Here is a 57,671-nt window from a genome sequence, read left to right on the forward strand (position 1 = left end):
GCGCGAACTCCTCCATCGAGGGCGCGCTCGAAGACGCGGATTCCTCGATCACGAACAGCGATCATGCCGGACTCCGGCGAGACGATCAAACCGGCGACACCAAGATCAGGAGGTGTGAATGGTTACCATGCAACGAGTGGTGTTTCTAGTCCGACTCTGCGAGTTCGGTGGCTTGGTCGGATTGTGGGGGGTGGAGGACGTCGAGGACTTGTTGGCCGTACTTGGCTAGTTTGTTTTCGCCTATGCCGCTTATTTGGCCTAGTTCGGTGAGGGTGGTGGGGGTGCGGGTGGCTATTTCGCGGAGGGTGGCGTCGTGGAAGATGATGTAGGCGGGGAGGCCTTGTTCTTTTGCGGTGGCGCCGCGCCAGGTGCGGAGGTTTTCGAAGATTGCCTGGGCGGATTCGGAGAGGTCGGAGGCTTGGAGGCGGGTGGTGGGGGTCTTTGGGTCGGACTTTGAGGAGGAGCGGGAGGGTTTGCGTTCGGGTTCGCGGCGGAGGAGGACCTGGTGGTTGCCGCGGAGGACGTCGGCGCTGGCGTCGGTGAGGATCAGGGTGCCGTAGTCGCCTTCTACGGTGAGGAGGCCTTGGGCCAGGAGTTGGCGGATCACGCCGCGCCATTCGGATTCGCGGAGTTCGGTGCCGATGCCGAAAACGGTGAGGGAGGCGTGGTCGTGCTGGAGGACCTTGTCGGTTTTGCGGCCTAGGAGGATGTCGACTATCTGGCCGGCGCCGAATTTCTGGCGGCGTTCGCGGTGGAGGCGGAGGACGGTGGAGAGGAGTTTCTGGGCGGGGATGGTGCCGTCCCAGGATTCCGGCGGGGTTTTGCAGGTGTCGCAGTTTCCGCAGGGGGAGCTTTTCTGGCCGAAATAGTCGAGGAGCCGGACTCGGCGGCAGTCGATCGTCTCGCAGAGGGCGAGCATGGCGTCGAGGTGGGTGCCCAGGCGGCGGCGGTGGGTGTCGTCGCCTTCGCTGGTTTCGATCATGCGGCGTTGCTGGACGACGTCTTGGAGGCCGTAGGCGAGCCAGGCGGTGGACGGCTGGCCGTCGCGGCCGGCGCGGCCGGTTTCCTGGTAGTAGCCTTCGACGGATTTGGGCAGGTCGAGGTGGGCGACGAAGCGGACGTCGGGTTTGTCGATGCCCATGCCGAAGGCGATCGTGGCCACCATGACGAGGCCGTCTTCGCGCAGGAAGCGGGCTTGGTTGGAGGCGCGGGTCCGGGCGTCCAGGCCCGCGTGGTACGGCAACGCGGGGATGTTGTTCTGGGTCAGGAATTCGGCGATCTTGTCGACGGAGGCCCTGGACAGGCAGTAGACGATGCCCGCGTCGCCCGGGTGCTCGTTGCGCAGGAGGTCGAGGAGCTGGCGTCTGGGTTCGTTCTTTGGGGAGATGCGGTATTCGATGTTCGGGCGGTCGAAGCTCGCGACGAAGTGGCGGGCGTTCTCCAGGTTCAGGCGGGCGGCTATCTCCGCGTGTGTGGCCGGGGTGGCGGTCGCGGTCAGCGCGACTCTGGGCACGGTGGGCCAGCGCTCGTGGAGCGTGGACAGAGCCAGGTAGTCCGGCCGGAAATCGTGCCCCCACTGGGCGACACAGTGCGCTTCGTCGATGGCGAAGAGTGAGATCTTCCCCCGCTCCAGCAGTCGTAGTGTCGCGTCCACACGCAGGCGCTCGGGCGCGAGATACAGCAGGTCGATCTCGCCCGCGACGAAGCACGTCTCGACCGCCTGACGTTCATCGATCCCCTGCGTGGAGTTGAGGAAGCCCGCTCGCACACCAAGCGCCGTCAGGGCGTCGACCTGATCCTGCATCAGCGCGATGAGGGGCGAGATCACCACCCCCACGCCGTCTCTGACCAGCGCCGGAATCTGGTAGCAGAGCGACTTTCCACCACCGGTCGGCATCAGCACGAGCGCGTCCCCACCGGCGACGACATGCTCGATGATCTCCTGTTGTCCCTCCCGGAAGGAGTCGTAGCCGAAGATCTTCCGCAGCACGTGGGTGGCGGCACTCGCCGTGGGATCCGACGCCTCGACGTCTTCCACGGCCACGCCCTCGGGGGAAATCACCCGCCCACCCTACGAGATCGCCAACCCACCCGGATCCAACCTGTGGATAACTGTCCGAGCAGCTTCCCATCACCCCACGGGGTTCACATATCGATCTCACCAAACCCCTGGGAGGCGGGATCGCGCCAGCGCAAATTCCTCCTCATGCGGTGAGCTGCTGGCACCACCGTTGAGTACGCGGCAAAGCGATCCCGGAATGCCGAACACATCCACTGATTCCAACGTCGCATCCCTGGTGGACAGGCTGCGGGCATTCCCGCGTCCGCAGCGAGACGCCGTCATGGGATACCAGCCGCCTGCAGATCCTGCTCCTCACCTCACCGGCCGCACCTGCGCCGTCCGCACAACCGCCTCCATGGTGTGGGCCAGAAGTGGGAGTCGGGCCGCATGGGCAGAACCCGCCTAACGGAGGAAGGCCGCGGATACTCCGGCGTCCACGGGGATGTGCAGGCCGGTGGTGTGAGTCAGCTGGGTGAGGAGGAAGACGGCTTGGGCTATGTGGTCGGGGAGGACTTCCTTCTTCAGAAGGGTTCGCTGGGCGTAGTACTCGCCCAGGCGGTCTTCGGGGATGCCGTAGACGGCGGCGCGGTTGGCGCCCCAGCCGGAGGCGAAGATGCCGGAGCCGCGGACTACGCCGTCGGGGTTGACGCCGTTGACGCGGATGGCGTGTTCTCCCAGTTCGGCGGCGAGGAGGCGGACCTGGTGGGCCTGGTCGGCTTTGGCGGCGCCGTACGCGAGGTTGTTGGGGCCGGCGAAGACGGCGTTCTTGGAGGAGATGTAGATGATGTCGCCGCCCATGGCTTGGGCGATCATGACGTGGGCGGTTTCGCGGGAGACGAGGAAGGAGCCGCGGGGCATCACCTGGTGCTGGAGGTCCCAGTCGGCGGCGGTGGTGTCGAGGAGGGAGCGGGACAGGGAGAGGCCGGCGTTGTTGACGACCAGGTCGATGCCGCCGAAGGTGAGGACGGCGGTGCGGACGGCGCCGGTGATCTCCTCCTCGGAGGTGACGTCTACCTGGACGGCTATCGCGGATTCGCCGAGTTCCGCCGCTACTTTCTCGGCGGCGGTGAGGTCGCGGTCGGCGATGACGACGCAGGCGCCCTCGGCGGAGAGGCGGCGAGCGGTGGCGGCGCCGATGCCGGAGCCGCCGCCGGTGACGAAGGCGACTCTGGTGGCGAGGGGGCGGGGTGGGGACATACGGCGGAGTTTGGCCTCTTCGAGGTCCCAGTATTCGATGCGGAATTTCTCGGATTCGTCGATGGGGGCGTACGAGGAGACGGATTCGGCGCCGCGCATGACGTTGATGGCGTTGACGTAGAACTCGCCGGCGACGCGGGCGGTCTGTTTGTCGCGGCCGAAGGAGAACATGCCGACGCCGGGGATCAGGACGATGGCGGGGTCGGCGCCGCGCATCGGCGGGGAGGCCGGGGTGGCGTGGCGGTGGTAGTAGGCGGCGTAGTCGTCCCGGTAGGCGGCGTGCAGCTCGCGGAGGCGGGCGATCGCCTCGTCGAGGGGGGCGTCGGGGGGCAGGTCCAGGACCAGGGGGGCGACCTTGGTGCGGAGGAAGTGGTCGGGGCATGAGGTGCCGAGGGCGGCCAGGCGGGGGTGTTCTGCTCGGGACAGGAAGTCGAGGACCTCAGAATTGTCGGTGAGGTGGCCTACCATCGGGGCGTCGGTGCTGGCCAGTCCTCTGACCAGCGGAAACAATGCGGCCGCGCGTTCGCGTCTGGTCGCTTCGGGGAGGGGGGCGAAGAGCGTGGGACCGAAGGGTTCTGGGCGGCCGTGCTGGGTCAGGTATGCGCTCGCGGTCTGGATGATCTCCAGAGAGTTGTGCTGGCACTGGGCGGAGGTGTCGCCCCAGGCGGTGATGCCGTGGCCGCCGAGAATGACGCCGATGGCGTCCGGGTTGTCGCGGCGGATGGCGGCGATGTCCAGGCCGAGCTGGAACCCCGGGCGCCGCCACGGCACCCAGGCCACCCGGTCGCCGAAGATCGTCCGAGTCAGGGCCGGACCGTCGGCGGCGGTGGCGATGGCTATTCCCGCGTCGGGATGCAGGTGGTCGACGTGAGGCGCGTCCACCAGTCCGTGCATCGCCGTGTCTATGGACGGTGCCGCACCACCGAGACCGTGCCGGCAGAAGTCGAAGGCGGCGACCATCTCGTCCTCACGCTCGACCCCAGGAAACACATCGACCAGCGCCCGCAATCGATCGAGCCGCAACACGGCCAGCCCGGATTCCGTTAGCGTGCCAAGATCGCCACCTGATCCTTTGACCCACATCAAGTCGACCTCACCACCGGTGACTGGATCGGTCGCCGTTCCCTTGGCGGACGCGTTCCCACCCGCGTAGTTGGTATTGCGGGGATCCGCCCCAAGTTCATGGGCTCGGCTCAGCAGTTCCTCAACGGCGGGGTTCATCCCGTCTCCTTACTTGATCATTAAATAGAGAATCGAGCGACATCTCCCCGGACAGCGGGGAACGAACGTCCGCTTGTCCCGGTAGGTCCCGCCGGGAGAGGACGAAATCGGTCGAGACTTCCAACCCGAACGGGGGCGGCGGGTCACAGTGGTGCCGGATCCCGGTCGGATGAGTGGCGCCGACCCCACTCATCCGACCGGGAAGCCCAGGCACTCCAGCTTGCCAGGGCGCCGCACTCATCCGATCGAGAAGGTCACGCACCCCAGCCTGCCTGAGCGCCGCCTACCCGTTCGGTGACGATTTTCTCGGGGTAGCCGGAGGCGGCGTAGGCGGCCATGGGGTCAGGGGCGAGGGACATTTCCTGGCGGAGGTCGGCCAGGAGGGGGCGGACGTCGGTGTTGTAGGCGTCCATCAGGACGGCGTTGGCGGCTAGGACGTCGCCGGAGGTTTGGGCGGCGGCGAGAGCGGTCCGGTCGATGAGGAGGGCTTTGGCGGTGGCTTCCTGGACGTTCATGACGGAACGGATCTGGCCGGGGATCTTGGGTTCGATGTTGTGGCACTGGTCGAGCATGAAAGCGATGCCGGAGGTGTAGCCGCCGCCGCGGATCACCTCGTACATGATGCGGAACAGCTGGAAGGGGTCGGCGGCGCCGACCATCAGGTCGTCGTCGGCGTAGAAGCGGGAGTTGAAGTCGAAGCCACCGAGCTTCCCCTCGCGGAGCAGGAAGGCGACGATGAACTCGATGTTGGTGCCGGGCGCGTGGTGGCCGGTGTCGACGACGACCTGGGCTTGAGGGCCGAGGCGGAGGCAGTGGGCGTAGGCGGTGCCCCAGTCGGGGACGTCGGTGGCGTAGAAGGCGGGTTCGAAGAATTTGTATTCGAGGAGGAATCGCTGGGACGGGCCGAGGCGGGCGTAGACCTCGGTGAGGGCCTCGGCCAGGCGATCCTGGCGGGCCCGGATGTCGTCCTGGCCCGGGTAGTTGATGCCGTCGGAGAACCACAGTTTGAGCGTGTCGGAGCCGGTGGCGTCCATGATGTCGACGCAGTCGAGCAGGTGCTGGATGGCTTTGCGGCGAACCCGGGCGTCGGGGTTGGTGACGCTGCCGAGCATGTAGTCGTCGTCCTGGAAGACGTTGGAGTTGATCGCGCCGATGCCCACGCCGAGCGCGCGGGCGTGCCGGGCCAGGTCGGCGTAGTCGTCGACGCGGTCCCACGGGATGTGCAGGGCGACCGTGGGCGCGACACCGGTGAACAGGTGCACCTGCGCCGCGTCGGCGAGTTTCTCGTACGGATCGCGCGGCACGCCACGCTGGGCGAACACCTTGAACCGGGTGCCCGAATTCCCGTACGCCCAGGAAGGAGTCTCGATGTGCTGCGCTCTCAACTGGGCCTTTATATCCACAGTCATCCCCGATTCAGTCAAGGTGGAACACCTCGGTCAGTGGTCGCATGTCCTCGTCCGGCCGCCCGTCGAGGGCTTCGAAGTACGGCGCCATCTCGGCCTGCCAGCGGGCGTTGACCGACGTCGCCGCCATCCCCGAGCGGGCCAGCGCGAAGTCGTCGGTCTCCAGGTAGCCGACCAGCAGGCCGTCGTCGCGGAGGAAGAGGGAGTAGTTCCGCCACCCGGTCGCGCGGAGCGCGTCGAGCATGTCGGGCCACACGGCGGCGTGGCGTTCGCGGTATTCGGCCAGCCGCTCAGGCCGCACCTTCAGCAGGAAGCAGACGCGTTCCATGAGGTCCTTTCGCGAGCCTGAGCGTGGGCCATCGGAATCGTCAGAAGTCGAAGTCGTCGATGTTGTCCTTGGTGAACACCGTGGGCTTGCCGAGCAGGATTTCGCCCTTCGCGCCGATGGTGTATTCGCCGAGCTTCCCGGCCTTGAACTTCTCGCCTTCGGCGCCGCTGATCTGGCCGGAGGCGAGCGCGGCGGCGGCGTACGACGCGAGGTAGCCGAGGTCACCGGGGCTCCACAGTTCGAAGCCGTCGATGGTGCCGTCCTTGACGAACTTGCGCAGCTGGTTGGGGGTGCCGAGGCCGGTCAGCTTGACCTTGCCCTTGAACGAGGAGTCGGACAGGTAGCGCGCGGCGGCGGCGATGCCGACGGTGGTCGGGGAGATGATGCCGGCCAGGTCCGGGTAGGCGCGGAGCAGGCCCTGGGTCTCGGTGAAGGACTTCTGGTCCTCGTCGTTGCCGTAGGCGACCTTGACGAGCTCCATGTCCTTGTATTCGGGTTTGCTCAGCTCGTCCTTCATGAACTCGATCCAGGTGTTCTGGTTGGTCGCGTTCGGGGTCGCCGAGAGGATGGCGATCTTGCCCTTGTGGCCGATCTGCTCGGCCAGCAGCTGCACTTCGGTGCGGCCGAGGTCTTCGGCGCTGGCCTGGTTGACGAACAGGTCGCGGCCTTCGGGCGCGGTGTCGGAGTCGTAGCTGACGACCTTGATCCCGGCGTCCTTGGCCTGCTTGAGGGCGGGTACGACGGCGTTGGGGTCGTTGGCGGAGATGACGATGGCGTCTTGTTTCTGCTGGATCAGGGTGTTGATGTAGGAGACCTGGGAGGAGGCGCTGGCCTCGGACGGGCCGACCTCCTTGCCTTCGCCGCCGAACTCCTTGGCCGCTTCGATACCGCCCCCGTTGGCGATCGTGAAGTACGGGTTGTTGACCTGCTTGGGCAGGAAGGCGATCTTCAGTCCGGGTTTGATGGGGGCGTTCGGGTCGGCGGCCGCCGAGGAGGCGGGCGCGGCGGCCGAGGCGGACGCCTGCTGGGCCACATCGTCCCTGGTGGTCCCGCCGCAGGCGGTCGCCAGCAGGGCAAGACCGGCTACGAGCGCCAAGGGGCGCCACACGTTTCGCGTAGTCATGGTGCCGATTTCCCTTCGAGTGGTGGTGAGGTACGCCGCCGCCAGACCGCCCCGAGATTCGGCGCCAGCACGGACGCGACGAGCAGCAGGCCCGTCACGAAATTGAGGACTTCGTTGGCGACGTCGGCGAGGATGAGCGCGTTGCGCACCACGCCGAGCAGCAGCACCGCCATCAGCACGCCGGGGAGGGTGCCGCGCCCTCCGAAGATCGACACCCCGCCGAGCAGGACGGCCGCGATGACGGCCAGCTCCAGGCCGGCGCCGTTGTCGGCCCGGGCGGAGGCGTACCGGAAAGTGAAGATCAGGGAGGCGAGGGCGGCCATCGCGCCGGATGCGACGAACAGCCAGAATCGGATGCGTTTGACCCGGATTCCGGAGAAGAACGCGGCCTCTTCGTTGGAGCCGAGGGCGACGATGGACCGGCCTAGCGAGGTGAAGTGCAGGATCACCACGAACAGGACGGCCAGCACCGCGACCAGCAGCGTCGTAACGGGGATCGGGCCCAGGGTGGATCCGGCCAGGCTGGTGTAGGCGGGCGGGAGATCGGCTACCGCCTGATCGCCGAGGATCACGTAGGCCAGGCCGCGATAGAGGGCGAACGTTCCAATCGTGACGGCCAGCGACGGCAGTCCGAGCCTGGTCACCAGGAATCCGTTGAGCGCGCCGCACAACGCGCCCGCGACCAGACAGATCGGCATGATCGCCTCAATCGGGAGCCCGGCGTTCCACAGCCATCCCAGAACCGCGCACGACAGGCCAAGCGTGGAGGCCACCGACAGATCGATCTCGGCGGCGACGATGACCAACGTCATGGTCAGCGCCATCAACGCGATCTCGGTCACGTCCAGCAGGAGAAAAGACACGTTCGAGCTGTTGGCGAAGCCGTCCACACCGAGCGAGGCCCACATCGTCACCGCGACGAGCAGGATCAGGATGAGACCCTCCCACCGGTGGAACAGGGCCGCCGGGGAAAAGGGGGCCGAGATCCCGCCGCCTCCAGGGCCGGTGACCGTGGCAACAGCGGGGGGCTCGGAATCGGCCGGGGCAGCCGAGTCTGCGGGATCAGCGGGCATCGCCATATATCCGGAAGCGGGAGACGCGGGGTCGGCCGGGGCAGCCGAGTCTGCGGGATCAGCGGGCATCGCCATATGTCCGGGAGCGAGAGGCGCGGAGTCGGCCAGGTCGGCTGGGGCGGTGGAGTCTGTGGGATCAGGTGGCATCGCGATGTCTCCTTCGGCGGAGAGTGGCGGCGACGCGGAGCGCGAGGAGGCGGTCCAGGACGATGGCCGCGATGATCAATGCGCCGTTGATGGCGGTTTGGGCTAGGGCGTCGACGCGGAGTACGGCCAGGGCGCTGCTGATTCCCGTGAGGAGGAGGGCGCCGAGGGCAGCGCCGTACACCGTGCCGCTGCCGCCGAAGATGGCCACGCCGCCGACGACGACCGCGGCGATGACGTCGAGTTCCTTGCCGGTGGCGGCTCCGGCGTCGACGGTGCCGAATCTGGCCGCCCACATGGCTCCGGCGAGTCCGGCCAGGGCCCCGCTCGCGACGAAGGCCGTGATGACGCGCTTTCGCACCGGGATTCCGGCTAGTACGGCCGCCGCCGGGTTGGATCCGATCGCGTACAGCTCGCGGCCGGAGCGCAGGTTGCGCAACATCCAGCCGACGGCCAGGAGCACCACGATCGCGACCAGTGCGAGCAGCGGAAACCCGAGGAGCGACCCGGAGCCTAGCGAGAGGAACGATTCGGGCATGTCGGCGGCGTTGACCTGGAGGCCGCCCGCCCAGGCGTAGTCGATGCCGCGGAAGGCGTACAAGGTGCCGAGGGTGGCAACGAGGGCCGGGACCTTGGCCGCGCCGACGAGCAGGCCGTTGATCGCGCCGCAGGCGGCGCCGAGCAGGACGCACCCGGCGACGACCACCACGATCGGCAGGCCAGGATGCTCGGCCAGCATCAGAGCGCCTCCGAACGCGGACAACCCGACCACCGAACTGACCGACAAATCCACGTTTCTGGTGATCACTACGAGTGTCTGGCCAACCGCCAGCATCGCGATGATGGAGGAGTTGAGCAGGATGTCGCGGAGGCTGTCCAGTCCCAGGAACTCCGGGTTGACCGCCCCGGTCACGCCGAACAGCACCGCGAGAGCGATCACGATGCCCAGTTCCCGAACGCGGGCCACCCGATCGACCAGCCCACGCCCGCCATTCCGGAGCACGGTCCCGGACCGTTTCGCGGTGATGGTCACGCTCCTCTCCCTCCAAAACCGCATGACCCACGACTCGGCACCCCGTATGCCCGCGTCCCAGACACCCGCATCTCAAACGGCCCCACCCAGAACGCCCGCGCCCTAGACGCCGACACCTCGGAGGGCCCCACCCAAGACACCCACATCTCAAACGGCCTCGCCCTAAACACCCGCGCTCCAGACGCCAGCACCTCAGGTGGCCGCACCCAAGACGTCCGCATATCCGGGCGACTCACGGTCGAGCCCTCGACCGGCGAGCCTCGATAGCCCTCCACCGCCGTAGGCGACATATCCGTCATGACGGAGCCCTTCCTGTTGCGGCAGCCATGACTGTTTCCTCGGTCGCGGATTCGCGTGGGATCTCCGCCACCAGGCGGCCCTCGTGCATGACCAGCACGCGGTCGGCCATGCCGAGCACCTCCGGGAGCTCGGAGGAGATCATCAGCACCGCGATCCCGCCCACGGCCAGCTCGGACAGCAACCGGTGCACCTCCGCCTTCGTGCCCACGTCGATCCCCCGCGTCGGCTCGTCCACGATCAGCACGGACGGCTTCCTGGCCAGCCACTTCGCCAGCACGACCTTCTGCTGGTTGCCCCCGGACAGCACGTCCACCGCGTCGGCGAGGCTCCGATGCCTGAGCTGGAGCCGCTGCGCCCAGTCGGCGGCGCGCAGCCGTTCCGCGGCCCGGGAGATCATCGGGCCGTGCCGTACCTCGGCGAGACCCGGCAGGGCGATGTTGCGCTCGATCGACAGGTCCATGACCAGGCCCTGCTGGCGGCGATCTTCGGGGACCAGGGCCAGGCCGAGGGCCATCGAGGCGGTCGGGCTGCCGGGGCGCAGGCGGCGGCCGGCGATCTCGACGGAACCGGCGTCCCAGCGGTCTATGCCGAAGACCGCGCGGGCGACCTCGCTGCGGCCCGCGCCGACCAGGCCGGCCAGGGCGACGATCTCGCCGCGCCTGACCTCGAAGGAGATGTCGGTGAAGACGCCCTCGCGGGTCAGCCGCCGCACCTGGAGCGCCACCTCGCCGGGGACGGCGTTCTGCTTGGGGAACAGCGCGTCGAGGTCCCGGCCGACCATGCGCCGGACCAGGTCGTCGGGGGTGATGTCGGCGATGAGGTCACCCGCGACGTACCCGCCGTCCCTGAGCGTGGTCACCCGCTGGCAGAGGTCGAAGATCTCGTCGAGCCGGTGCGAGATGAACAGGACCGCGCAGCCCTGGTCGCGGAGCGAGCGCGCCACGCCGAAGAGCCGGGTGACCTCGGTGCCGGACAGCGCGGCGGTCGGCTCGTCCATGATCAGCACGCGGGCGTCCCGGGAGAGCGCCTTGGCGATCTCGACCAGCTGCTGGTCGGCGATGGACAGGCCGCGGGCAGGCTGTTCGGGGTCGAGCGGCACGCCGAGCCGGGTGAACAGGGCCCCGGCCTGGGCGCGCATGGCCCGCCGGTCGATCCTGCCAAGCCGGCCGCGCGGTTGGCGGCCCATGAAGATGTTCTCGGCCACCGAAAGGTCGGGGAAGAGCGTCGGCTCCTGGTAGATCACCGCCACCCCGGCGGCCTGCGCGTCGGCGGGGCCGTGGAACTCGACCGGCTCGCCGTCCAGCAGGATCTGGCCCGCGTCCGGCCGGTGCACCCCGGAGAGGATCTTCACCAGGGTGGACTTGCCCGCGCCGTTCTCGCCCGCGAGCGCGTGCGCCTCTCCGGCGGGCAGTGCCAGGGAGACCTCACGCAGCGCGCGTACCGCGCCGAAGGACTTGCTCACCCCTCGGAGCGCCAGCACGGGCGGCGGCGTGTCGGCCATGAGCCCCTCCCGACTTAGAAAAACGTTTCAAAGTTGTGGAGGAGAGTAGGTCAGTGTTTCGGGACCGTCAATAGCCGGTTAAGGTGCGATTTCTCGTGACAGGCCCAGCCGACCAGGGGTTGTTCTTGCCTGCGGGACCGTTGTTACGTTTTAATCAAGCCTTATGCATAGCCCCGTGGGCATCAGGGACGTCGCCGAGCACGCAGGCGTGTCGCCGGGCACGGTCTCGAACGTGCTCAACCGGCCGGAGAAGGTGTCGGCGGCGACCCGGGCGAAGGTCGAAGCGGCGGTGCGGGAACTCGGATTCGTCCGGCACGGCTCCGCGGCGACTCTGCGGGCCGGACACAGCAAGACCATCGGCCTGTCCGTGATCGACATCGGCAACCCGTTCTTCACCGACGTCACGGCGGGGGTCGAGGAGGTGGCCAGCGATCTCGGCTACGCGGTGATTCTCAGCAATTCGGCGGGATCGCGGACCAAGGAGGAGCGCAACCTGCTCGTGCTGGCCGAGCAGCGGGTGCGCGGCGTGCTGATCACCCCGTCGGACGAGGATCCGGCCCGGCTGGACCGGCTGCGCGAGCGCGGCATCATGGTCGTCCTGGTCGACCATCCCGCGCATCGCCCCGACCAGTGCTCGGTCGCGGTCAACGACATCGCCGGCGGCACGACCGCCGTCACCCACCTGCGCGCCGGCGGCGCGACCTCGATCGCGTACGTCACCGGCCCGCTCACCATCCGCCAGTGCATCGACCGCCGGGCCGGGGCCGAGCGCGCCCTGGGCGGAGCGGAGCTGCGGGTGATCGAGATGGCCGCGATGACGCCCCGCGCGGGTCAGCAGGCGGCGGCCAAGATGATCGCGGAGGGGGACCTGCCGGACGCGATCTTCTGTGCGAACGATTTACTGGCGCTCGGCATGTTGCGCGGGCTGACGCACGCGGGGATCCGGGTGCCGGACGACGTGGCGCTGATCGGGTACGACGACATCGATTTCGCGGCGGCGTCGGCCGTGTCGCTGACCTCGATCCGGCAGCCGACGCATCAGCTGGGGCGGGTGGCGACCGAACTACTGCTGGACGAATGCGATCATCCGGACACGCATGCCCATCAGCAGATCATGTTCCAGCCGGAGCTGGTGATCCGGGAGTCCACCCGGTGAGCAGGTTCGCGGCGGTCGACCTGGGCGCCTCCAGCGGGCGGGTGATGACCGGCGATCTTGACAACGGCCTGAGCCTGACCGAGATCCATAGATTCGCGAACGGCCCGGTGCGGGTACACGGCACGCTGCACTGGGACATCCTCGGCCTTTACCGCGAAATCTTGTACGGCCTGCGCGCCGCCGGGCCAACGGCTTCGATCGGAATCGACTCCTGGGCCATCGACTACGGACTGATCGACGCCAAAGGAGCCTTGATCGGGAACCCCGTGCACTATCGGGACGCCCGGACCAACGGCGTGCGAGAGCGGGTACGTGCCGAGATCACATCTGCGGATATGTACGACATATCCGGATTGCAGTTCCTGCCGTTCAACACGGTCTACCAGCTGCTGGCGGATCAGTTGGAGGACGCGGAGACGATGCTCCTCATCCCGGATCTGCTGAGCTATTGGCTGACAGGTGAGATCGGCGCCGAACTCACCAACGCGTCCACAACCGGACTACTGGACGTCAGAACCCAGAACTGGGCATATCCACTGATAGACCGACTCGGACTGCCGTCGAAACTCTTTCCACCCCTGCGGCTACCCGGCAACCCAGCAGAGTTCGGCCGGGATGTGCTGGAGCAGACCGGAATCGGCAAGGTGCGGACCGATGCGGCCAAGCAGACCAGCTGGACCGAAAGGTTGGGGGCTGAAGCGGAACAGCTGACCAATTGGACCGGCAGACCGAGGGCCGAGCACACCAGCAGGGCCGAAATGCGAGGGGCCGAAGTGGGTCAGCCGACCGGTTGGACAGGCAGGCTGACGGCCGAGCAGACTGGCTGGACCGGCAGGCTGAGGGCAGAGGTGGCCGAGGAGATCGGCTGGGTGGGGAAGGTGACGGCGGTGGCCTCGCATGACACCGCGTCGGCTGTGGTCGCTGTGCCTGCGACAGATCCGGATTTTGCATATATTTCGTGCGGCACGTGGTCGCTGGCCGGGGTGGAGTTGCCTGCGCCCGTCCTCACGGACGAAAGCCGGGAGGCCGGATTCACGAACGAAGCCGGGATTGACGGGACTGTTCGGTATCTGCGGAATGTCATGGGATTGTGGCTGCTGCAGGAGTCGGTGCGGACGTGGGGTAACCCAGAGCTCGGTCCCCTGCTCGCCGCAGCCGCCCAAGCCCGACCGTTCGCCGCGATCGTCAACCCTGATATGCCGATATTTCTCCCGCCGGGCGATATGCCTGCCCGGATCGCCGCGGAATGCCGCCGTACCGGCCAGGAAGCGCCCGAGGATCTGCCGGGCTTCGTGAGATGCGTCCTGGAAAGCCTGGCCCTCGGACACCGAATGGCCATACGTCAGGCGATCGCGCTGTCCGGGCACCGGGTGAACGTGATTCACCTGGTCGGCGGCGGAAGCCGGAACACGTTGTTGTGCCAGCTGACCGCGAACGCATGCGGCCTGCCCGTAGTGGCGGGTCCCACCGAGGCCACCGCACTGGGCAACATCCTCGTGCAAGCACGAGCAGCGGGCGAGATCGGCGGACTGCCCGAGATGCGCGCATTGGTCGCAGCAACCCAGGACCTGAAGTACTACCAGCCGCAAGGCGGCGACTGGGCCGAGGCCGAAGCCCGGATTCAGGGGTAATCCGGCGGCTCGCGATTGGCCTCCTGGGGCAGAGGCCGAGATTCAGAGATACGTCCAGCTGCTCCGCTTCGTCCCCCTCTGGCCGCGGCCAAAGCCTGGATTCAGAGATAGATCCGCTGCTCCCGCTTGGCCTCCTCGTATCGGACTCTGGCCTCGCGAGCCTCTGGATTCTCGGCGACCTCGGCGACCGGCACATCCCACCAAGCGCTCGCTCCAACGCCGGACCCGGGCTCCGGCCGGACGTACACAACGGTGGTCCGCGTCGCCTCCCGCGCCTTGACCAGCGCGGAGACGAGCTCGGCGCGATCTCCGGCGCGCAACACGTCCGCCCCCAGACTGGCGGCGTTGGCGGCGAGATCCACCGGAAGCAACTCCCCGTCCAGCCCCCCAGAAGCCCCACGAGCCCGATACGCGGTGCCAAGCCGCTGAGCCCCTACCGCCTCCGAAAGCCCCCCAATCGAGGCGAACCCATGGTTGTCGACGAGCACCACGATGAGCTTGACGCCTTCCTGCACGGCGGTGGCGATCTCCTGCGCCATCATCAGGTACGACCCATCCCCCACCAGCACGAACACCTCGCGCTCCGGCGCGGCGAGCTTCACGCCGAGACCGCCCGCGATCTCGTAGCCCATGCACGAGTAGCCGTACTCGACGTGATAGGAGTGCGGCCCGGCCGCCCGCCAGGCCCGATGCAGGTCGCCGGGCATGGACCCGGCCGCGTTGACGACGACGCCGTCCTCCCCCACCGCGTCGTTGACCGCGTCCAGCACGACGGCCTGCGTGAACCCTTCCAGCACGGCGCGCTCCTGCCGCTCGAACGTCCACGCGGCACGCCAGCCATCCGGCCCGAGCACCCGCAACGCCTCACGCGCGTCCGCCACCAGCATGGTGCCCGCGTGTTTGGCGGCGTCGAAGGCGGCCACGTTCACGTTCAGGAACCTAGCCTGGCCGAAGAGCGTACGGGAGGCGGTGGTGAAGTCGCTGTAGCGGGTGCCGATGCCGATGACCAGGTCGGCTTCGCGGGCGAGCGTGTTGGCGGCGGCGGTTCCGGTGTGTCCGATCGCGCCGACGTTGCACGGATGGTCGTGGCGCAGGGACCCTTTGCCCGCCTGGGTTTCGGCGACCGGAACGCCGTACTCCTCGGCGAATTCGGCGAGTTCGGCGCACGCGCCGCTGTAGATGACCCCGCCACCGGCGACGATGAGCGGCCGGCGCGAGCTCCTGAGCAGGGTGCGGGCCCGTTCCAGCGCGGCCGGTTCCGGCACCGGCCGGGCGACATGCCAGACGCGCCGGGCGAACAGCTCCTCCGGCCAGTCCCACGCCTCGGCTTGCACGTCCTGCGGCAGCGCCAGCGTGACCGCGCCGGTCTCGGCCGGATCGGTGAGCACCCGCATCGCCGCCAGCAGCGCGGACGGCAGCTGCTCCGGCCGGTTGATGCGATCGAAGAACCGGGACACCGGCCGCAGCGCGTCGTTGACGCTCACGTCAAAGGACCGTGGATCCTCCAGCTCCTGCAGGACCGGATTGGCGACCCTGGTCGCGAAGACGTCGCCGGGCAGCAGCAGCACGGGAATCCGATTGATCGTCGCCAGCGCCGCGCCCGTGACCAGGTTGGTCGCCCCAGGCCCGATCGACGTCGTGCACGCGAACGTGGACAGCCGATCCAGCGTCCGCGCGTACCCGACCGCCGTATGCACCATGGCCTGCTCGTTCCTGGCCAGATAGTACGGCAGCGCGTCGCCGGTCCCCGCCCCCCGCTCGGCCAGCGCCTGCCCGATCCCCGCCACATTCCCATGCCCGAAAATTCCGAACACGCCCGCGATCAGCCGGCGTTCGACACCATCGCGCTCGGACCACTGGTTCGCCAGGAATCGCAGAAGCGCCTGCGCCACGGTGAGTCTCATCGAGCCGCCTTCGTCATCGGTACCCGCGGGTCGACCGCCTGATCGGCCCACGACGCCCGGATCCACGCATGCCGCGGATCATCACAGAACGCCATGGACCTCTCGTCGGCGGGACCGGCAAGCACATTCAGGTAATACAGGTCATACCCGGGCGCGGCCATCGACGGCCCGTGATACCCATGCGGGACAAGCACCACATCCCCGGACGAAACCTCGGCCAGCACCTCGTGGGTGCCGTACACCCGCTGATACCCGGGCCCGCCCTCGAAGTAGTAGATCTCCTCCAGAACCGCCTCGCACTCGGACAGCTCATCGTGCTTGTGCGGCGGGTACGACGACCAGTTGCCCTCCGGCGTCAGCACCTCCACGGCCACCAGCCGATCACAGTCGAACGCGCCGGGCGCGCAGAAATTGTTCACCTGCCGGCTGGCCTGACCCGCTCCGCGCACTTCGACGGGAACGTCCGCGGCGGGGCCGTACCGGACGGGGAGACGCCGGGTCGCGCGCGCGGACGGCAACGCGACCCGCCCCTGCCCGGTGATCGTGACACTGGTCTCGATCGGCAGGTACACGAAGTCGCTCACTGCGGCGAACACCGACTCGCGACCGTGCAGCGCGATGTTCACCCCGTCCGCGACCACGTCGAACGACCCCGAAAGGGGAAGGACCAGCATCTCCTGGTCGCCGGTCTCGAACTCCACGGGACCGTCGGCGATCCGCAGGCCGCAGTAGGTCCAACCGGCGGATTCCGGTGTGATCTCCACCGCCCAGGGGCCCGCGCCGGCCGTACCGAACGGAATATAGGTCACGTCTCCTCCAGCAGGCCCACGGCCGTGTCGACGGCGGCGGTCACGTCGTCATCGGGCGGGTAGAGCAGGGCGCGTCCGACGACGAGCCCGCGTACCTGCGGCAATCGCAACGCCTTGCTCCAGGACGCGTACACCTCGTCGGGCGCGTGCACGGGATCCCCGCCGAGCAGCAGCGTCGGCAGGGTGGTGGCCGTCATGATCTGCTCCATATGCGGCACCACCGGCACTTTCAGCCAGGTTCGCGCAGAGGTGGCCCCGAGTGCCTGGCCCACGGAGATCGCCCGGATCATCCCTTCTGGCGATAGATCGTGCTTCACCACGCCGTCCACCAGCTGGGACCAGAACGGCTCGACCATCGCCATCAGTCCGCGTTCCGCCAGTTCGGTGACCGCCTGCGCGCAATTGGCCAGCGTGTCGGCGGTCGCCCGATCCTCGACCCCGATCCGGCAGAGCATCTTCCCGCCGTCGAAACCCATCTCCGCGATCGCTCGAGCCGTATATGCCGTGAACCGGTCATCGAATTCGAACGCGGTGCCCTGCAGCCCGCCCCGGTTCATCGACCCAATGACGATCTTGTCGTTCAGCAGCCCGAGCAGCAGCAGGTCCTCCAGCACATCGGGCGTGCCGAGCACTCCGTCCACGCCGGGCCGGGACAGCGCGGTCGCCAGCCGATCGAGCAGTTCCACCCGATTCGCCATCGCGGTCGGACGTGCTCCGACCCCGATCATCCCCCGCGCCGGATGGTCGGCCGCGATGATCAGCAGCTGCCTCCCGGTGGCTCGCAACGGACGCCGCCGCCGGGCGGACGCCGTCTCCGCCACCCGCTGGGGCTGCCAGGCGCGCAGTTCCAGCAGGTCGCGGTAGTCCTGGTCACGCATGTGAGGCCTCTCCGAGGGCGTGCTCGATTTCCGCGACGGTCGGCATGGCGGGAGCGCACGCGAGCCGGCCGGCCACGATGGATCCGGCCGCGTTCGCGTACCGGAGGGTTCTGGCCAGCGGCCAGCCCGAGAGAAGCCCATGGCAGAGCGCGCCGCCGAACGCGTCGCCCGCGCCCAGCCCGTTGACGACCTCGACCGGCACCGGCGGCACCTCGACCACCTCGTCCGCGGTCATCCCCAGCACCCCACCGCCGCCCTGCTTGACCACCGCGAGCGTCACCCCCGCCGCCAGCAGCGCCACCCCCGCCTGGTACGGCTCCCGCGTGCCGGTCGCCACCTCGACCTCGTCGAGATTGCCGACGGCGACGGTCACGTGCCGGAGCGCGTCCTGCACCCGTTCTCGGGCGTCTTTGAGGCCGCTCCAGAACATCGGGCGGTAGTCCAGATCGAGGACGGTGTGGGTCCGGCGGCCTCGGGCGCCCCAGGCGGCAAAGTGCGCGTCGAGGGATGGCTGTTGGGACAACCCGGTCATGGTCGTCCAGAACAGGTCAGCCGAGGCGATCTCCGCGAGGTCCAGTTCGTGTGGGTGGATCTCTAGGTCGGGGGCTTTGGGGAATCGGTAGAAGTAGAGCGGGAAATGGTCGGGTGGGTGGATCTCGCAGAAGGTCACCGGGGTCGGCAGGTGGGCGACCGGGGTGACGTGCCGGTCGTCCACGCCGTATTCGCGGAGTGCGTCGTGGATGAACTCTCCGAACGGGTCCGCGCCGGTCCTAGTGATCACCGCACTCGATCGCCCCAGCCGCGCGGCGGCCACGGCCACGTTGGTGGGACTTCCGCCCAGGTATTTCCCGAATGTCTCGACGTGGCGCAGGGAAACGCCCACTTGGAGCGGGTAGACGTCCACCCCGACTCGGCCCATGGTCAGCACTTCGGTCACGGCCTGCTCCGCGGGGAATTCGGGCTGGCACAGATGGTTGACCCTGCACCGCGAACCGGGAAGATTTCCGATTTATCGGTCATGGCAGGTTCCATGTGTCGAGCGACGCGGACGATGACAACCTCGGCGCCCAAGGCTGGAGGCGCGACCACACCAACGCGGCCGATGGCGGATTGTCGGTCATGGCAGGGCTCGCAGGCAGTGGAAGATTGCGCGGACGATGACAGCTTGGCGCCCAAAGCTGGAGCGCGTCCGTGGCAACCCGGGTGATGGCGGATATGTCGGTCATGACAGGGCTTGGAGGTAGTCGAGGCTGGTGCGGACGTCGGTGATTGGGCCTTCGCCTGGGGGTGGGGTGGTGGTGAGGATGACGTCCTGTTCCATGACGTACCAGCCGTCGTAGGAGGATTTGGTGAGGCTGGCGATGATGCCGGCGATGTCCACGTCACCCTCGCCTAGTGGGCGATATATCCCGATTTTTACGGCTTCGGTGTAGCTGAGGGCGCCTGTTTGGACCTGGGCGGCGAGGGTGGCGTTCACGTCTTTGAGGTGGGCGTGGGCGATTCGGTGGGGTTCGCGGAGGGCCAGGTCTAGGGGGTCGGTGCCGCCGATGAGGAGGTGGCCGGTGTCGAGGCAGAGTTTGACGCCGCAGCCGTCGAGGATGCGGCGGACTTCGGCGGCGTTTTCCACCATTGTCCCGACGTGCGGGTGCAGGGTGACCTGGCGCGGGAGTTCGGCGGTGATCCGGTCCAGGTTGCCGAGCAAGGTGCGCCAGCCATCGGCGTCAAGGGTGGGTCTGGTGTCGTACCCGTCCGCGCCAGTGACGGCGGCGAGGACCACGACCGTCTCCTCCGCGAAGCTCTCAGTGAGATCCTTCAGCCCCGGGAGAGGGTCATGCCCGGGTTGATGCAAAACCACAGGGACGAACCCCCCAATAGCCCTCATATCGTGATTTTTCAGGATATCGGGTGACAGGAAGCCGTCGGGGCCGAGTTCGGTGGCGGTGAGACCAAGGGCGCGCATCTCGGTGAGGACCCGATCAGCGTCCAGTTGGTGGCCCCATCCGGGGACCTCGCAAACACCCCAGGAAATCGGCGCGGCCGCAATCTTCACATGACCACCTCAAACATGCACACGAAAATCGGCGCGACCACGATCTTCATACGACCACCTCGAACATCCCCCCGGAGATCACCGCGACCACGTTCCTCATACGGATTCCTGGAACGAGCCCTGGAGATCGGCACAGCCGCAATCTTCATACGACCACCCCGAACCGCACGCCGAAGATCACCGCGACCACGATCCACATACGGATTCCTGGAACGAGCCCCGGAGATCCGCGCAGCCGCAATCCTCATACGACCACCCCGAACCGCACGCCGAAGATCACCGCGACCACGATCCTCGTGCACCACCTCGAACGAGCCCCGGAGATTGGCACAGCAGCAATCCTCATACGACCACCTCGGACATGCCTAGAGAGGGCGCGGCGATGGTCGTCATGCGATCACCTCGGGCAGGCGGACCGGGCGGTCCTGGTTTCTGGAGAGATCGGCTGCTTCGGCGATGTACAGCGCGGCCAGCGCGTCATCCACCGAGCAGGGGCTTTCCCCCGTTTCCTGCACCGCCCTCAGGAAGGCGATCAGCTCCGCCCGGTACGCGGCCTCGAACCTGCTCTGGAATCCCGGCCACGGATCCCCCGGCGGTTGCAGCCCTTCGGCGCTGGTCAGCGGCACTCGGGGGTCAAGGCCGACGGCTCGGGTCGCGATCGTTCCGGCGAGTTCCATCCGGACGTCGTACCCGCCGCCGTTGTACCGGGAACCCTGCAAGGTGGCGAGCGTGCCGTCGTCCAGCGTGAGCACGGCCGCACTGTTGTCAACGTCGCCGAACTCGGCGAAGAAGGACTCGCCCCGATTCGACCCGGTCGCGTAGACGGTCTCGACCTCACGCCCGGTGACCCAGCGCAGAGCGTCGAAGTCATGGATATGACAATCCCGAAATATCCCGCCAGACTTCGCGATGTACGCCGCCGGAGGCGGAGCCGGATCCCCGGTGATCATGTGAACCCGATCCAGCCGCCCCAATTCCCCCTTGAGCAACGCCTCCCGCGCCGCCTGATATCCGGCGTCGAAGCGCCGCTGAAACCCGATATGCACCAGCACACCACTGCGCTGCACGGCCTCCAGGACCTTCAACGTCTCCGGCACGTCCGGCGCGGCCGGTTTCTCGCAGAACGCCGGAACCCCCCGGGCGCACGCCTCGATCAGCAACTCCGCGTGCGACCCGGTAGGCGTCGCGATCACCACCGCGTCGGCGTCGAACGGATCTCCCGTCCTCGCGTTCAACGCGATGGCAATACGGTCGGCCAGCTCCCCGTTCTCATCGTGGACGACCAGGTCTTCGACGAGCCCGGCCAGCGTTCCCGCATGGAACGCACCGATCCTGCCAAGACCCAGCAATCCCACACGCATGACGAAACTCCTTGTCCGGGGCTTCCAGTTCTAGTTCAATTTCCGGAAAGGAGTCAATAGTTTGTCCTGACATATGGACGTACCAGCCGGTCGGCGCTTCTCCGGACGGGTCCTGGCATATGGACGTACCATCTGGTCGGGCCCTTCTCCCGACGGGTCCTGGCATAAAGACGTACTCTCCGGTCAGCTCTTCTCCCGACGGGTCCTGGCATATGGACGTGCCCGCCGGTCGAATCTTCTCCCCGCGCGGTTCTCCGGCGATCGGCCTGGATCGTGTTCCTCGGTCAGATTCCGCGCAGGAGGTCGTCGAGATCGGCGCGCAGGCGATCGGCGTCGGTGAACAGGAGCGCGTGCATTCCCACCGTCTCGGCGGCGGTCACGTTGGGCGGGCGGTCGTCGATGAAGACACACTCCGCGGGCCGGGCGTCGAGGGCGGACAGGACGGCCGTGTAGATCTCCGGGCTGGGCTTGGAGATGGCCATCCTGCTGCTGAAGAAGCGGTGCTCCAGGTCGGCCATCCAGGTGACGTCGTCGAGGGCGTCGGCCAGTTCGTGCGGCGCGTTGGACAGCAGGGCGACGCCCAGTCCCTGGCTCTTCAGATCGGCGATCAGCTCGACGGTCGATATGTCCGGGTTCAGCCAGCTGGTGATGTCGAGCCGGATCAGCTCACCGGTCACCTCGGCGGTGAAGTCGGCTTCGAGGGTCTTCTCCACGGCCGACCAGAAGTCCCCCGCGGTCATCAACCCTCGGTCGTAGGGGTCACGATGTTCCCAGTAGGCCGCCCAGAAGCGGTCGGACTCGACACCGGCGACGGCGACCATGCCGTCCCGAGCCGACTGCGGCTGATGCCGCCCTACTACTCCGGCGAAGTCAAAGATGATCCAACGCATAACGCGCAATTATGCCCACCATCCCTCGTCCCACGGCGAGCACCAAAAGTTGATCATCGAATCTCGCGGAGAACACCCAAGAGAACGCCACCACTCCTGAGTTCCAGGAAGCCATCTCGGAGGCGGCCGGACAAGCTCTTGACTTCAAGGGCCCGCAGAGCAATAACTCATAGATCCTCAAGCCACTGACCTCAACGTGGTCGAGGCCACCCGGCGGCGTCGTCTCGTCGTCGCGCAGCGCCTCCAGGGCCGCGCGCAGCTCCCGGGTCGCCTCGCCCAGCCGGCGAACCCTTGATGAGCACGCAAGTTAATTCTCTGCGGGCCCTACCGCCGACCGAAGGACGCGACCCGCCCTCTTGGCGCCGGTGCGGCGAGCACCGGCGTGAACGGCGCCGAATAACGGCGAGCGACCCGGCGACCCCCAACGGTCAGGGCCCGGCGATGCCTTCGGGAGGAATCACCTCGACGCGCTTGCCGGAAGGTGGGCGCGCAGGACCGACATACCCAATCCGGTGGGTAGATGGTCTGGAGCGCGGCGGTCGAGCATCTCGTGGACTCGCTAACGGCGAGCGATCCGGCGACCTCCAACAGTCAGGGCCCAGCGATGCCTTCGGGAGGAATCACCTGGACACGCTTGCCGGAAGGTGGGCGCGTAGGGCTGACGTGCCCAATCCGGTGGGTAGATGGTCTGGGGCGCGGCGGTCGGGGTTCTCGTGGACTCGTTTGAGTTCGGCTTCGGTGTAGCGGACGCAGCGTAGGTGCCATTCGAGGATGCCCGACATCCACTCCTTGAGATCGTCGGCCTGCCGGGTGAGGGCGGCTTGGGCCTCGGGTGTCAGGTCGGGGCGGGCGGCCAGCAGGGCGGGGAGTTCGTGGTCGGCCAGGTGCTCGAACTGGCGCATCCGGGCGGTCATCAGATCGGCCACGACGTCGCGGGCGGTGAGTCGGTCCACGTCGAGGAACTTCTCGACGACCAGGACCAGGTTGTGCGCCTCCCCCTCGTATTCGATCTCCTTCTGGTAGGAGAACAGGTCGTTGGTGAAGGCGGCGTAGTCCAGGGCGGCCGTCTCCAGCTCGCGGACGACCCGGTGCTGGTAGATCTCCTGCGGGACCACGTCCATGCTGCCCATTCTGGCGAGGGCGCTGGTCATCTCGGAGCCGAAGGTGCTGCGGCGCATCTCGACGTAGTCGATCGGGTCGGGGATGCGGTTCTGGGCCTGGTTGGCCAGCTCCCACTCCCAGGCCGCGAGCATCTTCTCCACGCCGACACGGAACAGCTGACGGCCCTGGCGAGTCATCGGCCCGGCCGTACGCCGCCAGAGATCCTGGAGGGCACGTTCGAGCGGACTGCCGGGAACCAGAACGGGCTGGTCGTCGTCGAGGGGCATGAACTGGATCAGGCGTTCGGTGCAGAGTCGCGCCCCGAGCAGGTCACGGCTCGCTCCGAACACGGCCGGGTAGAAGTCGTCGCCATACGTCCCCCAGGCCAGCCAGTCGGCGGACAGGTCGACCTGTTCGGAGTTCCCGCCCGCGTTGATCATCGCGGCGCAGTGCGCGAAGTCGAACCCGCGGAAGCGCCGCTCATCCCAGAGCCCGCCGCTCTCCACCCCGGGGACCGAGTCGAAGAAGCCCATCTCCCGAGCCCACCCGACCCCATGCCGGCGGGCCGTCTCCAGATGCGGGCTCATCCTGACCGGGTAGGGCATGTGGAAGCCGGGCAGCGGAAGGTGCCCGACCGGCTGGAACGGCACATGCGAGTGTTGCTTCGCCCAGCCGCGCAGGCCCTGCTTCCCGGTCGAGACCACCTGCCGCAGGCTTCCGGTGCCCAGCCCGGTCGGCCCGAGCGGCAGCCCTTCGGGAACCGCTCCCTCGTTCATGTACCGGCTGGATCGCACGTGCCACTCGTGACCGCCGGACTGCCAGTCCTGCAGGCCCTTCACATACGCGGCGACGGCGGCCTGCTCGTGTGGCGGGGCACCGCGGCCGGCCAGCAACCCGGGCACCTCGGTGAGCGCGGTGTTCTCGAACTGCTGCAGCCGGGAGGTGAGCAGATCGTTGACGAGTTCGGCCGCCTCCTGCGTGGGCACGCCGAAGAACCGCTCGAACACCAGCACCGCGTTGGAGTTCTCCCCCTCCTCCTGGACCTCGCGCTGGTAGGAGAACAGGTCGTTGCGCAGATGCACGGCGTCGGAGAACGTGTCGGACAGCACGGTGATCGGCCGTTCCCCGGCGAGGACATCGGGGAGCTCGGCGGAGACGTACTCCACCAGGTTTGCGGACCAGGGCGCGCCACCGACGCGGCGGCGCATCTGCACATACTCGATGGGGTTGGCGATCCGCCCGCGGTCGATGTTCTCCAGTTCCCACATCGACTCGGCCATCAGGTTGCGGGTGCTGGTGACGAACCGCCGCCGCCAGCCCTCCGACATGGCCGGGACGGTCCGCTCCCACAGATCCTTCAGCCCGGCTTCGGCGGGATTGCTCACCTCTGGCGGCGAGTCGGACATGAACAGTTCCAGCCGATCGAGATACGCCTGCGCCCCCTCCAGGTCGCGGGAGTGCTTGAACTCCTCCAGGAAGTGGTCGTCGAAGAAGAACACCCACACATACCAGTCGGTGATCAGGTCCAGGGTGGGCCCGTCGCAGTCGGGGTGGGTGTAGCCGCACATGAGCGCGTAGTCCATCCTGGCCAGCGCGGTCTCGTCCCAGACCAGCCCGCCCCCCGGTTTGGGCGCGTCCAGCATGCCCATCTCCTTGGCCCAGGCCATGCTGTGCGCGCGGGAACGTTCCACGTGAGTGTTGAGCCTGGCCGGATACGGCACGTAGAAGTCGGGCAGCGTGAATGCCTGCATCGTTGCGACCCCCCAGTCTGAACTCCGGATTACCAACCCCGGACCACGAGTTTACCTGTACTCGCAGTGACGACCCTCGCACTCAAAGTGCGCGAGCGCAAGCGCAGGAACCCAACCCTCAGGCCACAACCACGTACCGCGATCACACAAACCCCAACCTTCTCAAAAGCCGCTGACCAGGATTTCTGCCGGAAGGTCCACCGCGGGGATCTTCCGGAGGTTTATCCATGTATGTAGCAATCACGAGGTTTTGCGAGAAACGTCCGGGGAGGGGACAAACATGGATATTCCAGAACTCCATCAGCGTGCCATGGAAGGCTTCGGAGAGCGTGTTCACGCCGTCGGCGAGGACCAGTGGGGCCTCAGCACGCCCTGCTCCGACTGGAACGTACGCATGCTCGTCAACCACATCGCCGGCGAGAACATGTGGACGGCCCCGCTGATGGCCGGACATACCATCGCCGACATGGGCGACTCCTTCGACGGCGACCTGCTCGGCCCGGATCCGGTCAAGTCGTTCGACGCGTCCGCCGAGGAGGCCATCATGGCCGTGCACGAGCCGGGCGCGATGGAACGCACCGTGCACCTGTCCTTCGGCGACGTCCCCGGCTCCGAGTACGCGACGCAGCTCTTCGCCGACATCCTCATCCACAGCTGGGACCTGGCCAAGGCCACCGGCGGCGACCAGCGACTCGACCCCGGGCTGGTCTCCGCCTGCGCGTCCTGGTTCGCCGAAGAGGAGAACGCCTACCGCTCGGCCGGGCTGATCGCGCCCCGGGTGGGCGTAACCGGCGACGCCGACCAGCAGACGCGCCTACTCGCCGCGTTCGGCCGCCGCGCCTGAGGCCCGCGATGCCGCCGGCTTTGGCGAAGCCAACTGCGACCGGCTGCCCGTGCCCAGCTTGGCTGGACGAAAAAAGGGGACGAACTGGGTTGGTGGGTGGAGCGCATCCTGCCCGCCGCCCGAGAATCGCTCGGGTGGCGGGCAGGGTGGGATCATCGGCCGGCCCGCGTCGCTCCACCTGCACGGCGGCGTCAGGACGGGTATCCGGTGACAGAGGGAAAGCTCATTCCGAGTCCTCCCGCGATATGGCTCTCCAGGAGTGGCAGTAGCTGGCTGAGATCCCGGCGTTCCACGGCGCGCTGGTATTCGGCGAGGAGTTCCTCGTGCCGTTCGACGAGCCCTTCACGGCCTCGGTCGAGAGCGCCGTTGGAATGCAAAGCGAGTTCGATCTGGTCGCAGATCTGGGCGTAGTTGGCGACAAGTCGCCCGTTGCCTGAGGCCGCCACGAGCGCCTCATGAAACTGACGGTCCGCGGCGACCATGGCGACCGGGTCCTGGTCGTCAACAGCTTCTCGAAGTCTTGACAGCGCGCTCTCCATTCCGCTGCTGCTGGCCGCCGAACTGACGGACAGCCGGCAGGCCAGCCCTTCGAGCGCGAGGCGGACTCCGGCGAGGTCGGCCAGGTCCTGCGGGGTGAAGCTGGCAACGATGTACGACCTGTTGGGCGATTTCACTACGAGTCCGGACTGTTCCAGGGCGCGTAGCGCCTCTCGGACGGGAGCCCGGCTCACCTGCATCTGGGCGGCCAGCACCGAGTCACGGACGGCCTCTCCCGCAGGCAGCTGCTGAGCGAGTATCGCGAGGCGAAGCCGGTTGCGGATCTCGTCCACGAGGCTGCTCGCACGCACAACCTGCATCGTCACAGTGGTCTCCTCACGCCGGGCATCTTGACGACTGTCGACAGTCGACGTTACAGTCATGTTTCACAATCTGGCGACTGTCGACAATCCTACCAGCCCGGCACAGCGGACATCCCGCACCGAGCCGACATGGAGGCGATTCATGCCCCGTCCGCCGCAACGCAACTCACTGCGCGAAGCCCTGCATCGAGGCCCCGTCCTGGGAAGCTTCGTCAGCCTCGGTCATCCCGCGAGCGTCGAAATCCTCGCCTCCCGTGGATTCCAGACGCTGTGCATCGATGCCGAGCACGCAGCCCTCGGCCCTGCCGAGGTCGAATCCCTGATCCGAGCAGCCGACGCCGCAGGCGTCCCGAGCCTCGTGCGGGTCTCCGGCGTGGGTGCCGAGATCAACCGTGCCCTGGACTCAGGGGCTTGCGGTGTGGTCGTCCCCCGCGTCGAGACGGCGAACCAGGCCGCCGCCGCGGTCGCGGCCGTGCGCTATCCGCCCGCCGGCTCCCGAGGGGCGGGGCCAGGGCGCGCTTCCGCGTACGGCCTGTCCCTCGCCGGCTACATCGCCTCAGCCAACGACGAGACGCTCCTGATCGTGCAAGTCGAGACGCAGCTGGGCCTGGACAACGTGGAGGAGATCGCCGCGGTCGACGGCATCGACGTCCTCTTCGTGGGCCCTGGAGATCTGGCGGTGTCACTCGGCGAGCCGGGTGGCTCCGCGGCACACTCCGCCGCCGTCGAAAAGATCCTCGACGCCGCGCGGGCCGCCGGAGTCCGCAGCGGGATCTTCTGCCTCGACAGTGACCAAGTCGAACGCTGGGCCTCCGCCGGCGTCCGCCTCTTCCTCCTCGGCGGAGACCTGTTGTTCCTCGGCTCGACCGCGTCAACCGCGTTCGGCGCCGCCGCCGAGAAGCTCGCCTCGATCGCGGCGGCACGATGAACGAGCTCGTCATTCGCACCGACGGCCTGCTCACCGTCGAACCCGAGGATGTGCAGGTCCTGCTCGACGCCGACCTGCGGTACCGCGAGGTCACGTGCCTCACAGAAGAAGAGCTGATCGAGCACTGCGGCGCCGCCCACGGCCTCCTCGTCCTGCGTGAGCCGATCACCGAACGCGTTCTTGCCGCACTCCCGAACTGCAAGGTCGTGGCCCGGTTCGGAGTCGGGGTGGACACCGTCGACCTCGACGCCGCGACACGCCGCGGCGTCCGCGTCGTCAACGTCCCCGATGCCAACGCGCCCGAGGTCGCCGCCCACGCAATCGCGATGATCATGGCGCTGGTACGGCGCCTGCCGCATTTCGACCATGCCGTCCGGTCCGGTGTCTGGAGCTACCTGCAAAGCGGGCGAGGCATGCGCAGGCTCGACCGCCTCGTGCTGGGCATCGTCGGCTTCGGCCGCACCGGACGCCGGGTCGCCGACAGCGCTCGCGCGCTGGGCTTCTCCGTGATCGTCCACGACCCGTACGCGGCGCCCGGAGCTCTGGCACGGGCAGGGCACGCAGCCGTGAGCTTCGACGAGCTCACGACCACCGCGGACGTCATCTCGCTCCACCTCCCGCTGACGCCCGAGACGGAAAACCTGGTCAGCGCCGACGTCATCGAGCAGATGAAGACCGGCTCGATCCTGGTCAACGTCTCGCGCGGCAAACTCGTCGACGAATCAGCCCTCAGCGCGGCGCTCGCCTCAGGGCATCTGTCGGGCGCCGGTCTGGACACGCTCGCCGCTGAGCCGGTGCGGCCCGACTCGCCGTTGCTCGCCCTCGACAACGTCATCCTGACCCCCCACGCGGGCCACTACTCAACCGAGTCGTACCGGGAGACCGTGCACCGCGCCTTCGCGGACGTCGCCCGGGTTCTTCGTGGCGAAATGCCCCGTAACCCCCTCAACTGACGGCTCACCCAACGCCACGACATTGCTCGATGAAGTCAAAGGAGAAGGCAGTGAAGCGTGCACGAATTCCGGTGGCGCTCGCTAGCGCCCTGATCATGCTGAGCGCATGCGCATCCACCGGGGGTGGCTCGGGGTCGGACAACGGTGTGCTGCGTATCGGGCTCATCAATCCGGTCACCGGTGCGGCATCCTTCGCCGGCATACCCGTCCAACGGGGCACCCAGATCGCGGTGGATGAGATCAACGCGTCGGGATACCTCGGCAACGGCCGACGCCTGGAGCTGACCAGCGACGACTCCGCCGGTGACCCGGCAAAGGCCATCGCGCAGTTCCGTGGGTACGACAGTGCCGGCTACCTTGCGGTGGTCTGCTGCACCGTCTCCACCGAGGCCGGGTCGCTGGGACCGTTGATCAAGAAGGCCGGACTCCCGACAGTGGTCAACGGGGCCACCCTCCCTGGGCTCAGCGCGCCCCCGTACCTCTACCGCACCATCGCCCTGCCCTCCAGCCCGGGCGGCATGTACGACCAGCTCGTCGACGCCGCGGCCGCACAGTACGCGCCGAAGACCGCCGTGCTCGCCGTGACCGCCGACAACGGCGGCCAAGTCGACGACGGCAAGATATGGGCCGCCGCCCTCGAACGCAACGGCGTCGACATCCTCCAGACCATCGACACGTTCACCTCGGACACGGACTTCTCCGCCACGGCGACCAAGATCATCAACGCCAAACCCGACCTACTGGTCGAAAGCATGCTGGGCTCCAAGTCAGCCCTGCTCACCAAGGCTCTGCGCGATCGCGGATTCCAGGGCCGCATCCTGTCCAGCTACGGCGTGGCGACCGCGCCGATCTTCAAGGCCGGCGGGTCGGCGATGGCAGGAACCATCTTCCCCATCCCCTTCACCCCGCTTGCGGACAATGACGCCACCCGCAAGTTCGTCAACCTGTTCAAGCAGGCATACGGGGTCGAACCCGACCTGTTCGCCGCACAGGGGTACAACGCCGTACGGTTCATCGCCGAAGGCATCAAGAAGACTGGAACCACCGACCGGGCCGCCCTGGCCAAGGCGCTCTCGGAGATCCAGTCGTTCCAGTCGGTATCAGGCAGCACCTACACCATGCAGAACGGCCAGGCGGTTCTGTCCGACAAGGTGGGGTTCCTGCAATGGAACGCCGACGGCACCCAGCGGCTCTGGCCGTAACGCCGAACCAGGGGCACGCATGGACCTCTTCATCCAGCAGTTGATCAACGGCGTCTCGCTCGGCGCCCTCTACGCCCTCTTCGCCATCGGATTCGGCTTGATATTCGCCAAGATGGGCATCCTGAACGTCGCTCATGGCACCTTCGCCACGTGGGGCGTCATCGCCGCCTACGAACTGCTCGCCCATGCCGACGTCCCGTTCGCCGTCGCCGTCGTGGCGGCCGTCCTCGCGTCCGCCGCCACCGGCCTCGTCGCCGAGCTCTGCGCCTTCCGCCCGCTGCGCCACAAGAACGCCGGGATGCTCGGCAGCATCATCGTCGCGATCGGCGTCTGGATCATCCTGCTGAACCTGGCCGAGGTCGTTCTCGGCCCAGACCCCGTCGCGCTGCCGGAAGACGCCTTTCCCAGCCGAGCCCTCTACCTGTGGGGGTTCCAGATCCCGCCCATCTACCTGTTGAACATCGTCACGCTCGCCGTCGTCTCCCTGGGGCTGGGCAGCTTCCTGCGACGCACCCGCTTCGGTGCGGCCATCCGCACCGTGGGTATCCAGCCGCAATCGGCGGCGATCGTGGGAGTGAACACCCGGCTGGTATTCGCCGTGACCGCCGTACTCGCCGCGGGGGTCGCGGGTCTCGCCGGCATCCTCACCGCCGTGACCACCAGCAACGTGTCGTTCACCGTGGGCGAGGGTTTGCTCCTCAAGGGCTTCGCCGCCGTCGTCATCGGCGGATTCGGCAACCTCCGCGGAGCGGTCCTCGGTGGCCTCGCCATCGGCGTCATCGAGATCATGACCCTCCAGTACCTGTCATCGACCTTCCGCGAGGCCATCACCTTCGGTCTGCTCCTCCTCTTCCTGGTCGTACGGCCACAAGGCCTCTTCGGGGAGGTCCAGGTGAAGCGAGCATGAACACCGCGTCCCTGATCTCGACACTCGAGTTCGGCGTCGTCTTCGGCCTGCTGGCGCTCAGCATGTTCGCCTCGCTCAACACCGGCGTGCTGAGCATGGCCAGCGTGTCGTTCGCCGCCTGCGGCGCGTTCCTGTGCGGCCGCCTCGCCGCCACAACCGCCATGCCCGGGTGGGCCCTGCTGATCGCGGGATCGGTTCTCGGTGCTGTGGTGGCAGGCGTGGTCAGCCTGTTCATCCTGCATCTCAGCAGCCACTACATCGCCATGGTGACGATCGCGGTCCTGCTCATGACCAGGGTCGCCGTGCTCAACCTGCCCGCTGTCACGGGCGGGGTCAACGGCATGTCGATACCGGTCGAGCTTGGTTACCCGTACATACTGGCCACCCTGGCCATATGCGTCTGGACGTTTTCCCGGCTCCGGCGCTCCCGTTACGGCCTGGCGGCCGAGACCGTCCGCGAAGACACCGTCGTCGCCGCGACACTGGGCATCAACACGCGCTGGATTCAGACGGTGAGTTTCATCATCAGCGGGTTCATCGGTGGCGCCGCCGGCGTCCTGCTCGCCTCCCTCTACGCGTACGTCGACGCCGACACCTTCTTCCTCAACCTGGCCTTCGTGGGCCTGGCCGCCGTCGTGCTCGGCGGAGGCTTCCACTGGCTTGGAGCCCTCGTCGGCGGTGTGGTCTTCACGCTCATCCCCGAGCTGTTGCGAGGAACGGTCGACGAAGCCGACCAGATCATCAACGGCGTGATCCTCGTCGTCATCATGATCTTCCTTCCGCGCGGCCTGATCGACCCCGCTCGCCGGCGTCCACGCACATCAGATCGGCCGGTTCACGCCGGCAGCGACCGCGAGGAGGACCACACGTGAACCAGTCAACCGTCCAAGGCTCCCCGCCGGCGATCCGCACCACCGGGCTCACCAGGCAGTTCGGCGGCCTCCATGCCGTCGACGACGTCCACCTCACCGTGCCGAGCGGAGCCATCTTCGGCATCGTCGGCCCCAACGGTGCGGGCAAGACAACCTTCCTCAACCTGGTCAACGGCATCATCCGCCGCACCCGCGGGGACATCGAGCTGCTGGGAACGGGGACCAGCACCTTCGCCACCTACCAGGTGGCCCGGCTCGGCGTCGCACGCACCTTCCAGACGATCAAGCTCATCCCCGGCCTCAACGTTGTCGAGTCCGTCGTCGCCGGCCGATACCGGGTACGGCGCGACACCGTCCTGTCCGCCGTACTCAGCCTGCCCGGCGAACGACGCGCGCGCCGGGAGAACGAATCACGGGCACGCGAACTCCTCCAGCTCGTCGGGCTCGACGTCCCTCCCGATCGGCCCGCGACCTCCTTGTCGTACGGAGAACAGAGACGCTTGGAGATCGCCCGGGCCCTCGCCACCGAACCCACACTGCTCCTGCTGGACGAGCCGACGGCCGGGATGAACGCCCGGGAATCCACCGCACTCGGAGAGCTGATGCTCGCCCTGCGCGACAGGGGCCTCACACTCGTCATGGTCGAACACAACATGAGCCTGGTCCGCAAGTACTGCACCCTGTCCGCGGTCCTGAACTCCGGAACCCTGCTGACCACCGGCCCACCCGACAGCTGCCTCGACGATCCCCGGGTCCAGGAGGCCTACTTCGGGAGAGCCGAACATGCTTGACGTCAACGACCTCTGGGTGTCGTACGGCGGCATCTCCGCCGTACGGGGCATCCGCATCACCGTCGAACCCGGATCGCTCGTCGCCTTGATCGGATCCAACGGCGCGGGTAAGTCCACCACGCTCAACGCCATCGCCGGATTGACCAGACCACGGTCGGGAACCGTGACATTCCGCGGCGCGAACATCACCGGATGGACCACCCACAACCTCGTCAGAGCCGGCCTGGTCCTCGTACCGGAAGGCCGCATGGTCGCCGCCCCGCTCTCGGTGCGAGAAAACCTCCAGCAGGCCCGCTACTCCAAGAGGCTCTCCTCCGACGAGTTCACCGACCGCTACGACCAGGCGATGACCCTCTTCCCCGTGCTGGGAAAACGCTCCTCCCAGGTCGCCGGCTCGCTGTCCGGAGGAGAACAGCAGATGCTCGCCCTGGCCCGCGCGCTACTCACCGGACCTGATCTGCTGCTGCTCGACGAACCATCCATGGGGCTCGCCCCCGTCATGGTCGACGCGGTCTTCGACGCGATCCGAACAATCCACACCGACGGCATGACGATCCTGCTCGTCGAGCAGAACGCCGAACTCGCCATGGACCTCTGCGACCAGGCGATCGTCATGCAGCGCGGCGAACTGCTCACCAGCGGGCAACCTCACGACCTGCTCTCCGACGGCTCGCTCCGATCCATGTTCCTCTCCTGACGTGAGAAGGTTTGATGACCGACATCGTCGACTTCCGCCTCCGGCCACCAGTAGGCGGGTTCCTCACCAACGACCTGATGTACACGGTTCCCGCGCGGACGGCGCACATCGCCGAAGTGTGCGGCATGGGCGCGCCGACGGCCGTCCTGCACTCACGCAGCCTCCAGGACACCATCGCCGAAATGGACGCCGCGGGCGTGGCCCTCGGCGTGGTGCCAGGGCGGCGGGGATCAGAACAAGGCGACGTCCCCAACGAGGACATCGTGAAACTCGTCACCGACCACCCGGACCGTTTCGTCGGCTACGCCGGCATCGACCTCACCGACCCGGCGACCACCGCGCAACAGGCGCAGGAAGCACTCCAGACCCCGGCCTTCCGCGGCCTCATGCTCGAACCCGGCCTGGCGACCCCGGTTCTCGCGCCCGACGACCCCCGCCTGGATCCTCTCTACGAGGTCGCGACTTCCCGCCGGGCACCGGTGGCCATCATGTTCGGCGGGAATGCCGGTCCAGATGTCGGGTTCACCAGCCCGCTGGCCATCGACAACCTCGCCAGGCGCCACCCCCGGCTTCGCATCATCCTCGTTCACGGAGGGTGGCCCTGGGTGCCGCAGGTCATCCACGTGGCGTACCGGCGGCGGAACATCTACCTTGAGCCTGACATCTACCTGTTCGGAATGGCCGGGTGGCGAGACTACGTCGACGCCGGCAACACGTACCTGAAGGACCGCCTGCTCTTCGCCAGCGACTTCCCGTACCTGCCACTCCAGGCATCGGTTCGCCGGTTCGAGGAAATGTTCGATAAGCGCGTCCTCCCGCGGCTGCTGGGCGAGAACGCCCGGGAGCTCCTCGCCGCCTGACGCGATGGAAGCGCGCCCTGCCCGCCGTCCGAGGGTTGCTCGGGTGGCGGGCAGGGTGGGATCAAGCCCCGGTCAGGGGTAGTTGACCAGGTTCGCGACGTTGGTGGATGAATTCGAGGGTCCACCGGTCGTGTTGATGATGTTCCGGATCGTCCCGACCCCGCCGAGCGACACGGTCACCATGTTGTGGAACCGTACGCCGGGTGTGTTCGGCACTTCGAAGGCGCGCGCCGCGATGACGCCGGGATTGACGTTGAAGTAGCAGTAGCTCCCCAGACCCCACGCTTCGTGCGTGGTGACCGTGTTCGCCACCTTGTAGGCGGCGTAGCCCTGCGTGCTCCCGTTCATCCAGGCCGCCTGGTTCGGCGGGTCGTACGGCATCTCGTTCTGGTAGAAGTACGTCCGCCCGCCGTTCCCGTTCCACACCGTCTGGTACTGCTGGTAGTGCTCGACGAACAGGCCGTACATCGTGACGTCGTTGCCGTTCACGGTCAGCCCGTTCGCCGCCGTGTTGGAGTTCCATCCGATGCCGCTGCCGTGGTCGCCGCGCCAGATCCAGGTGTGGTCGCCGATCACGTTGTGGCTGTTGACGACCAGGCTCTGGGTCGCCTTGCCGACCGCCGCGCCGCCGACCCGGAAGTACACGTCGTGCAGCGAGGTCGGGTTCGCCGCGTGCGAGGCGGCGGATCCGGCCGGTCCGACCTGCATGAGCATCGGCGAGTTGGTCGTGCCCGCGTCGAACAGGATGCCGGCGACCTTGACCCCGTCCACGTCGGCGACGGTCATCGCGGTGACGCCGTTGTCGGGGATGAACGTGGCCAGACCCAGCCCGAGCACCACGGTGTTGGCCCGGGTCACCCTGATCGTGTCATTGAGGTGGTAAACGCCCGGGGTGACCAGCAGGTCCTGGCCCGCGGCCAGCGCGGCGTTGATGTTGGCCGCGGTGTGCCCCGGCTTGACGACGAAGAACTGACTGATCGGCAGCGAGCTGCCCGCCGGATTCCCGCCGCTCCAGCTGGTGCCGGTCGAGTTGGTCCGCAACGCCGGGACGAACACCTGGTAGGCGCCCGCCTGGTCGATGTAGAGGAACGGCTTCTCCCGGACCACCGGCGTGGTGGCCACCCGCGTATACGGCGGATTCGGGAAGTTCCCGCTCGGAGCGTTCGTCGCGCCCACGAACACCATGTTCCAGTTGGAACCCGTCCAGCTGCCCATCTCGGTGTTCCGCGTCAGCCACTGCTGCTGCGACCCCGACCGCACCTGACCGTCGATCTTGGTGTCCGCGAACAGGCCGCCGCTCGACCAGCCGCCGTCGTCCAGCTGCAGGTTCCCGCGCAGATGCATCCGCCGGTACGGCGCCGCCTGCGAAACCGCCCACCGATCATTGCCACCGGGCGGATTGACCGACATGTTCTCCACCCCACGCCAGAAGTTCTGCGTGGCATTGCCCTGGAACCAGTCAGCCTCGGCATGCACAGGCCCATTTATCGTGACATTGTCCGGCGACAACCCCAGCCCGAGCACCTGGGTGTAGAACCCGACGTTCACATCCACGTTGTACGACCCCGGCCGGAACAGCAGCGCGAACCGGTTGCCGCCGAACTGGTTGGTCTGCTGCTGGCCGAACACGGTGTTCAACCGGCTCTGGATGGTCGAGGCGGGCATCGACGGGTCGAAGATGCTCACGTTCGGCCCGAGATCCGGATTGGGCCCCGGCGGGGGCGGGCCGCCGCCGAAGGTGAACGACTGGGCGGCGGTGCCGTTGCACGTGTACTGCTGGAACTGCACGCTGTCTCCCGTGGCCGCGCCCGGCACGTCGAGGCATTTGCCGCTGTGCCGGTTGACGAAATGGTAGGAGCCGCCCGGCTCCTCCACCGCCTGCCACTGCTGGTTGTTGCCCCCGCCGTACGCCCAGAGCTGGATGGGCGCGCTGTCGGCGGCGGAGACGTTCGTGACGTCCCAGACTTGGGCGGCGTTGAGCGCGCTGTTGACGCGGAAGTAGCCGCCGCTGGTGGCCTGGAACTGCCAGGACTGCGCGGCCGAGCCGTTGCACGAGTACTGCTGGACCGCGGTCCCGTTGGCGGACGCCGCCGCGCGGGCGTCGACGCACTTGCCGCTGCCCCGGTTCACCACCGTGGTGAAACCGGTCGGCGGGGCCGCCTGAGCCGGGCTGGACAGCCCGACCAGCGACCCCGCGACCAGCACCAGGGCGGTCAGGGCGCTCCTGATGGACATCCGGGCTCCTTAGAAGCCGGCCGTGATGCGAGTGAAGTCCCAGTTGGCCTGGGGGGTGCCGCTACAGGTGTCGTTGAGACCGCCGGAGCACGGCCGGTCCCGGTTGACCGACCAGTACGCGAACCGGGTCAGCCCGTGCGAGTTGGCCCAGTCCCGGATCTGGGTCCAGATCCCGGTCGTGGTGATCTCACCCTGGTCGGAGCTGCCGTTCATGCCGGAGATGCCCATCCGCGCGTACGCCTGCGCGTCGGTCCAGCCCCAGGCCGACTTGAGCGCGTTCTTCAGGCCTTCCGAGGCGTTGACGGTGGCTTGGTACATGGTGCCGTGCCCGCCGAAGTTGAACGGCATGATCGTGTAGTTGTCGATCGGCACGTTCAGCGCCCGCGCCTGGTTGATCAGCCGGATGCCGTCGCCGGTCGGGCCGTTGAGGCCGGTGCCGAAGGTGACCGCGATCTTCACGTTCGGGTTGTTCTGCTTGACGATCTTCAGGCCGTTGAGGATGCGGTCCTGGACGGTGTAGTTGGAGAACTCGTCGGTGTTCTCGATGTCGAAGTCGACCACGGCCGGGCCGACCGCGTTGATGACCTGCTGCACGGCTCCGGCGTACGCGGCGGGGGTGGCGCAGTTGGGGCCGAGCTTGTTGCCCGACCAGCCGCCGAAGGAGACCTGCACGCTGCCGCCGGCCGCCTTGATGGAGTTGATCGTGGACTGGTCGACGCCGCCGGTCAGCGGCCTGCTGCCGTCCCAGCGCGGCACGCAGCCGCCGCCGGACAGGATGAACGCCATGGTGAAGGAGCGGATGCCGGTCTGGCTCATCACCGTCGCGGCGTTGGGCGGGCTGCCCCAGCCCATGTAGAGGTAGGGCGCGCCCGGCATCTTGCCCGGCGGAGGCGGCGGGGGCGGGTTGGTGCCGGTGGGCAGCGTCCAGCGCTGGTTGGCGCTGGCGAAGCAGTCCCAGATCTGGAGGGGGGTGCCGTCGGCCGAGCTCGGGCCGGTGGCGTCCAGGCACTTGCCGAGCGCGCGGAGGGTGCCGTCGCCCTGCGGGGTCCAGATCTGGGCGGCGGTGCCGTTGCAGTCCCAGATCTGCACCTTGGTGCCGTTGGCGCTGCTCGCGGCGTTCACGTCCAGGCACTTGCCGAGGGCGCGGATGGTGCCGTCGGTGCCGGTCGTCCAGGATTGGGCGGCGGTGCCGTTGCAGGTGTAGAGCTGGACCTGGGTCCCGTTGGCCGAGTTGGCGGCGGCGACGTCCACGCATTTGCCGCCGTATCCGGTGATCTGACCGGTCGCCGCCGAAGCGGGCGTGACACCGGTCGCGACGAGGGCGAGCGCGACGGCTCCGGCCGCCAGGACTCGCGCTAATCGGGGGCGCTGAAGGGGCATGTTCGTCTCTCCCGGTTGTTCACTTCTTAAATTAACCCGGATATAACCCCTCGGAGGCTAGCGCTGTCAATAGGAAAGTTTCCTAATGAATGTGAGGATCTTGGCCGGTCGGAGGAGGTACGCTGGCGATCGTTCCGGGCGGGGAATAGGCGTGAGCATGCCCATATACGCAGGGAAGGGGTGCCCTGGTTAGGTGAGACTTAGTTAGTGTAGCCTTACCTAAAATTAGTCGGGTGATCCGGAGGATTTTAGGTGGGTGGGGGTCGGGAGGTCCTGTGGCGTGCGGTCCGCGGGCAGCGGCGTGACGTTCTCGTGGGGTCGCTGCTGGGGGCGGGCCATCAGGCCGGTGAGGTGGCGGTTCCCGTCCTCATCGGCGTCGTCATCGACCAGGCCGTCGCTTCGGGTGATCTGACCGCTCTCCTGGGCTGGCTCGCCGCGCTCGCCGCCGTATATGTCGGTCTTTCCATCAGTTTCAGGTACGGCGCACGGGCTGGGGAACGCGCCGCCGAGCAGGCGGGCCACGAGCTCCGGCTGGAGCTCGTGCGGCGGGTGCTCGATCCGCGCGGCGGGGCCGAGCAAGGCCGCTTACCCGGGGCGTTGACCACGATCGCGACCGAGGACGCGAAAAGGGTCGGAGCCGTGAACATGGCCGCGATCATGGGAATCGGCGCGCTTTTCGGTGTTCTGGTGGGCGCGGTGGTGCTGCTGCGGATCTCGTTGCCGCTCGGCCTGCTGGTGCTTTTGGGTACGCCCCTGCTGCTGCTGGCCGGACACCTCCTGAGCAAACCGCTGGAACGCCGCAGCGAAGCCGAACAGGAACGAGCCGCGCACGCGTCCGGCGTCGCCGCCGATCTGGTGACCGGGTTGCGGGTGCTCAAAGGCATCGGCGCGGAGTCGGCGGCCGTCGCACGGTATCAGCGAACCAGCCGGGAATCGCTGGTGGCCACGTTACGCGCAGCCCGCGCGGAGGCCTGGCAGTACGGGATGGTTCTCGCCTTGACCGGCGGCTTCATCGCGATCGTCGCCCTGATCGGCGGCCGGCTCGCCCTGCAAGGAGACATCAGCCTCGGTGAGCTCGTCTCGGCGGTCGGGCTCGCGCTGTTCCTCATCGGCCCGCTGGAAGTCTTCTCCTGGGTCAACGCCGAACTCGCCCAGGGCCGAGCGTCGGCGGCTCGCATAGCCGATGTGCTCGCCATGCCGCCCGCCGTCGCCGCGGGAGGTGGCGGGCTATCCCACCCCACAGGCGACGAATCGCGTGCTGGAGGGAGCACACCCCCCCATCCCGGTGGTGCGCTTCCCTATCCGGTGCGCGGTGAACTGCGCCTGCGTGGCGTGTGTTGTGACGGGTTGACGCTCGACCTGGACGTTTCTCCCGGCGAGATCCTCGGCGTGGTCGCCACGGATCCGGCCCATGCCATCACCCTGCTGCGGTGCCTCGGACGTCAGACCGACCCGGACGCCGGAGTGATCGAAATCGACGGCCTGCCCTATACCGATGTGGACCCCGCCGACCTTCGGCTGGCGATCCTCATCGCCGAGCATGACGCCGACTTGTTCGAGGGAACCTTGCGTACCAATGTGAGGGCCGAGGAGTCCGTGCTGGAGCGGGTGCTGGTCGCCGCCGGTGTGGACGAGGTCGCGCGTGGGCTGCCGCTGGGCGTGGACGCGCCGGTGATCGAGCGTGGACGTTCGTTGTCGGGCGGGCAGCGCCAGCGGGTCGCGCTCGCGCGGGCGCTCGCCGCCGATCGGGCGGTGCTCGTCCTGCACGATCCGACCACGGCGGTGGATACCGTGACCGAAGCGCGGATCGCGGGCGGATTGCGGGAAGTCCGGCAGGGCCGTACCACGATCGTGGTCACCACGAGTCCGGCCCTGCTGGCGATCACCGACCGGGTGGTGCTGCTGGACGGCGGCCGCGTCGCCGACGCGGCCCCGCACACCGAACTGGTACGGCGGAACGCGGTCTACCGGGCGGCGGTGCTCGCATGAGCGACTCGTCGGACATCACCATGAATTCCGAGCCGCTGGACCGCGAGTTGTTACCCACCGCCACACCGGCGCGGACCAGGACCGTGGTGCTCGGACTGCTGCGGCCACATCGGGGCCTGGCGATCGGCGGCTTCGCCGTCATGGTCGGGGCCACCGCGATCGGGCTGCTCACCCAGCCGCTGCTGGGTCGCATCGTGGACCTGGTCGCGTCGCGGAGCACGCTTGACGCGCTCACCATGCCGGTGGTGTTCCTCGTCATCGTCGCCGTCGTGCAAGGTGGCGCGACCGGGCTGGGATTGTCGTTGGTCGCCCGGCTCGGCGAGACCGCGCTGGCCCGGCTGCGGGAACGTTTCGTCGGGCGGGCCTTGCGGCTGCCGCTGGAGCAGGTGGAGAAGGCCGGTTCGGGTGATCTCACCGCCCGGGTCACCGCCGACGTCTCCCAGGTGGCCGAGGCGATGCGGACCGCACTGCCGGAACTGGCCAGGTCGGTGCTGGCGATCGTGCTCACCATGGTCGCGCTGGCCGTGGTGGACTGGCGGTTCCTGCTGGCCGCGCTGCTGGCGGTGCCGTTCCAGGCGCACACCGCGCGGTGGTACGTGCGCAAGGCCGTACCCCTCTACGCGCGGCAGCGTATCGCGGGCGGCGCGCAGCAGCAGCAGTTGCTGGAGAGCATCGGCGGCGCGGCGACCGTACGCGCCTTCCGGATGGAGGACGAGCACGTCGGGCGGGTCACCGAACGTTCCCAACGTGCCGTCGACCTCACCATGCGCGGCGTCTGGCTGGTGCTGCGCTTCTACAGCCGCCTGCACGTCGCCGAGTACATCGGCCTGGCCGCCGTCCTGATCGCCGGTTTCCTCATGGTCCGCGGCGGCCTGGTCTCCATCGGTACGGCTACCGCCGCCGCCCTCTACTTCCACGGCCTGTTCGGCCCGGTCAACACCGCCCTTGTGCTGATCGACGAAGCCCAGTCCGCCGCCGCCAGCCTGGCCCGCCTCGTCGGCGTCATCGACCTGCCCGAACCGGAGCGGCGTGCGGCGGAAGCCACGGCCACGCCGGAGGAAGCGGTCGTGGTGACGGGACTGGGTCATGCGTACGAGCTGGGGCGGCCGGTCCTGCACGGCATCGATCTGACCATCGGGCGTGGGGAACGGGTGGCGCTGGTCGGGGCGAGTGGGGCGGGCAAGACCACGCTGGCCAGGGTGATCGCGGGCGTGCACGTCCCGGCCGCCGGTTCGGTGCGGTTGGGCGCGGGCGAGCGGGTGGCGATGATCACTCAGGACGTGCACGTGTTCGCCGGGTCTCTCGCCGACGACCTGCGCCTGGCCCGGCCGGACGCGTCCGACGCGGAGTTGCGTGAGGCGCTCACCAGGGTGGACGCGCTGACCTGGGCGGGGACGCTGCCCGAGGGCCTGGACACGATCGTCGGCGAAGGTGCCCACCGGCTCACGGCCACCCAAGTCCAGCAGGTCGCGTTGGCCCGATTGATCCTTACCGACCCGCCGATCGCGGTGCTGGACGAGGCTACCGCCGAAGCGGGCAGCGCCGGAGCCCGCGTCCTCGAAAAAGCCATCGACCGGGCGATCGAGGGCCGGACCGCGTTGATCGTCGCCCACCGCCTCAGCCAGGCCGCCACCACCGACCGCGTCGTCGTCATGGACAACGGCCGAATCGTACAAATCGGCCACCACACCGACCTGCACTCCGCAGACGGCCCCTACGCCACCCTCTGGAAAACCTGGACAGGCCACCGCACCACGGATGATCCAGGCTTCCCGGACTCCCCCGATTCCCCAGAACGTCACTATCCCTGACGAATCCCAACCTGCGAAGGATCTTTCATGTTTCCCTCCCTGAAGGGTGGTCGGCCCGCCGCCGTGGTCGCCGCCGCCCTGTTGTTTCTCGCCACCGCTTGCGGTTCCGGGCAGGAGACCGCGGCTCCAGCCTCGTCCGCACCGGCGGCCTCCGCTCCCGCCGAGTCCGCTCCCGCCAGCGTCTTCCCGGTGACGATCGACCACAAGTACGGCGCCACAACCATCCCCGCCGCCCCCACCCGGGTGTTCACGGTCGGCCTGACCGACCAGGACGCGGTGCTGGCGCTGGGTACGGTCCCGGTGGGGACCACCGACTGGTTCGGCGGCTTCCCCGGCGCCATCGGGCCATGGGCGAAGGACGAGCTGGGCAGTTCACCCGTACCGACCCTGCTTGAGGACACCGGCACCGGGCCTCAAGTCGAGAAGATCGCCGCGCTCAAGCCCGACCTGATCCTCGCCCTGTACGCGGGGATCACCAAGGAGCAGTACGACACCCTGTCGAAGTTCGCCCCCGTTGTCGCCCAGCCGAAGGAGTTCAACGACTACGGCATCCCGTGGCAGGAGCAGACCCTGCGCACAGGCAAGGCACTCGGCAAGGACGCCGAAGCCAGAACGCTGATCGACGGCGTGGAGGCCAAGTTCGCCGCGGCCAAGGCCGAACACCCCGAGTTCGTGGGGGCTACGGCCGTGGTGGCCACCCCCTACGAGGGGTTCTTCGTGTACGGCAGCCAGGACTCGCGGTCGCGGACGCTGACCTCGCTCGGGTTCACCATGCCGTCCGACCTGGACAAGGTCATCGGCAACCAGTTCGGGACGAGCATCAGCCGGGAACGCGCCGATCTGCTCGACCAGAAGGTGACCGTGTGGACGGTGCCCGACCTGGTCAAGGATGTTGAGACGCTGCACAAGGACAAGCTCTACGGGGACATGACGGTTGTGTCCGAGGGGCGTGAGGTGTTTGTGGGCGAGTCCACCAGCTATGGGGTGGCGTTCTCGTTCGTAACGGTGCTCAGTTTGCCGTACGTGATCGACCGGCTGGTGCCTCAGTTGGCGGCGGCGTTGGACGGCGACCCCGCGACGAAGGTGGAGCAGCCGACGTCGTAGTTCTGTTTATCGCGGTTCTGTTTATCGCGACAAAGGGCCGGGTCTGATGATCCGGCCCTTTCGCGTGGGTCTGTTCACGCCAGCCACGATGTGGCGGGCCCCCGCCCTGCCGGCGACACGGAATCTCCGCGCGTCAGGGCCGGGAGCCGGCGTCCCGGCCCTGACCGCGTCTCAGGATTCGATCAAGCTCTTGGGGCGGAGGTCCGTCCAGTTCGCCTCGATGTAGTCGAGGCAGTCCTGGCGTGCGCCGGGGCCGTGGACGACTGCCCACCCGGCCGGAACGTCCACGAAGTCGGGCCACAGGCTGTGCTGGCCTTCATCGTTGACCAGGACGGTGTAGACGCCGTCGGGATCCTCGAAGGGGTTGGTGCTCATATCGGGTTTCCTTCCTTGTCAATCTGGGTGGCATGGTTCACCAGGGCTTCGAGTGCCCGGAACCAGGACTGTGCGAGGTCTGTGACCGCCTCCTCGGAAAGCACGCGGGAGGCGTACGTCCAGCTGACGGCCAGTTCCGGGCCGGTCGCCAGGTCTTCGGTGAGGGCGTTGACCGTGAGGGCGTGCGACATCGGCAGGCCGGGGTGGTCGACGAGTTCGACGGCCTCGGGAGCCCACGACCAGTCGGTCCCCTCGGGGAGCCCGAATCGGCCCAGGTAGTTGAACTGGATCCACGGCTGGTTGAATCGAGCCAGCTCGGGGCCGGTTCCCGGGTTGAGGTGACGCAACAGACCATGGCCGGCGCCTTCCGATGGAAGCGCGGCGAGCCCGTCCCTGACCCGGGTGACCGCCTGGCCGAGCGGAAGCCCGGCGATATCCAGCCGTACAGGAACGACGCTGGTGAACCAGCCGACGGTCCTGGACAAGTCGGTGTCCCCGGCCCGCCCGTGAGCCTCCAGGTCCACCAGGACGTCCTGAACCCCCCGCCACTCCATGACCGCCCGTGCCAGCGCGGTCAGCAGCACATCGTTGACGGTTCCGCCGAGTTCGGCGGGAACCCGGCTGAGCAGCGGTTCCGTCCAGCGGGCAGGCAGCGTCAGGCTGACGTGACGAGCGGTGCCCGCGACATCGACGGACGGATCCAGCGATAGATCATGATCCGGCCGGCCTGAACTGTCACGCATGGGCGCACCATCCGGAACGGCGGGTCGGCCGGACAGGACTGATACCCACAGGGCCAGCTCGTCCTCGGTTGACGGGTCGGTGGCTCGTTCGAGGAGGTTCTGGGACCAGCGGTAGAAGGGGGTTTCCACTGGCTCCAGGGGTGTGCCGTGCCAGGCGGCGGCCAGATCGGGCAGGAGAATGCGCCAGGAGACGCCGTCGACCGCGAAGTGGTGGATGAGCAGGAGGAGGCGTCCCGGGCGGGCGGGGCCCATGTCGTACCAGACGGCGCGGACCATGTCGCCTGTGTCGGGGTTGAGGGTTGCCATGGCTTGTTCCGCGTGGGCGATGATGACCTCGGCGGACAGGGATTCGCAGGGGATTCGGGTGAGCCAGGTGGCCGCGTCCGTGGTTTCGGGTACGCGGAGGATCCACGTGCCCGAGCGGTCGAGGCGGGCACGGAGCATGTCGTGGCGGTCGGCCAAGGTTTGCAGTATGGCGACCAGGCGGGATTCGTCGAGGTCCGGTGGAGTCTGGACGAGAGCGGACTGGTGGTAGCCGTCGATCGGGCCGCCTCGTTCCCGGAGAGCGTGCATGATCGGCGTCAGCGGCACGAGCTGTTCGGTTTCGCGGGCGACGACACCGGCGATACCGGCGACCGTGCGGTGCCGGAAGACCTGTCGCGGGGTGAGCGGGAAACCGGCGGATCTGGCCCGGCTGATCAGTCGCATGGCGAGGATGCTGTCGCCGCCGTGGGCGAAGAAGTCATCGTCCGCGCCGATGACAGGCAAACCGAGAATCTCAGCGAAGATCGCCGCCAAAGCCTGCTCGGTCTCCCCTTCGGCCGGGCGCCCGGCGATGGTGAAGTCGGGCGCGGGCAGCGCGTTGCGGTCAAGTTTGCCGTTGGGCAGCAGCGGGAGCGCCTCCAGTGCCACCACGGCGGCCGGGACCATGTACTCGGGCAGCACGGCGGCGGCCGTCGCCCGCAGCTCCGCCGGATTGACGGTGTGGTCATCCGCGGGGACCACGTAGGCGACCAGATGCCGCACACCCGGACGGTCCTCCCGGGCGACCACCACGGCCTGCGCGACCTGCCCGGCCCGTTCGAGGACCGCCTCGATCTCGGCGGGTTCGATGCGGAATCCACGGATCTTGAGCTGATCGTCGGCCCGGCCGCCGTATTCGAGCTGACCGTCCGCGTTCCAGCGGGCCAGATCGCCAGTGCGATACATCCGGTGGCCGGCGGGTCCGTACGGATCGGCGGTGAAACGCTCGGCGGTCAGGCCGGCCCGGCCGAGATAGCCACGCGCCAGACCGGGTCCGGACAGGTAGAGCTCGCCGGTCACCCCAGGTGGAACCGGGCGCAGCGCGGCGTCCAGCACGTATGCCCGGGTGTTGCCGACCGGGCGGCCGACAGTGGGGTGATCGCTGTCGGAAACCCGGGCGATCAACGCGTCCACGGTGGCCTCGGTCGGGCCGTACAGGTTGACGGCCTCGGTGGAGCGGAGACCGGCCAGCTCCGACCAGAGCGAAACGGGGACGGCCTCACCGCCGACGCCGACGATCGCGAGCGGGCATTCGCCGTCCCGGATCAGTCCCGATTCGGCCATCTGGGCGAGGAAGGACGGGGTGACCTCGATAAAGTCGATCTTCTGGGCCCGGATGGCGGCGGCCAGCAAGTCCGGATCGCGGCGGGTTTCGTCGTCCATGACGTGCAGTGCGTGACCGTCCAGAAGCCAGAGCTGCGGCTGCCAGGACGCGTCGAAGGAGAACGACCAGGCGTGCCCGACCCTCAGATGACGCCGGCCGGTACGGCGTTTGGCCACATCATGGAGCATGCGACGGTGGCTGTGGAACAGGTTGATCACACCGCTGTGGCTGATCACGACGCCCTTGGGCTTGCCGGTCGACCCCGAGGTGTAGATGACGTAAGCCGGGTTTCTGGGATCGATCGGGACGTCAAGATCGCCTCCGTCGAGTGCCGCGGTTTCCACGGTGTCGATGTGGATCTGCGGCACATCGCCGGGCAGCGCAGTGCCGGCGGTGGCGAGGGCAAGTGATGGCCGGGCGTCGTCGAGCATGTCACGGACACGGCCGCTCGGCAGGTCCGCGTCCACCGGCAGGTAGGCGGCGCCCGACTTGAGCACGGCGAGGATGGCGAGGATGTAGTCGGCGGTGCGCGGCAGCGAGAGCGCCACGATCTCCTCCGGACCGGCCCCGTGCTCGACCAGCAGCCTGGCCAGCCTGTTGGCCCGCTCGTTCAGTTCGGCGAACGTCCAGGTGACCGGCCCCGCCACGACGGCGATCGCGTCCGGCGAGGCCGCGACCTGCGCCTCGAAGACGGCTGGAACGGTGCTGACCTCGCCGGGGACGGCGGTGTCGTTCCACACCTCCAGGATGGTGTGGCGATCATCCCGGGTAAGGATGTCGACGCTCCCGACCGGCTGCCCCGGATCGGCGATCATCGCCTCGAAGACGCGGACCATGGAGTCGCCCAAGCGCTCGGCCGTGACCCGGTCGAACAGGTCCGGCCGGTATTCGGCGGTCAGCGACAGCCGCTCCCCTGGCTCGACCGCCCACGTGAACGGGTAGTGGGTGGAGTCCTGATGATCGCGCACGCTCAGCCGCAGGCCCTCCTCCGGCTCTCCGGCGTCCGGATAGGACTCGAAGACCATCAGCGTGTCGAACAATTCGCCGAGCCCGGCCTGCCGCTGGATGTCGGCGAGGCCCAGGTGCTGATGCTCGATCAGCGCGGACTGCTCGTTCTGGATCCGCTCCAGGTAGCCGGAGATCGGCTCGCTCTCCCGGAGCCGGACCCTGACCGGGACAGTGTTGATGAACAGGCCGATCATCGCCTCCACGCCGGGCAGCTCCGGCGGCCGTCCGGCCACGGTCGCACCGAACACGACATCATCACGTCCGGTGAACCTGGAGAGCACGATGCTCCATGCTCCTTGAACGAGCGTGTTGAGGGTGAGGCCGCGGCTCCTCGCGAGCGTGACGAGGGCGCCGGTCAGTTCGCGGCCGAGCAATGTGGTGATCGTCTCGGGCACCGCCGGAACGCGGTTGGGGTCAGCGGGCACCAGGTGGGTGGGCCCATCCAGCCCTGCGAGCGCACGCCCCCACGCGGTTTCCGAAGCCCGGACGTCCTGGCGGGCAAGCCACCTGAGGTAATCCCGATAAGGCGGTACGTCGGCCAGCCGGGTGCCCGCATACAGTTCGGCGAGTTCCCGCATGAGCGGCGGCATCGACCAGCCGTCCAGCAACAGATGCTGGTGGGAGAACACGAGCCGGTACCGCTCCGGTCCAACCCGCGCCAGCAGCATCCGCAGCAACGGCGCCGCCTCCGGCCGGAACCGGCGACGTTCCTGCGCGAGATAGTCCTCCCATCGCTCATCCACCTGGGCATCATCGGGTGACCCTGCCGACGCATCCGAGAGATCGATCTGCCGCCAGGGCAGTGTGACATCGCGTGCGATGACGGCGACCGGCCGCCCGGTCGACAGGTACCGGAAACCTGCCCGCAGGTTCTCATGCCGGTCGAGCAGCTTCTGTCCGGCCGCGCGCAGCCGGTCGGGGTCGAGCGGACCTTCGATGTCATACGACACCTGCACGGTGTACACGTCCGGTCCCGAGTCCAATGAGGCGTGGAAAAGCAGCCCGGCCTGCAGCGGGGAGACCGGCAGGACGTCGGCTCCCACTGGCACTTCGGCGCGTTCCTCCGCCGAGAGCTCGATGAGCGCTCCCTGACCGTCGCCCTCGAAATCGCTGAGCGCTGTCGCGACTTCCGCCAGCGCGGCGGCGGTCCGATACCGGAAGACGTCCTTCGGCGTGATCACGAGCCCGGCGCTCCGGATACGGCTCACCAGTTGCATGGCGACGATGCTGTCCCCGCCGAGGGCGAAGAAATCGTCTGCCACGCCCACCCGCTCCAGCCCCAGCATGCCGGCGATCAGCTCGACCATGAGCTGCTCACGCGGTGTCCTGGGCAGCGTCGTGGTGACCTCGGCGGTGAAGTCCACTGCGGGAAGTGCCTTACGGTCGAGCTTCCCGTTCACGGTAACCGGCAGGGCTTCGAGCTGCACGAATGCCGCCGGCACCATGTGCTCCGGCAGAACCTCCGCCGCATGAGCCCGCAGATCGGATCTGAACCCGGCGCCGCCGGGCCGATCCTCGCCGTCCGTACCGGTATCCGGGCGACGCTCGTCGCCCGCGCCGAGCTCGGACTTGGGCACGACGTACGCGATCAAGCGCTGGTCCTGGGCGATGACGGTGGCGTGTGCGACGCCCTCATGCTGGGCCAGCACGCTTTCGATCTCCCCGAGTTCGATGCGGAAGCCCCGGATCTTCACCTGATCGTCGGCGCGGCCGAGGAAGTCGAGTGAGCCGTCCGGGTTCCATCGGGCGAGGTCCCCGGTACGGTACATCCGTGTTCCGGCGGGGCCGTACGGGTCGGCGATGAAACGTTCGGCGGTGAGGCCGGGGCGGGCCAGGTAGCCGCGTGCGAGTTGCACACCGGCCAGGTAGAGCTCGCCCACGGCTCCGGGTGGGACCGGCCGGAGGTCGGCGTCCAGGATGTATGTCCTGGTGTTCCAGACGGGTTTGCCGATTGGCACATCGGTGGAACCCGGGTGGATCTCGATGGCGGTCACGTCCACGGAGGCCTCGGTCGGGCCGTAGAGGTTGTGCAGTCCGGCGTCGAGCACCTGGTGGAATCTCGCGGCGAGCACGGCCGGGAGGGATTCGCCGCTGCACATCACCTGCCGCAGTGTCGAGCAATCGCGTGCGGTGGGTTCCTCAAGGAACGCCCGCAGCATCGACGGCACGAAATGGGTGGTGGTGATCGCTTCGGCCTGGATGAGGCCGGCGAGGTAGGCGGGGTCGCGATGGCCGTCGGGACGGGCGACGACCAAGGCCGCACCTGTGATCAACGGCCAGAAGAACTCCCAGACGGACACGTCGAAGCTGGACGGCGTCTTCTGCAGCACACGGTCGCCTGCCGTCAGCCGGTATGTGTCCTGCATCCAGAGCAGCCGGTTGACGATGCCTTCCTGCGGGACGACCACGCCCTTCGGACGCCCTGTCGAACCCGACGTGTAGATGACGTAAGCGGGATGCCGCGGATCATATGTCTCCGGCAGGTCACCCAGCGGACCCTCCGGGATTCCATCCCGGAGCACGCATACCGGGCCGGAGTCTCGCAGCATGAACGCCAGGCGTTCCTCCGGATAGTCGGGGTCCAGCGGCAGATACGCCGCCCCCGCCCGATGCGTGGCCAGCAAGGCGACCACCAGGTCGACCGACCGGGGCAGCGCGACGGCGACGGTACGCTCCGGCCCGGCGCCCATGCCCGCCAGCACCCTGGCCGCCGTCTCCACCCGTTGGTCGAGCTCCGCGTACGTCAGCCGCTGATCCTCGAAAACGAGAGCCGGCGCATCCGGCGTCCTGGCCGCTTGCGCCCGGAACAGTTCGGGGAGCGTGGTACCCGGCACCGGCTGTTTGGTGTCGTTCCAGCTGTTCAGTACCAGTTCGCGTTCGTCGTCGACGAGCACATCCAGGCCGCTGACCGGCCGATCCGGATCGGCTGTCACCTGCTCCAGCAGCTTCACCAGCCGCCGACCCATCCGCTCCGCCGTCACCTCGTCGAACAGATCGGAGCTGAACTCGATCCAACCCTCCAGAACATCGCCGCGCTCGATGAAGTCGAAACTGAGATCGAACTTGGCCGTCTCCTGACCCAGCGGCTCGGGCGCCACCCCCAGCCCCGGCAGATCCAGCGTGCCGTCCTGATCGCTCAGATAGACGACCATCACCTGGAACAACGGATGCCGCGCCAGCGACCTGACCGGATTCACCGCCTCCACCAGCCGCTCGAACGGCAGATCCTGATGCTCATAGGCGGCCAGATCCGTCTCCCGAACCCGCCCCAGCAACTCCGCGAACGTCGGCGCCCCGGAAACATCGGTCCGCAGCACGAGCGAGTTGATGAAGAAACCGATCAGATCTTCCAGATTCTCCTCGCCCCGCCCCGAGATCGGCGTGCCGAGCGGGATATCGTCACCCGCGCCGAGCCGGTGCAGCAACGCCGCCACCGCGGCCTGCGTGACCATGAACATGCTGACCCCATGGGCCCGGGCCAGCGCCCGCAACCCCCCGACCAGGCCAGGTTCGACGGTCAGCCCGACCGCACCACCCCGATAGCTGGCCTCACTCGGACGAGGCCGATCCACCGGCAACGGCAGCTCATCGGGAAGCCCCGCAAGCGCCCGCCGCCAGTAGTCCAGCTGGACATCCTGCGTGCTCTCCAGCGAATCCCGAGCCCACTGGGCGTAGTCGACATACTGCACCGGCAACGGCGCCCAACCGGGTGCCCTGCCCTCCCGCCGCGCCTGATACGCCTCGGCCAGATCCCGCCGCAACGGCAGATCCGACCACTCATCAGCGGCGATGTGATGCACCACCAGCAACAGCACATGCTCCCGCTCCCCCACCCGGAACACCGAAGCCCTGACCGGCACCTCCCGATCCAGCTCAAACCCACGCCCAGCCGCCGCAGCCAGCATCCCGGCCAGATCACGCACCCGGCCCTGATACCCGACCCCAAGCCCATCAGCCGAACCAGGCTCCCCGGCCAGGTCACGCTCCTCGCCCTGGCTCGCCAATCCACGCCCGGCCACCGGAGCAATCTCGCCCGCCGGACCGTGTCCCCTGCCCTGACGCTCCGCCCCGTGCTCTGCCTCCGAATCGAGGGCACCAGCCGAATGATCCGCTTCGCCATCCGGCCTGGGCTCGCCCTGGTGGTCGAACTGCCCGGCTGGCACGTCTTGCTCGACGTTCTCCACTTTGAGAACGACCCCGGCCTGCTCGGGCGTGAGCACCAGCTGATAAGCCTGCCCATCCCGTTCAGGGAAAACCGTCCGCAGGCTCTCATGCCGCGCCACCACATCCTGAAGCGCCACCTCCAGCGCGACCACATCCAGCTCACCGGTCAGCCGCCAAGCCATCGGAATGTTGTAAGTGGCATCCGGACCCTCCAGCCGATGCAACACCCACAGCCGCTGCTGCGCGAGGGACAAAGCCGGAAACTCAGGCCGCACCTCCAGCCGCGCCGGGCCAGGCCGCACCTGACCCCCTTGACGCAACCGCACGACAAGCCGCTCCGGAGTGGGCGCCTCAAAGACTTCACGCAGCGAAACCTCCGCACCCAAAACGGTACGAACCCGGCTGACCAGACGCATCGCCAGCAACGAGTGACCACCCAGCGCGAAGAAATCCGCATCCACTCCCACCCGCTCAACACCGAGAACAGCGGCGAACAACTCGCACATGATCTCTTCACGGGCGTCCCTGGGCCGCCGGCCAGCGGTGGAGACGTACGCGTCCGGGGTGGGCAGCGACCTGCGGTCCAGCTTCCCGCTGATCGACCGAGGGAGTGCGGCGAGTTCGACGAAGGCTCCCGGCACCAGGTGCTCCGGCACGCGTGCCGCGATGTAGGCGCGTAGTTCGTCGGCGTCGATCTGGGCGCCGACGACATACGCGACCAGTCGCCGTACTCCGGGTGTGTCTTCGCGGATGACGACGGCGGCCTGAGTGATGGCGGGATGACCGCGCAGGATGGTCTCGATCTCGCCGGGTTCGATCCGGAAGCCGCGCAGTTTGACCTGATCGTCTGCCCGGCCGACGAAGTCGAGAGTGCCGTCGACGCGGCGGCGGACCAGGTCACCGGTGCGATACAGCCGCCCCCCGGGTTCACCGAAGGGGTCGGCGACAAACCGTTCCGCCGTCAGCGCGGGACGGCCGAGGTAGCCGCGGGCGAGCCCTTCGCCGGACAGGTAAAGCTCGCCGGGAACTCCGGCCGGGGTGGGCTGCAGGGTCGCGTCCAGGACGTGTGCCCGGGTATTGGCGATCGGGGCGGCCCATTCGCGGGGGCCGTGCCAGCCGTAGGCGTCGACGGCGCATTCCGTCGGGCCGTACAGATCGTGCACGACCGTGTTCGGGAGGGCGCACAGTCTGGCCCAGAGTTCGGGCGAGGTGGCCTCGCCGCCGACCGCGAGGACCTTCGGCAGGTAGCCGTCCAGGAAGCCGTGGTGGATGAGTTCTTGCAGGTAGGTGGGGGTGAGGTCGATGAAGCCGAGCTCGTGGTCTGTCACGTAGTCGAGCAGCGCGGCCGGGTCGGTCATGGTGCGCTCGTCCAGAACATGCAGTTCGTGACCGGCGAGGAGCCAGAGCAGCGGCTCCCACGAACCGTCGAAACTGAACGAAGCCGCGTGCATCGCCCGCAGCACCCCCGGCCCAGCCGGATCGATGATGTCAACCCGATGCGACCCGAACAGGTTGCTCAGCCCTCGGTGCGTCCCGATGACGCCCTTCGGCATCCCAGTCGAACCCGACGTGTAGATGACATAAGCGGCGGAGTCCGGCGGCACGGACACGGGCGCGAGTCTCCCGCCGGGTTCGAGATCGTCGAGCGTGACCGAGCCGGGCAGGTCCAGATCGCCCGTGCTGAGAACGCATGCCGCACCCGTGTCGTCGAGCATGTACCGCAGGCGTTCCACCGGATATGCGGGGTCCAATGGCAGATATGCGGCGCCCGCGGCGAGCACGCCGAGAATAGCCGGAACCATCTCCGACCTGGGCAAAGCCAGGCCGACCACGTCCTCGAACCCGATCCCCCGTTGCTTGAGCATGCGGGCGATGCTGTCAGCGCGTACCGACAATTCCGCGAAGGTCAATCGCTCACTGCCGGTGACCAGAGCGGTCTGATGGGGTTTGTTCCAGGCGGCTTCGGCGAACAATTCCGGCACACTGCGCCGCTCGATCGGCCGCTCGGTGTCGTTCCAGCTGTTCAGGCGCTCTGCCGTGGTGAGAACCGAGAATCTGCTGATGGGAATCTCGGTTTCCACCGCCAAGTTTCCGAGCAGGGCGACGGCGCGCTTGGCGAGCGCCTGCGCGGTGCCTGGATCGCACCGATCGGTCGCGTATTCCAGGAGCAGGGTGATGTCGGAGACATGGTCGACGAACGTGAAGTCGAGGTCGAATTTGGCGGTCTCGATCCGGGTCGGCCACCACTCGGTGGCCAGGCCGAGCACGTCGGGGTCGCCATCCGGGCGGTAGTGGTAGCCCAGCATCACCTGAAATAGCGGGTTACGTCCGGGCACGCGGGGCGGGTTGATCGTCTCGACGAGGCGCTCGAAGGGCAGGTCCTGATGCTCGAACGCGGCCAGGTCGGCGTCCTTGATCCGGGCCAGCAGCTGGGCGAACGTCGGATCGCCGGAGAGATCGGCACGCAGCACCAGGGTGTTCACGAAGAACCCGACCAGGTCGTCCAGGTTCTCGTCGGTCCGTCCGGCGATCGGCGCACCGAGTGGAATGTCGTCTCCCGCGCCCATCCGGTGCAGCAGCGCCGCGACACCCGCTTGGAGAACCATGAACATGCTGGTCCCGGTTTCGGCGGAGAGGGCACGCAGTGCGCGAGCCGTACCGTCCGGCAGTTCTGCCCGGACCAGCCCGCCGCGGCCGTCCGGGGTGGCCGGCCTGGGGCGGTCGAGCGGCAGCGGGATCTCCTCGGGCAGGTCGTCCAGAACGCGGGTCCAGAACGCGAGCTGCCGTTCGCCGTCCCCGGCCAGGAGGCCGCTCTGCCAGAGCGTGTAGTCGGCGTATTGCACCGGCAGCGGCGCCCACCCAGGTTCGTTGCCGTTCTTCCTGGCCTGGTAAGCGATGTCCAGATCCGCGAGGAACGGCCGGTCGGACCATTCGTCGGTGGCGATGTGATGCAGCACGATCGCGACAACGTGATCGTCCGCCGCGACCCTGAGCACATCCGCCCGTACCGGCATCTCCGCGGCCAGATCGAATGGCCGCTGGACCGCTTCCCGGACCCGTTCGTCGAGCAGTTCCGGCGGGCAGTCCTGGACCGCGAAGCCCGGCTCGCCGTCCAGGATCAGCTGGTACGGCTCGCCCTCGTGCTCGGCGAAGACCGTGCGCAGCGTTTCATGCCGGCGGGCGACATCGGCCAGCGCCAGCCGTAACGCGTTCAGGTCCAATTCGCCGCGGAGTCGTACGACCAGCGGGAAATGGTAGGCGTCGCCGCCGCTGAGCCGCTCGGCCAGCCACAACCGCCGCTGGGCGGCCGACACCGGGACACGATCCGGGCGATCGGCCACCGCCGTCACGGGCGGCCGGGCGGGCTTGCCCGCCTCCGCGCGCACGGCCAGCTGCGCGGGCGTTGGCGCCTCGAACAGGTCGCGGATGGCGAGTTCGGCGCCGAGTTCGACCCTGGCCCGGCTGATCAGCCGGGTCGCCAGGAGCGAATGACCGCCGAGGTCGAAGAAGCTGTCCTCGGCGCCCGCCGAGGGAAGCGCGAGAACCTCGGCGAAGAGGCGGCAGAGCACTTCTTCCAGCGGGGTGCGCGGGCCGCGCCCGGTCGAGGTCACGACCGGCTCGGCGTCGGGAAGCGCGGCGATGTCGAGTTTCCCGTTGTCGTTCATGGGAAGCCGGTCGAGCACGACGAAGGCGCCCGGAACCATGTAGTCGGGTAGCTCTTGCCGGAGTTCGTCCCGGACTCTGGCCACCAGGCCGCCGGCCTGCCGGCCCGCCGCGGGAGCGTTCGTGTAAGGGGCGATACCTCCTCCCGGCCGATACAGCCCGGAAGTGACGCGGACCTCGCCGCGGACGAAGACCGCCTCAAACCTGCCGAACTCCGCGGACCAGGTGGTGAGCACCTGATATCCCTCCGCGTTTGCGACTTCCCGCAGCTCCTGGGGCGTAACACCGGCAAACGGGACACCCCGCTCGGTTCCAATCCGCCCATCCGGGACACCGGTCAGGCGCAGCGCGTTTTTGTCGGTGGGGCCGTGCACGATGTCCGCGTGTTCACCCAGCTCAGGGCTCCAGGCCCGCAGCAGCGCCGCCAGCCGATCCCGCCAGCGCGAGTCCGGCTCGGGCTCCTCGCCCTCGCGTGGCGAGGCCTCTTCTGCCGCAGGCGCGTGGTCGTGCAGTTCGAGCAGGGTCCGCCAGTCGAGGGTGGGTTCGTCGCCGAGGCGGAGGTCGGGGGCGTCGTCGTAGAGGACGACGTCGTAGCGGTAACGGGTGAGTTCGTTGTGGTGCCGTCCGCCCTTGGTGCGCACGTCGACGCCACGGCCGAGGGTGGTGAAGTAGTCGGGGTCGACCAGGAGCTCCTTCTCCAGGGCCAGGCCTCGGTCGGCGGCCCGCCGGATCTGGTGGGGGGTGGCCTCCGGCGTGGCGCGGGTCAGCTGAACAGCCGTGTGGAAGGTCCGGGCCGTGCGCAGGTCACGGACGTCACCGATGAACAAGGCGCCGCCGCGGGCCAGCAGGGGCATCGCGCCCTCGATGACCTCGGTGAGGTGGTCGGCGCTGGGGAAGTACTGGATGACCGAGTTGATGATGATCGTGTCGAAGTAGCCCGCAGGCAGGCCGTCGGTCGCGTCCGCGGGCTGGCAGCGCAACGTGACCTTGGCCGCCAGGGCCGGGTCGCGGCCCAGGTCCTCGCCGAGCTTGCGGATCACGGGGGCGGCCAGATCCGTCGCCCAGTACGCCTCCGCCTCCGGGGCCAGCTGGGACAGGAGCAGGCCGGAGCCGACGCCGATCTCCAGGACGCGGCGGGGGCGCAGCGCTCTGATCCGGGCGACCGTCTCCGCCCGCCACTCCCGCATGTGCTCGATCGGGATGGGGGCGCCGTCGTAGCTGCTGTCCCAGCCCGCGAAGTCCTCGGTGAAGACGGCGGTGTCGATCCGCTCGTACTCGTCGGAGTAGATTTCCCGCCATTCGCCGATCTGGGCGAGTTCGGCGGATTCCCGCTCCTGGCCGGTGAGTTCGGCGGGCACGAGGTAGGCGACCAGCCGCTGCCCGCCCGCGGGGTCGTCGCGGGCGATGACGGCGGCTTGGGCGACATCGGGGCGGCGGGTGAGCGCGGTCTCGATCTCACCGGGCTCGACCCGGTGGCCTCGGATCTTAACCTGGTCGTCGGTACGCCCCAGGAAGTCGAGGTTGCCGTCCGGGCGGCGGCGGACCAGGTCGCCGGTGCGGTAGAGGCGTTCGCCGGGCTGGCCGTACGGGTCGGCGACGAAACGTTCGGCGGTCAGGGCCGGGCGGCCGAGGTAGCCGCGGGCCAGGCCGATTCCCGCGATGTAGAGCTCGCCGGGGACGCCGTCGGGAACCGGGCGCAGCCAGCCGTCCAGGATGTGCGCGCGGGTGCCCCGGATGGGCCGGCCGACCGTGGAGGTGGCGCTGTCGTGGGTGCCGCCGCCGAGCGTGTTGATCGTGTACTCGGTGGGGCCGTACAGGTTGTAGCCGTAGGTGCCGTCGGTGTCGCGCAGCTTGCTCCACAGCGTTTCCGGCACGGCCTCGCCGCCGAGCAGCACGAGCGGAGGGCGATGCCCGGCCAGCAGCCCTTCCTCGATGAGCAGGTGGGCGTAGGTCGGGGTGACGTTGACGACGTCCACCCGGTGCCTCTCGCAGTAGGCGACCAGGGCCTGCGCGTCGCGGCGGAGCTCCTCGTCGCACACGTGCACCTCATGGCCTTCGACCAGCCAGAGCAGTTCCTCCCACGACATGTCGAACGCGAACGACACGGTATGCGCGATGCGCAGCCGCCGCCCGCCCGCCGACGCGACCGCCGGGTCGAAGATCTCCTGCTGATGGTTGATCTGCATGTTGGTCAGCCCGCGGTAGGGGGTGACCACTCCCTTCGGCCGCCCGGTGGATCCGGAGGTGTAGATCACGTACGCGGGATGTTCCAAGCTGAACGCCGGACGTTCCGCCTCGGTGATCGGCCCGGCGGGCAGCGCGGCCAGGCCGGTCTCCACCTCATCGAGCAGGATCCGCGGCATGTCCCCGGCCAGCCGGGCCGACACCGCCGTGGTCGAAAGCAGGAACAGGGGCCGCGCGTCGGCGAGCATCGCGGCCAGCCGGTCGTCGGGGTAGTCCAACTCCAGCGGGAGGTAGGCGGCTCCGGTGCGGAGCACGGCGAACAGCGCCGCCACCATGTCGATCGATCGCGGCAGCCCCAGCGCGACGATTCGCTCCGGCCCGGCGCCCTGGGCCAGCATCAGCCGGGCCAGGCGGTTGATCCGGGCGTCGAGTTCCGCGTAGGTGACCTTCTGGTCGCCGAATACCAGCGCGAGCGCGCCGGGGGTGCGCGCGGCCTGGGTGGCGAGCAGGTCGGCGATGGTCTCCTCGGGGACCGGGACCCGGCTGGGCTCCCATTCGCGCTCCAGCGCGGCGCGCTCGCCGGGGAGCAGCGGGTCGAGGCTGCCGACCGGCGCGTGCAGGTCGTCGGTGAGCCGCTCAAGCAGCAGGGCGAAGCGGTCGAGCAGGGTCCGTGCCCGCGCCTGGCCGATCAGATCCGGGCGGTGGGCGAGGGTGACCTTGAGGTTGCGGCCCGGAGTCACGATGAGGTTGACCGGGTAGTGGGTGGCGTCCACGTTGGCGACGGCGGTCGCGCCGTACCGGTCGTGGAGTTCGGCGAGGCGGTCCTCGGTGTCGGCGTCGCGCAGCACGAACAGGGTGTCGAACAGCCTGCGATGGCCGGTCTCGGCCTGGACGACCCCGAGACCGAGGTACTCGTACGGCATGAGCGCGAGCCGCTCACCCTGAATGCGGCGGAGCAGGGCGAGGACCGATTCGGCTGGGTCGAAGGTGACGCGGGCCGGGACGGTGTTGAGGAACATGCCGATGACGTTCTCGACCTCGGGCACCTCGCTGGGGCGCCCGGCCACGGTCGTGCCGAACACCACGTCGGTGCGGCCGGTCGCGCTCGCCAGCACCAGCGCCCAGGCGGCGTTCAGCACCGTGTTGAGGGTGAGGCCGTTGGCCCTGGTGGCCGCGCGCAGCCGATCGGTGAGCTCGGCGGGCAGCTCGGTGTCGAGGCTGTCCGGGATGACGGGTTCCTTGCCCGCCTCGGCGAGCAGGGTCGGTTCGGCGAGACCGTCGAGGGCGGCCCGCCAGGCGCGGGTGGCGACGGCTGCGTCCTGGGCCGCCAGCCAGGTGAGGTAGTCGCGGTAGCTGCCCGGGGGCGGGAGGGCGCGGTCGTCGCCGGTCGCGTACAGGGCGAAGAGCTGGGCGAAGAAGAGCCAGGCCGACCAGCCGTCCCACAGCAGCAGGTGGCGGCCGACGACCAGCCGGTCTCCCCGGTCTTCGCCGAGCCGGATCAGGAGCAGGCGGAACAGCAGCGGCCGGGCCGGGTCGAACCGGCGGGTGCGCTCGT

35 protein-coding genes (1 of these 35 running past the window's edge) are annotated in these 57,671 nt (G+C 68.2%); 14 read left to right on the forward strand and 21 right to left on the reverse strand.

What is annotated here, in order from left to right; translation table 11 throughout:
- Positions 1 to 145: 145 nt before the first annotated feature.
- The 8 genes from recQ to ABGB08_RS35455 form a co-directional block, all read right to left on the reverse strand.
- A complete protein-coding gene (recQ, locus tag ABGB08_RS35420; RefSeq protein ID WP_347599644.1) occupies positions 146 to 2,062 on the reverse strand; it encodes a DNA helicase RecQ in 1,917 nt (638 codons plus the stop codon).
- Positions 2,063 to 2,464: 402 nt separating this feature from the next.
- Positions 2,465 to 4,480, reverse strand: coding sequence for a bifunctional aldolase/short-chain dehydrogenase (locus ABGB08_RS35425; RefSeq protein WP_347599647.1), 2,016 nt, complete (start codon positions 4,478 to 4,480; stop codon positions 2,465 to 2,467).
- Positions 4,481 to 4,734: 254 nt separating this feature from the next.
- On the reverse strand, positions 4,735 to 5,889 hold the full coding sequence (rhaI, locus tag ABGB08_RS35430) for an L-rhamnose isomerase (RefSeq protein ID WP_347599650.1): 1,155 nt from the start codon (positions 5,887 to 5,889) through the stop codon (positions 4,735 to 4,737).
- Positions 5,890 to 5,896: 7 nt separating this feature from the next.
- Positions 5,897 to 6,214 (reverse strand): L-rhamnose mutarotase, encoded by a 318-nt coding sequence (locus ABGB08_RS35435; protein WP_155344406.1) that lies wholly within the window; start codon positions 6,212 to 6,214, stop codon positions 5,897 to 5,899.
- 40 nt (positions 6,215 to 6,254) lie between these two features.
- Positions 6,255 to 7,337 carry a rhamnose ABC transporter substrate-binding protein gene (gene rhaS, locus ABGB08_RS35440; protein WP_347599653.1) on the reverse strand — a complete coding sequence of 361 codons (1,083 nt, stop codon included), beginning with the start codon at positions 7,335 to 7,337 and terminating at the stop codon, positions 6,255 to 6,257.
- Entirely contained in the window at positions 7,334 to 8,557 is a 1,224-nt protein-coding gene (locus ABGB08_RS35445; RefSeq protein ID WP_347599656.1) for an ABC transporter permease, read from the reverse strand. The genes rhaS and ABGB08_RS35445 overlap by 4 nt, the downstream gene beginning before the upstream one ends.
- Complete coding sequence (locus ABGB08_RS35450; protein WP_347599659.1) at positions 8,547 to 9,587, reverse strand: ABC transporter permease; 1,041 nt, start codon at positions 9,585 to 9,587, stop codon at positions 8,547 to 8,549. Before ABGB08_RS35450 ends, ABGB08_RS35445 begins: the two co-directional genes overlap by 11 nt.
- A gap of 295 nt (positions 9,588 to 9,882) precedes the next feature.
- Complete coding sequence (locus ABGB08_RS35455; RefSeq protein ID WP_347599662.1) at positions 9,883 to 11,388, reverse strand: sugar ABC transporter ATP-binding protein; 1,506 nt, start codon at positions 11,386 to 11,388, stop codon at positions 9,883 to 9,885.
- Between the two features lie 175 nt (positions 11,389 to 11,563).
- Between ABGB08_RS35455 and ABGB08_RS35460 the strand changes: the two genes are divergently transcribed.
- Together ABGB08_RS35460 and ABGB08_RS35465 are read left to right on the forward strand one after the other, a co-directional pair.
- Positions 11,564 to 12,544, forward strand: a complete 981-nt coding sequence (locus ABGB08_RS35460; RefSeq protein ID WP_347599665.1) for a substrate-binding domain-containing protein — start codon at positions 11,564 to 11,566, stop codon at positions 12,542 to 12,544.
- A 44-nt stretch (positions 12,545 to 12,588) separates the two neighbouring features.
- Positions 12,589 to 14,175: a rhamnulokinase family protein gene (locus ABGB08_RS35465; protein ID WP_347599812.1), complete on the forward strand. Its 1,587-nt coding sequence runs from the start codon at positions 12,589 to 12,591 to the stop codon at positions 14,173 to 14,175.
- 101 nt (positions 14,176 to 14,276) lie between these two features.
- Here ABGB08_RS35465 and iolD read toward each other — a convergent pair whose 3' ends face one another.
- The 8 genes from iolD to ABGB08_RS35505 all read right to left on the reverse strand — a co-directional run bounded on the left by iolD (position 14,277) and on the right by ABGB08_RS35505 (position 24,919).
- Positions 14,277 to 16,079: a 3D-(3,5/4)-trihydroxycyclohexane-1,2-dione acylhydrolase (decyclizing) gene (gene iolD / locus ABGB08_RS35470; RefSeq protein WP_347599668.1), complete on the reverse strand. Its 1,803-nt coding sequence runs from the start codon at positions 16,077 to 16,079 to the stop codon at positions 14,277 to 14,279.
- Positions 16,076 to 16,888, reverse strand: coding sequence for a 5-deoxy-glucuronate isomerase (gene iolB / locus ABGB08_RS35475; protein ID WP_347599671.1), 813 nt, complete (start codon positions 16,886 to 16,888; stop codon positions 16,076 to 16,078). Before iolB ends, iolD begins: the two co-directional genes overlap by 4 nt.
- Entirely contained in the window at positions 16,885 to 17,766 is an 882-nt protein-coding gene (locus ABGB08_RS35480) for a deoxyribose-phosphate aldolase (RefSeq protein WP_347599674.1), read from the reverse strand. The genes iolB and ABGB08_RS35480 overlap by 4 nt, the downstream gene beginning before the upstream one ends.
- Positions 17,759 to 18,703 (reverse strand): 5-dehydro-2-deoxygluconokinase, encoded by a 945-nt coding sequence (gene iolC / locus ABGB08_RS35485; protein ID WP_347599677.1) that lies wholly within the window; start codon positions 18,701 to 18,703, stop codon positions 17,759 to 17,761. The genes ABGB08_RS35480 and iolC overlap by 8 nt, the downstream gene beginning before the upstream one ends.
- 285 nt (positions 18,704 to 18,988) lie before the next feature.
- Positions 18,989 to 19,543: a sugar phosphate isomerase/epimerase gene (locus ABGB08_RS35490; RefSeq protein WP_347599680.1), complete on the reverse strand. Its 555-nt coding sequence runs from the start codon at positions 19,541 to 19,543 to the stop codon at positions 18,989 to 18,991.
- 662 nt (positions 19,544 to 20,205) lie between these two features.
- Complete coding sequence (locus ABGB08_RS35495; RefSeq protein ID WP_347599683.1) at positions 20,206 to 21,177, reverse strand: Gfo/Idh/MocA family oxidoreductase; 972 nt, start codon at positions 21,175 to 21,177, stop codon at positions 20,206 to 20,208.
- Between the two features lie 284 nt (positions 21,178 to 21,461).
- Positions 21,462 to 22,067, reverse strand: a complete 606-nt coding sequence (locus tag ABGB08_RS35500; RefSeq protein WP_347599686.1) for an HAD family phosphatase — start codon at positions 22,065 to 22,067, stop codon at positions 21,462 to 21,464.
- A gap of 620 nt (positions 22,068 to 22,687) precedes the next feature.
- Complete coding sequence (locus tag ABGB08_RS35505; protein ID WP_347599689.1) at positions 22,688 to 24,919, reverse strand: germacradienol/geosmin synthase; 2,232 nt, start codon at positions 24,917 to 24,919, stop codon at positions 22,688 to 22,690.
- A 310-nt stretch (positions 24,920 to 25,229) separates the two neighbouring features.
- On the opposite strand from ABGB08_RS35505, the gene ABGB08_RS35510 reads away from it, so the two are divergent.
- Complete coding sequence (locus ABGB08_RS35510; protein ID WP_347599692.1) at positions 25,230 to 25,763, forward strand: TIGR03086 family metal-binding protein; 534 nt, start codon at positions 25,230 to 25,232, stop codon at positions 25,761 to 25,763.
- Between the two features lie 191 nt (positions 25,764 to 25,954).
- Here the strand turns inward: ABGB08_RS35510 and ABGB08_RS35515 are convergent, their stop codons facing one another.
- Positions 25,955 to 26,620, reverse strand: a complete 666-nt coding sequence (locus ABGB08_RS35515; RefSeq protein ID WP_347599815.1) for a GntR family transcriptional regulator — start codon at positions 26,618 to 26,620, stop codon at positions 25,955 to 25,957.
- A 145-nt stretch (positions 26,621 to 26,765) separates the two neighbouring features.
- Between ABGB08_RS35515 and ABGB08_RS35520 the strand changes: the two genes are divergently transcribed.
- From ABGB08_RS35520 to ABGB08_RS35555, 8 genes are read left to right on the forward strand one after another with little or no spacing between them, the layout of a single operon-like run.
- The gene (locus ABGB08_RS35520) at positions 26,766 to 27,551 is read left to right on the forward strand and encodes an aldolase/citrate lyase family protein (RefSeq protein ID WP_347599695.1); all 786 of its coding nucleotides are present in this window, start codon (positions 26,766 to 26,768) and stop codon (positions 27,549 to 27,551) included.
- Entirely contained in the window at positions 27,548 to 28,504 is a 957-nt protein-coding gene (locus ABGB08_RS35525; RefSeq protein WP_347599698.1) for a C-terminal binding protein, read from the forward strand. The genes ABGB08_RS35520 and ABGB08_RS35525 overlap by 4 nt, the downstream gene beginning before the upstream one ends.
- A 50-nt stretch (positions 28,505 to 28,554) precedes the next feature.
- Positions 28,555 to 29,706, forward strand: a complete 1,152-nt coding sequence (locus ABGB08_RS35530; RefSeq protein ID WP_347599701.1) for an ABC transporter substrate-binding protein — start codon at positions 28,555 to 28,557, stop codon at positions 29,704 to 29,706.
- Between the two features lie 19 nt (positions 29,707 to 29,725).
- Positions 29,726 to 30,613, forward strand: coding sequence for a branched-chain amino acid ABC transporter permease (locus ABGB08_RS35535; RefSeq protein WP_347599704.1), 888 nt, complete (start codon positions 29,726 to 29,728; stop codon positions 30,611 to 30,613).
- Entirely contained in the window at positions 30,610 to 31,485 is an 876-nt protein-coding gene (locus ABGB08_RS35540) for a branched-chain amino acid ABC transporter permease (RefSeq protein WP_347599707.1), read from the forward strand. Before ABGB08_RS35535 ends, ABGB08_RS35540 begins: the two co-directional genes overlap by 4 nt.
- Positions 31,482 to 32,276: an ABC transporter ATP-binding protein gene (locus ABGB08_RS35545; RefSeq protein WP_347599710.1), complete on the forward strand. Its 795-nt coding sequence runs from the start codon at positions 31,482 to 31,484 to the stop codon at positions 32,274 to 32,276. The genes ABGB08_RS35540 and ABGB08_RS35545 overlap by 4 nt, the downstream gene beginning before the upstream one ends.
- Complete coding sequence (locus ABGB08_RS35550) at positions 32,269 to 32,973, forward strand: ABC transporter ATP-binding protein (RefSeq protein ID WP_347599713.1); 705 nt, start codon at positions 32,269 to 32,271, stop codon at positions 32,971 to 32,973. Before ABGB08_RS35545 ends, ABGB08_RS35550 begins: the two co-directional genes overlap by 8 nt.
- Before the next feature lie 14 nt (positions 32,974 to 32,987).
- On the forward strand, positions 32,988 to 33,833 hold the full coding sequence (locus ABGB08_RS35555; RefSeq protein ID WP_347599716.1) for an amidohydrolase family protein: 846 nt from the start codon (positions 32,988 to 32,990) through the stop codon (positions 33,831 to 33,833).
- 72 nt (positions 33,834 to 33,905) lie between these two features.
- On the opposite strand, the gene ABGB08_RS35560 is transcribed toward ABGB08_RS35555, so the two are convergent.
- Both ABGB08_RS35560 and ABGB08_RS35565 read right to left on the reverse strand, forming a co-directional pair.
- A complete protein-coding gene (locus ABGB08_RS35560) occupies positions 33,906 to 36,068 on the reverse strand; it encodes an RICIN domain-containing protein (RefSeq protein ID WP_347599719.1) in 2,163 nt (720 codons plus the stop codon).
- A 9-nt stretch (positions 36,069 to 36,077) separates the two neighbouring features.
- On the reverse strand, positions 36,078 to 37,448 hold the full coding sequence (locus ABGB08_RS35565) for a ricin-type beta-trefoil lectin domain protein (RefSeq protein WP_347599722.1): 1,371 nt from the start codon (positions 37,446 to 37,448) through the stop codon (positions 36,078 to 36,080).
- A 252-nt stretch (positions 37,449 to 37,700) separates the two neighbouring features.
- Here ABGB08_RS35565 and ABGB08_RS35570 point away from each other — a divergent pair, with 252 nt between their 5' ends.
- Genes ABGB08_RS35570 through ABGB08_RS35580 form a run of 3 tightly spaced genes read left to right on the forward strand, consistent with a single transcriptional unit; the run spans position 37,701 to position 42,352 of the window.
- The gene (locus ABGB08_RS35570) at positions 37,701 to 39,437 is read left to right on the forward strand and encodes an ABC transporter ATP-binding protein (protein ID WP_347599725.1); all 1,737 of its coding nucleotides are present in this window, start codon (positions 37,701 to 37,703) and stop codon (positions 39,435 to 39,437) included.
- Entirely contained in the window at positions 39,434 to 41,248 is a 1,815-nt protein-coding gene (locus ABGB08_RS35575; protein ID WP_347599728.1) for an ABC transporter ATP-binding protein, read from the forward strand. Before ABGB08_RS35570 ends, ABGB08_RS35575 begins: the two co-directional genes overlap by 4 nt.
- Positions 41,249 to 41,275: 27 nt before the next feature.
- The gene (locus ABGB08_RS35580; RefSeq protein ID WP_347599731.1) at positions 41,276 to 42,352 is read left to right on the forward strand and encodes an ABC transporter substrate-binding protein; all 1,077 of its coding nucleotides are present in this window, start codon (positions 41,276 to 41,278) and stop codon (positions 42,350 to 42,352) included.
- A gap of 171 nt (positions 42,353 to 42,523) precedes the next feature.
- Here the strand turns inward: ABGB08_RS35580 and ABGB08_RS35585 are convergent, their stop codons facing one another.
- On the reverse strand, positions 42,524 to 42,727 hold the full coding sequence (locus ABGB08_RS35585) for an MbtH family protein (RefSeq protein WP_347599734.1): 204 nt from the start codon (positions 42,725 to 42,727) through the stop codon (positions 42,524 to 42,526).
- Positions 42,724 to 57,671 carry the 3' portion of a non-ribosomal peptide synthase/polyketide synthase gene (locus ABGB08_RS35590; RefSeq protein ID WP_347599737.1) on the reverse strand. Its footprint extends 7,210 nt past the window's final position, so 14,948 of the gene's 22,158 nt are visible here — the last part of the coding sequence; its start codon lies off the right edge, out of view — the gene reads right to left on this strand; it ends in the stop codon at positions 42,724 to 42,726. The genes ABGB08_RS35585 and ABGB08_RS35590 overlap by 4 nt, the downstream gene beginning before the upstream one ends.

It is taken from the genome of Acrocarpospora sp. B8E8 (assembly GCF_039871605.1).
Lineage (GTDB): Bacteria > Actinomycetota > Actinomycetes > Streptosporangiales > Streptosporangiaceae > Acrocarpospora > Acrocarpospora macrocephala.

Bases quoted from the DNA above. Each gene is read 5' to 3' on its own strand.
- ABGB08_RS35425 (WP_347599647.1), bottom strand. From the start codon at position 4,480: ATGAACCCCGCCGTTGAGGAACTGCTGAGCCGAGCCCATGAACTTGGG.
- rhaI (WP_347599650.1), bottom strand. From the start codon at position 5,889: ATGACTGTGGATATAAAGGCCCAGTTGAGAGCGCAGCACATCGAGACT.
- ABGB08_RS35435 (WP_155344406.1), bottom strand. From the start codon at position 6,214: ATGGAACGCGTCTGCTTCCTGCTGAAGGTGCGGCCTGAGCGGCTGGCC.
- rhaS (WP_347599653.1), bottom strand. From the start codon at position 7,337: ATGACTACGCGAAACGTGTGGCGCCCCTTGGCGCTCGTAGCCGGTCTT.
- ABGB08_RS35445 (WP_347599656.1), bottom strand. From the start codon at position 8,557: ATGCCACCTGATCCCACAGACTCCACCGCCCCAGCCGACCTGGCCGAC.
- ABGB08_RS35455 (WP_347599662.1), bottom strand. From the start codon at position 11,388: ATGGCCGACACGCCGCCGCCCGTGCTGGCGCTCCGAGGGGTGAGCAAG.
- ABGB08_RS35465 (WP_347599812.1), top strand. From the start codon at position 12,589: ATGACCGGCGATCTTGACAACGGCCTGAGCCTGACCGAGATCCATAGA.
- iolD (WP_347599668.1), bottom strand. From the start codon at position 16,079: ATGAGACTCACCGTGGCGCAGGCGCTTCTGCGATTCCTGGCGAACCAG.
- ABGB08_RS35480 (WP_347599674.1), bottom strand. From the start codon at position 17,766: ATGCGTGACCAGGACTACCGCGACCTGCTGGAACTGCGCGCCTGGCAG.
- ABGB08_RS35495 (WP_347599683.1), bottom strand. From the start codon at position 21,177: ATGCGTGTGGGATTGCTGGGTCTTGGCAGGATCGGTGCGTTCCATGCG.
- ABGB08_RS35500 (WP_347599686.1), bottom strand. From the start codon at position 22,067: ATGCGTTGGATCATCTTTGACTTCGCCGGAGTAGTAGGGCGGCATCAG.
- ABGB08_RS35505 (WP_347599689.1), bottom strand. From the start codon at position 24,919: ATGCAGGCATTCACGCTGCCCGACTTCTACGTGCCGTATCCGGCCAGG.
- ABGB08_RS35510 (WP_347599692.1), top strand. From the start codon at position 25,230: ATGGAAGGCTTCGGAGAGCGTGTTCACGCCGTCGGCGAGGACCAGTGG.
- ABGB08_RS35515 (WP_347599815.1), bottom strand. From the start codon at position 26,620: ATGCAGGTTGTGCGTGCGAGCAGCCTCGTGGACGAGATCCGCAACCGG.
- ABGB08_RS35520 (WP_347599695.1), top strand. From the start codon at position 26,766: ATGCCCCGTCCGCCGCAACGCAACTCACTGCGCGAAGCCCTGCATCGA.
- ABGB08_RS35525 (WP_347599698.1), top strand. From the start codon at position 27,548: ATGAACGAGCTCGTCATTCGCACCGACGGCCTGCTCACCGTCGAACCC.
- ABGB08_RS35535 (WP_347599704.1), top strand. From the start codon at position 29,726: ATGGACCTCTTCATCCAGCAGTTGATCAACGGCGTCTCGCTCGGCGCC.
- ABGB08_RS35540 (WP_347599707.1), top strand. From the start codon at position 30,610: ATGAACACCGCGTCCCTGATCTCGACACTCGAGTTCGGCGTCGTCTTC.
- ABGB08_RS35550 (WP_347599713.1), top strand. From the start codon at position 32,269: ATGCTTGACGTCAACGACCTCTGGGTGTCGTACGGCGGCATCTCCGCC.
- ABGB08_RS35555 (WP_347599716.1), top strand. From the start codon at position 32,988: ATGACCGACATCGTCGACTTCCGCCTCCGGCCACCAGTAGGCGGGTTC.
- ABGB08_RS35560 (WP_347599719.1), bottom strand. From the start codon at position 36,068: ATGTCCATCAGGAGCGCCCTGACCGCCCTGGTGCTGGTCGCGGGGTCG.
- ABGB08_RS35565 (WP_347599722.1), bottom strand. From the start codon at position 37,448: ATGCCCCTTCAGCGCCCCCGATTAGCGCGAGTCCTGGCGGCCGGAGCC.
- ABGB08_RS35575 (WP_347599728.1), top strand. From the start codon at position 39,434: ATGAGCGACTCGTCGGACATCACCATGAATTCCGAGCCGCTGGACCGC.
- ABGB08_RS35580 (WP_347599731.1), top strand. From the start codon at position 41,276: ATGTTTCCCTCCCTGAAGGGTGGTCGGCCCGCCGCCGTGGTCGCCGCC.
- ABGB08_RS35585 (WP_347599734.1), bottom strand. From the start codon at position 42,727: ATGAGCACCAACCCCTTCGAGGATCCCGACGGCGTCTACACCGTCCTG.